Below are 56992 nucleotides of genomic sequence, written 5' to 3' on the forward strand. Positions count from 1 at the left end.
CGTGCTCGATGCGGCCAATGGCCAGCCGGCCCGGTTGGTGCTGGAGCTGGAGGAGGTCGATCGCGCGGCCTTCGTGCAGACACCCGCCGCGGAGAATCGCCCCGAGCTGCGGCCGACGATGTCAGCCACGCCGCCGGCAACGGCTCCTGCCACGGGGGATCCGGCGCAGCAGAAGCCGGGAGCGCCTTCCGACGGCCGCCCGGTCGTCGTGATCGACCCCGGCCATGGCGGCATCGACAACGGCACCCAGTCGAGCGGCGAGAGCGAGAAGAATCTGGTGTTGGCGTTCGGCCTGGCGCTGCGCGACCGCTTGGAAAAAGCGGGTAAATACCGCGTGGTCATGACGCGGGAGGACGATACATTCATCCCGCTCAACGACCGGTCCAAGGTCGCCCGCAATTTGAATGCCGCGCTGTTCGTCTCGATTCATGCCGACGCGCTGCCGAAGGCCGAGGGTGACGCGCAGGGAGCCACGATCTATACGCTGTCGGACAAGGCATCCGACGCCGAGGCCCAGCGCCTCGCCGATGCCGAGAACCGTGCCGATGCGATCGCGGGCTTCAACCTTGCGGAAGAGCCGACCGACGTTGCCGATATCCTGATCGACCTCACGCAACGGGAAACCCGCACCTTTTCAAACCGTTTTGCCCATCTGCTGATGAGCGAAATGAAGACGACGGTGCGGATGCACAAGCATCCCCTGAAGTCCGCCGGCTTTAGGGTGCTGAAGGCTCCGGATGTGCCCTCGGTGCTGGTCGAGATCGGCTACGTCTCCAACAAGGGCGACCTCGAGCACCTCGTGTCAGAGGGCTGGCGCTCCAAGGCCGTCGGCTCGATGGCGCAGGCGATCGACACGTTCCTGGCCAAAAGGATAGCGACGGCGGGGGCCAGTAATTAAGGACGGGCATGTCGGTTCCGCCGTTAAGCCCTAGTTTGGCCACAGCGGACGCCTTATAAAAAACGGCGCAGGGGGTTCCGGAATCGGCGAGGATCCCGTTCGGCAAGCGTCATTCGGTCCGGCATTGATGGTATTGAGTAGGCCGGTGAATTCGCGACGTAAGGACGGCGCCCGTTTGGGGCGCTTTGGGCTGATCCTGGGATTGAACGGATAAACACATAATGCGCTTGCTTGTGCGGTTCATGGGCTTCCTGTTCGCTGCGGGAACGGTGCTGTTCCTTGTCGGTGTTGGTGCCGTGGCAGGCCTGATCTGGCATTTCTCCAAGGACTTGCCCGACTACTCTCAGCTTCAGGATTACGAGCCGCCGGTGATGACCCGCGTGCACGCGGTCGACGGGTCGTTGCTCGGCGAATACGCCAAGGAGCGACGGCTCTACCTGCCGATCCAGGCCGTGCCGAAGCTCGTGATCAACGCGTTCCTCGCGGCCGAAGACAAGAATTTCTACGAGCATGGGGGGATCGACTACACCGGCATGGCGCGTGCAGGCGTGCTTTACTTGCAGAACTTCGGTTCTAACCGCCGCCCGCAAGGTGCCTCCACGATCACCCAGCAGGTCGCCAAGAACTTCCTTCTGACCAACGAGGTCTCGTTCTCGCGCAAGATCAAGGAAGCCTTGCTCGCGATGCGCATCGAGAAGACCTATTCGAAGGACAAGATCCTCGAGCTGTATCTGAACGAAATCTACCTCGGCCTCGGCGCTTACGGCATCGCCGCCGCCTCGCTGGTCTATTTCGACAAATCGGTGAACGAGCTCACCGTGGCGGAAGCGGCTTATCTGGCGGCGCTGCCGAAGATGCCGGCGACGCTGCATCCGGTACGCAACCGCGACCGCGCCGTCGAGCGCCGCAACTACGTGATCGATCGTCTTCAGGAGAACGGCTGGATCAAGCAGGCCGACGCCGACAAGGCGCGCAAGGAGCCGCTGGTCGTTACCAACCGTAGCAACGGCGCCCACACCTTCGCCGGCGAATATTTCGCCGAGGAAGTCCGCCGCGACATCTTCGAGCGCTACGGCGAGAAGAAGCTGTACGAGGGAGGCCTCTCGGTCCGCACCACGCTCGATCCGAAGATCCAGGTCATGGCACGCAAGACCATGGTTGCCGGCCTCGTGAATTATGACGAGCAGCAGGGCTATCGCGGCGCCATCAGCAAGCTCGATATTTCGGGCGACTGGGGCGTGAAGCTCGCCGAGATCAAATCGCTGTCCGATATTTCGCCGTGGCGCATGGCGGTGGTGCTGGAGACCAGCGATCAGTCGGCGCGCATTGGCTTCCAGCCGAATCGCGAGCTCGGCGGCGCCGTCAGCAAGCAGCGCGAGACCGGCCTCATCGCGCTTGATGGCGTGCGCTGGGCGAAGGCGGCGCAGGGCAACGCCAGGGGCAAGACGCCCAGCTCGGTCGCGCAGGTGCTGCAGCCCGGCGACGTGATCTATGCCGATCCGCTCTTTACCAAGGAGGGGCAACCGGTCGAAGGTCAATACCGTCTGCGCCAGATCCCCGAAGTCTCGGGCGCGATGGTGGTGATGGACCCCTGGACCGGCCGTGTGCTCGCGATGGTCGGCGGCTTCTCGTTCGACCAGAGCCAGTTCAACCGCGCCACGCAGGCCTACCGGCAGCCGGGTTCGTCATTCAAGCCGATCGTCTATTCGGCCGCGCTCGACAACGGCTACACGCCGTCGACCGTCGTGCTCGACGCGCCGATCGAAATCGACCAGGGCCAGGGCGCTGGAGTATGGCGTCCGGAAAACTTCGATGCCGGCAAGTATATGGGGCCGATGACCTTGCGCAATGCGCTGAGGTTGTCGCGCAACACGGTGACGGTGCGCCTAGCGCAAGACATCGGCATGCCCCTGATCGGCGAATATGCCCGCCGCTTCGGTGTTTACGACGAATTACCGAACTATCTCTCCTATGCGCTCGGCGCCGGTGAGACGACGGCGATGCGCATGGTCACGGCCTATTCGATGCTCGCCAATGGCGGGCGCCGGGTGAAGCCGACTTTGATCGACCGGATCCAGGACCGCTACGGACACACCATCTTCAAGCACGACCAGCGCGAATGTCGCGGCTGCGACGCGCCCGGTGGCTGGAAGAACCAACCCGAGCCGCAGCTCATCGACCGCCGTGAGCAGGTGCTGGATTCCATGACCGCCTATCAGATCACCGAGCTGCTGGAAGGCGTGGTCCAGGCCGGTACCGCAACTGTCGTGAGAGAGGTCGGCAAGCCGATCGCCGGCAAGACCGGTACGACCAACGAGGCCAAGGACGCCTGGTTCGTCGGGTTCTCGCCTGACATCGCCGTCGCGATTTACATGGGCTACGACAAGCCGCGCTCCCTGGGCAGAGGCAATGCCGCGACCGGCGGCCATCTCTCTGCCCCGATTGCGCGCGATTTCTTCAAGCTGGCGCTCGCCGACAAGCCCGCCGTTCCCTTCAAGGTGCCGGCCGGCATCAAGTTGGTTCGCGTCGTGGCCAAGACCGGCATGCGCGCCGGCCCCGGCGAAACCGGTGGAACCATCCTGGAAGCTTTCAAGCCGGGCACAGCGCCGCCAGACAACTACTCTGTCATCGGCGTCGCCGACGCCGACGGACGCGGTGGTGTGCCAGCGCCACAGCAGGCGCCGGACTCCGGCTTCTTTATGCGGCCGGCTACCGGCGGGCTGTACTAGGGCACTGGGATAACAGCATCGGCTTTAAGTTCCGGCGGTTGCGCTTTGCAGGCGCCGCCGCTACATCCCCCATCTGAATTGCACGCGGGCTTCCGCGAGACCTGAGAACGAAATGCGCGCCGAAATCGAGCGGTTGGTAGAAGAGATCAAGCAGTCAGTCGGGCTGCTGAGGAGGCATCTTTGACGTCGAGAAATCGACGGCGCGCCTCGCTGAGCTGAACAAGCTCGCAGAAGATCCCAATCTCTGGAACGATCCCCAGAAAGCCCAGAAGCTGATGCAGGAGCGCACCTCGCTCGAGGACTCGCTCTCGGGCATCGGCAAGGTCGAGCAGGAGCTCGAAGACGATATCGGCATGATCGAGCTCGGCGAGGCCGAGGGCGATGCCGGCGTCGTGGCTGAAGCGGAAGCCGCGCTCAAGAACCTCAAGAAGGAAGTGGCGCGCCGCGAGCTTGAGGCGCTGCTGTCGGGCGAAGCCGATCGCTTCGATTCCTATCTCGAAGTCCATGCCGGCGCCGGTGGAACCGAGAGCCAGGACTGGGCGCAGATGCTCTTGCGCATGTACACGCGCTGGGCCGAGACCCACGGCTTCAAGGTCGAATTCCTCGAAGAATCCGAGGGCGAAGAGGCGGGCATCAAATCCGCGACCATCCAGGTCTCCGGCCACAATGCCTATGGCTGGCTGAAGACCGAAGCGGGCGTGCATCGCCTCGTGCGCATCTCGCCGTTCGATTCCAACGCGCGGCGGCACACCTCGTTCTCGAGCGTGCAGGTGTTTCCGGTCATCGACGACAGCATCAAGATCGACATCAAGGAATCCGACGTCCGCACCGACACCATGCGGTCGGGCGGCGCGGGCGGTCAGCACGTCAACAAGACCGAATCCGCAGTGCGCCTGACGCATATCCCGACCGGCGTTGCGGTGGTCTGTCAGGCCGGACGCTCCCAGCACAAGAACCGGGCGCAGGCCTGGGACATGCTGCGCGCGCGCCTTTACGAGATGGAGCTGAAGAAGCGCGAGGAGAAGGCGGCCGCCGACCAGGCCGCCAAGACCGATATCGGCTGGGGCCACCAGATCCGCTCCTACGTGCTGCAGCCCTATCAGATGGTGAAGGATTTGCGCACGGGCGTGCAGACCTCCGACACGTCAGGCGTGCTCAACGGCGAGCTCGACGACTTCATGGCCGCGACGCTCGCGCAACGCGCCTTCGGCACCACCGGCGCCGATATCGAGGATGTGGACTGACCATGCCCCGGATCGCCTTCATCGGATTGGGGCGGATGGGTCATGGCATGGCGGGCCGCTATCTCGATGCGGGCTTTACGGTGACGCTGTGGAATCGCAGCAAGTCAAAAGCAGAAGACCTGATCGCACGTGGCGCGACGTGGGCGACCTCGCCTGAGGACGCCGCGATCGATGCCGACGCGGTCGTGACCATGGTTGCGGACGACGAGGCTTCGCGCGCGATCTGGCTCGGCCCTGATGGCGCGGCGAAGACGGCCAAATCAGGCACCATCGCCATCGAATGCTCCACGGTCTCCTATGACCATGCGCGCGAGATGAGCCGCGAGCTCAATGCGCGTGGCTTGATCTACATCGATTGCCCCGTGACGGGATTGCCGGATGCGGCCGCGAGCGGAAAGCTGACGCTGCTGGTTGGCGCGGATGCCGCTGATCTCGAACGCGCGCGCCCGTTCCTCGAACCGATCGGCTCGACCATCCGCCATTTCGGCGCGGTCGGCTCCGGCACGGTCTACAAGCTCATCAACAATCTCCTGGGCGCGATCCAGATCGCGGGCCTGGCCGAAGGCCTCGCCATCGCCGAGCAGGCCGGGCTCGACATGAAGCTGGTGCTCGACTCGGTCCAGGCGGGCGTGGCCGCGAGCCCGCAGGTGCAGCGGCACTCCCGGCGCATGGTCGCCCGCGACTTCAGCGGCGCAACGTTCACGGCCGCGCTGCGGCACAAGGACGCCGCCTATGCGGTAAAACTCGCGGAGAGCCTGCTGGCCGACAAGCCGCGGGTTGCGCGCGCTGCTGTCGAGGCTTACGCGCAGGCGAAGGCCGCCATGCCCGATGACGACGAGGGCAGGATGATCGAACTGGTGTCGAGGCCGAAGAAGCCGTCTTAACTGGAATTGCGCAGGTCATCGGCAGCGCGTTGGTCGTGATCGACGGACGGGCGCTGAGAGTGCTGCAGCCCGTCGGGTAAGTTCCGGCTCTCGTGTTTCATTCCGCGGAAAATCCTGCCGCTTGCCAGTCGCCGATCGCCTTGCGACACTCTCCACAAAACAACATTACAAAATCGGGGAGAGACCAATGCCGGGTCGTCGCAAAAGCCTCGCTGCCCTCGCCATGCTTGCTGCCGGAGCGCTGGTCACGGCACCGGCTTTGGCGCAGAAAAAATACGATCCCGGCGCCAGCGACAGCGAAATCAAGATCGGCAACATCATGCCCTACAGCGGACCGGCGTCGTCCTATGGCGTGATCGGCAAGACCGAGGCGGCGTTCTTCAAGATGATCAACGATCAGGGCGGCATCAACGGCCGCAAGATCGACTTCATCAGCTATGACGACGCCTATTCGCCGCCGAAGGCGATCGAGCAGGCGCGCAAGCTGGTCGAGAGCGACGAAGTGTTGTTGATCTTCCAGGCGCTCGGCACGCCCTCGAATTCCGCGATCATGAAATACATGAACGCCAAGAAGGTGCCGCAGCTGTTCGTCGCCTCCGGCGGCACCAAGTTCGGCGACCCCAAGAACTTTCCGTGGACCATGGGCTTCCAGCCGAACTACCAGAGCGAGGGGCGAATCTACGCAAAATACATCAGAGACAATTTCCCCAACGGCAAGATCGCAGTGTTCTGGCAGAACGACGATGCCGGCAAGGACCAGTTCAAGGGCCTGAAGGACGGGCTCGGCGACAAGGCCGATATGATCATCGCGGACAAATCCTATGAGGTCGCTGATCCCTCGATCGACTCGCAGATCGTCGCCCTGCACGATTCCGGCGCCGACATCTTCTTCTCGTGGGCCGCGCCGAAGGGGTCGGCACAAGCGATCCGTAAAGTGGGCGAGCTCGGCTGGAAACCGACGTTCTTTTTGGCCAACACCGCGACGTCGATCGCCTCGGTGCTCAAGCCAGCCGGGCTGGACTATTCCAAAGGCATCATCTCGACCGCGTATCTGAAGGACCCGACCGATCCGACCTGGGACAAGGATCCGGCGGTGATCGCCTGGCGCGCCTTCATGGACAAGTATTACCCTGAGGGCGACAAGGCCAACGCCAACAATCTCTATGGCTACGTCGAGGCTGAGGCGATGGCGCAGGTCCTGAAGCAGTGCGGCGACAATCTCACGCGCGACAACGTGATGAAGCAGGCCGCGAACCTCAAGAATTTCCACACCGATCTGATGTTGCCCGGCATCATGGTCAATACTTCGCCGGACGATTATTTCCCGATCGAGCAGATGCAGCTGATGCGCTTCAACGGGCAGGCCTGGGAGCTGTTCGGCGACGTCATCACCGGCGAGGTCGGCCACGAGCGCGGTCAGTAGTCGGAACTGCAGGCGTCTTAGTTTGGGATTTAGCCTGCGCTGAGCCGCACGCCGGCGCGCAAGAATTTCTGCGGGTCGACCGCTTCGCCGTCGATGCGGGTCTCATAGTGCAGATGCGGGCCGGTCGAGCGGCCGGTCGAGCCGACGAGGCCGATGACCTGGCCGATCTTCACGATTTCGCCGACCTTGACGTTGATCTCGGAGAGATGGCCGTAGCGGGTCGACAATCCGTTGCCGTGATCGACCTCGACCATGCGGCCATAACCGCCGGACCAGCCGGCCGAGACCACTTTGCCGTTGGCCGTCACGCGTGCGGGATCGCCGGTCGCGGCGCGGAAGTCGAGACCGGTATGCATCGCGGGGCGGCCGAGGAAGGGATCGCTGCGCACGCCGAAGCCGGAGGTGAATTCGACCTCACCCACGACGGGCTTGCGATAAGGCACCTGCGCCAGAGTGCGGTTGAGCCGGTCCATCTCGGCGCGGGTGACGTTGATGCGATAGAGCTGCTTCTCGAAGGGGCCGGCATTCGCGGTGAGCTTCACCGGCACGAACGGACCGCCCATCGGGGCGCGCGGCACGGCGGCTTCGAGACTGGCGAGGTTCAAACCGAGATCGCTGACGACGCCACGCATCCGGCGCATCCGTGAATCCATGCCTTCCTCAACGGCATTGAGCGCGGCGACCTGGCGGCGCTCGACCTGATCGAGCGAGTTGGTGAGCCGGACCAGGACGTTGTCAAAACCCTGGTTCTTGGCGAATTGATTGACGGGCGGGGCCATCGCGCTCGGCGCCCGCGATTCGAGCCGGGCTTCGCGGTCGGGCGGCGCGACGAAGATCACGGTATCGCTGATCGGCGAGGGCTTTGGCGTGCCTTGCGTCGTCTGGTTCGCGTCGCTGCGCTGCGGCGCCGCGCGGGGAATCGATCCGGTCACGTCCGGCATGGCGCCCAGCGCCGTGGCCCGGGACTCCAGCGCCGTCTGGCGCTTCATGATCTGGTCGAGCTTCTGGTCGAACTGTTCCTGGTCGAGCAGCTGGCGGCTGGTGGTCCGGTCGACCTTGGCGCGCAGCTCGGCGATGCGATCCTCATAGGCATATTGCATCTCGGCCTGACGGGCGATCAGCCGGGTCAGGACGTCGTCGCGGAAGGCGAAATAGGTGGCGGTCGCCGCCGACCACAGGCCGAGCAGAACCACGGTGCCGACCACGATCCAGAACACCACCGGCCCGAGCCGGACCTGCTTGCCGTGATGCACGATGGTGTAGGCGTCATCGGCAGCGGGCAGGGGAATTGCAGCAGCTGCAGGCGCGGAGCGGCGCGTAAACGAGCGTCCGTGGTCGTGCGGGTGATGCTGGGGGTACTGCGAGTATTGGGCAGAACTTTTCGACATCGGCACTCCCGCGCCGGTCGGAACGGTTCCTTGCGGCCAAATTGCCGCAGCAATCTGGGCCGGTCATGGTTAATTTTCCGGAAACGGGAACGCTCGATTTTAACGGGCTGGTTAAAGACTTCTTGCCGCTTCCAGCACCTCGTCAGCGTGGCCGTCGACCCGGACGTTGCGCCAGACCTTGGCGATCTTGCCGTCGGCCCCGATTAGGACCGTGGTGCGAAGAATCCCGAGGAAGGTCTTGCCATACATCGATTTTTCGCCCCAGGCACCGTACGCCTCCAGCATCTCGTGCCTCTCGTCCGAGATCAGGGGGACTCCAAGGCCGTGCTTGTCGCGGAACTTCTCCTGGGCCTTCAACGGATCGGCCGAAACACCCAGCACGGCGGTGCCGGCAGACGTGAAGTCGCTCTTGAGCCGGGTGAAGTCGATGGCCTCGCGGGTGCAGCCGGGGGTGTCGGCGCGGGGGTAGAAGAACAGGACGAGCTTCTGGCCCGAGAAGTCCGCCGAGGTGACGACATTGCCGCCGTCACGAGGCAGGCGGAAGGCCGGCGCCTTCAGGCCCGCAACGAGCGGCTTTGCTGAAACGGCCGGGACCGGGGCGGCCGGGTTGGAGGCCTTTTCAGAAGATTTTAACCGTTTCGATGCGGCCTTATGTGATGTTGCCTTTGCGCCTGGCTTGTTTGATTTGCCGGCGGATGCCGCCTGTGTTTTCGCGCTGTGTGTTTCAGTCGATGCCCGTGTTTTCAGGGGCTTCTTTTTAGCGGTCGGACTGCCGGAGGGCGTTTTGGACGATTTCTTTCGGGATTTCTTGGACATACGCCTTCCTTTCGTCGCTTTCGGCGGGTCAACCAAAGCGGTATTGCAGCTCTCGTCCGGTGTGCCGGATTCGCGCCCTCGGCTGGGCAATTTTGGCGGCGACGGAGTATGGTTACAAGAAAATCCACGCACCACCCCACTGCTGGTTGAACGCGCTCCCGGGGCGAAATGACGAACAGCAGGAACATCGGAAGTATGGCGGCAATGCCGGGGCGGGGAGCTTCAATTCCCGCCGACGGCTGCGGTCCCGGCGGCACTCAGTCCCATGACGGACGCCTGTATCGAGAGGCAATGGCAAGGAATACGTCGCCGCAGGATCACAATCGGGACTCGAATCGGCACGGTGGCAATCACGAGCAGCCGGAATGGGACGAGGCCGACTGGGATCAAGAGCAGGAAGAGGAAGCGGGGCATCGTGCGCGCCGCCTGCTGTCGCGTTCCAGTTCGCGCTTCCGCGTCGGTGAAGGCTTCTCGGCGTTTCGGCGGGTCCTGCCGAGCGGACGCTGGTTTCGTAGGATTGGCGTTGTCGTCGGCGCCCTGATCGTCATCTTCGTCGGCTGTTTTGGCGCGCTGTGGTGGCGGCTCGGTGCCGGCCCCATCAATCTCGACATGGCGACGCCCTGGCTCGCTGCCGCCATCGAGGACAATATCGGTCACGGCAACACGGTGGAGGTCGGCGGCACCCAGATCGAGCGGGCCGGGCGGATCAGGGTCGCCGTGCGCATCCGCGACATCATCGTTCGCGATCATGATCATGCCATCGTCGCCAGCGCGCCGAAGGCCGAGGTGAGGCTGTCCGGTATCGGGCTTCTCACCGGTCATCTGCGCGCCGAAAGCCTCAACCTCGTCGACGCGGAACTGGCGATTCGGATCGCACCCGACGGGACGGTCACCGTCTCCGCCGGCGATACGGCCAAACCGCTCGCGACCGGCGTTGCATCCAAGAAGGAAGCGGGCCTGCCGCCCACATTCCCGCGCAACGGCGTCCCGCCGCCGCCATTCGGGATGGCACCCGCAACTCCGGACGCACCTCAACCCGCCGCGCAGAGCGGTATTCTTCAGGGCCTCGACTGGCTCGACAGCCTGAGCATGACGGGGCTCGACGGCCAGAACCTCAACGAGATCGGCCTCAAGAACGGCAATCTGATCGTCGACGACCAGCAGCGCGGCAGCAAATGGACGTTTGAGAACATCACGCTCAGCCTGCGCCGGCCGAGCCATGGCGGCGTCACGCTCAGCCTCGGGGAAGAGGGTGCGAAGCCTTGGTCGTTACGCGCGACGGTCGGACCGGCCGAGAATGGCGTGCGCTCGATCGATATCCGCGCCGACAAGCTCTCCACCTCCAACATCCTACTCGCTCTGCGGCTGAAGGACCTGACCTATACGGCCGACCTGCCCCTGACCGGTGAGATGAAGGGCGAGCTCGGCCGCGACGGCGTGCCGACCTTCTTCCGCGGCAAGGTCATGATCGGCGCGGGCAACGTCATCGACACCGACACGCCCGATTATCCGATGGCGATCGACTCCGCCGAGATCAACGTCGAGTGGGATGCAGGGCGGCGGGTGCTGGTCGCACCGTTCAAGATCCTCTCCGGCGCCAATCGCCTGACGCTGCTGGCGCATCTGGAGCCGCCGAACGGCACCAGCAATGATTGGCAGCTCGGCTTCAGCGGCGGCTCGATCCTGCTCGGCGGCATCGACAACGAACCGCCGCTCGTCTTCAACCGCATCGCGATCGGCTTCCGCTTCGATACCGATCACAAGCGCCTGCTGCTGACGCAGGCCGATATCAGCAATGGCGAGATCGGCGTCGCCGGCACCGGCGCGATCGATTATTCAGGCGAGCCGCGCCTGACGCTCGGCTTTGCGGGGACGCCGATGTCGGCCTCCGCGCTGAAGCGGATGTGGCCGACGCTTGTGGTGCCGGAGTTGCGCCAATGGGTGATCGAGCGGATCGAGCGCGGCACGCTCCAGCGCATCGAGGTCGGCGTCAACTCGCCGACCCGCAATCTTCCGCGCAAGGGACCGCCCATTCCCGATGACGGACTGTCGGTCAACATCGCGGCGAGCGGTGTCGCGGTCCGCCCTGTCGACGGCATGCCGGTCGTGCACGATGCCGACCTCAAGGCGCATGTGACCGGACGTACCGCCACCGTGAATATCGCCCAGGGCATTGCCGACACGCCGGCAGGCCGCAAGGTTACGATCTCCGATTTCGTCTTCGAGGTGCCAGACATGGCGCCAAAGCCGTCGCCCTCGCGGACGAGATTCCGCGTCGATGGCCCGGTGCCCGCTGCGGCCGAGATGCTGTCCAACGATCGGCTGAGCGATCTCTCGTCGACCGTCGTCGATCCCAACACCAGCAAGGGCACGTTCACGGCGAACATCCAGCTCGGCCTGCCGGTCAAGGGCGAACTAACCAAGGCGGACACCACCTACGCCGTGACAGCCGATCTCAACGGTTTCAGCGCCGAAAAGTTGGTGATGAACCAGAAGCTCGAGGCCAACAATCTCAAGATTGTCGCCAATAACCAGGGCTATCAGGTCAAGGGCGACGTCAAGATCAACGGGCAGCCGGCTTCGCTCGACTACCGCAAGGCGACCGATGGCGACGCGGACGTCAAGCTGCAGGCGACACTGGACGATGCGAGCCGTGCGCGCCTTGGCTTCGATCTCAGTCCGGCCGTCAGCGGGTCGATTCCGATCAAGGTTTCGGGCAAGATTGCCGGCGGTCCCGACGCGACGACGAAGCTCGGCATCGAGGCCGACCTCACCTCGGTCAAGCTCGACAACATCCTTCCCGGCTGGGTCAAGCTGCCGGGCAAGTCGAGCAAGGCGACATTCAAGGTGGTGCCGACGGCACAATCGACGCGGCTCGAGGACATCGCCATCGAAGGCGGCGGCGCCTCGATCAAGGGCTCGCTCGAAATCGACCCGAACGGCGACCTCATGAACGCGAACTTCCCGACCTATTCGCCGTCCGACGGGGACAAGACCTCGTTGAAGGTGGAGCGCGGCCAGGACGGCGTGATCAGGGGCACGATGCGCGGCGATGTCTTCGACGGCCGCGGCTTCCTCAAGTCGGCGATCTCAGGCAATTCCAAGGACGACAGCAAGAGCAAGCTCAAGAACGTCGATTTCGACATCGACGTGAAGCTCGGCACCGTCATGGGGTTTAACGGCGAGACCATGCGCAGCATCGATGCCAAGATGTCGAAGCGGAGCGGGGCGATCAAGGCTTTCTCGCTGAACGGCAGGATCGGTCAGAACACGCCGGTCGCTGCGGACTTGCGCGGCGGGCGCGCGCAAGGCAGCCGCGAGGTGATCTATCTTCAGACCAACGATGCCGGATCGCTGCTGAAGTTCACCGATATCTATACCAAGGCCGTCGGCGGCCAGATGGTGGTAGCTATGGAGCCGCCGACGTCGGAGCCGACCACGGCGCGGGAAGGTCTCATCAGCGTACGCGACTTCACGGTGAAGGGTGAGGCGCAGCTCGAACGCGTGGCTGCGGGCGCGCCGAACGGCACCGGGAATGGCATCTCCTTCAGCGCGCTCCGCGCCGAGTTCATCCGTCAGAACGGTGCGCTCACGGTCCGCGATGGCGTGGTCAAGGGCCCGATGATCGGCGCCACCATCGAGGGCTCCATCGATTATCCCGGCAACCAGGTGTGCATGAGCGGTACCTTCGTGCCGATGTACGGATTGAACAACATGTTCGGACAGATTCCGGTGCTCGGGTTGTTCTTGGGTGCTGGTGACAAAGAGGGACTGATCGGCGTGACCTACGAGGTCATCGGTACGCCGGCCGCGCCCGTCATGCGCGTCAATCCGATCTCGGCGATATTTCCCGGCGTGACCCGGAAGATCATGGAGTTCAACACCGGCAAGCAGAACACGCCGATCGATGAGCTGCCGTCGTCGCAGTCCGGCGAAAGCCCGACGGGATCGGCAAGGCAATTGTCGAACGGTTGTAGCCTCGCGCGGCGTTAGCGCGGAGCCATGATCGGACCGTCGGCGCTTGTCCCGAAAAAGGTCTTTGAATTTGGGAGGCTGACGGGACCGGCAATGAACCGATTCGCTCACCGCCTCATCATGTCCGTGCTGCTCGCAGCCGTTCTCGTTCTGATATGGAACGTGCTGGGCTCTCGCTGAAACGGCGCCGGCCGATGACCGGCGACGTCTCGTGACCTGGAAGTCGATTGCCTGCGCCTCAGCGCCGCGCGAAGGCGCCGCCCGGCGCGTCGCTCTCCTTGCCCATAACCGCATCGACGCTGACCGCGCCGCCGCCCGCAGCCGCGAGGTAGAGGCAGGCGAAGCAGAACAGGATCGCGGCGGTGCCGTTGTTCAACAGCGGCAGGAAAACCGGCGGGCCTTCCTTGGAGATGTGGAAGACGTGACCGAGGAAATAGGCGAAGGCCATTTCGCCGGAGAGGACGAAGGCCGACAGACGGGTGAACAGTCCGATCATGAGCGTGGCGCCAAGCACGAGCTCGAGCAGGCCGGCCGTCCAGATCAGCGGTGGCGGATTCGCGAACATGGCCACCTGCGGAATGTGGAAGATCTTGGTCATGCCGTACTGGAACAGCAAGAGACCGGTGATGAAGCGAAACAGGCTCAAGAGAACCGGTTGATAGCGAGAGAGATAGGGAAAGTTCATTGGGTTTGTGCCCTCCATCCAATATTGCGACTAGGACCGCATTCGGTTCCGCCCTGCAAGCTGCGCCAGGTCAATTTGCGCTGACATTTTTGTCATGTCGGACAAAACACCGCATACTGGGATTTCAGCCGCGCACAATCAGCAATTTCTCTCCGTATACGCTTCGCGGCCGCCCGTAGTTCCCCGGTGACACGAATGAGTTCAGGTTACCCATGGGAAACCTAGCGCCGCAAGGCGGGCACTATCAGAAATGGAATCATTCCGAGCACCACGCTCGCAAGTGCGAACACGAGCAGAGCATTGTAGCCGTGGCTCGCGTCGTGGATCAGGCCGCCGCTCCAGGAGCCGAACGCCGAGCCGAGGCCACTGCCGATCGAGATCGTGCCGTAAATGGTGCCGACGCGTTTGCCCCTGAAGATCTTCATCGCGGTGGCCGTGATCAGCGGTCCGCGCGAGCCCATCATGCTGCCGAAGCAGACGACGAAGCCGGTGAGCAGGATGACGTTCGGATAATGCTGAAGCAGCCAGAGCAGGAAAATGCCGACGATCGAGATCGCGTAACTCAGGAGCACCGATGGGCGGCGCCCGATCAGCCCGTCGAGCGCGGAGACACCGATCATGCCGAACACCAGCACGACGCCTGAAAAGCCCCACGCGGTCGCAGCCTGCAGCGGCGGGAAGCCGGCATCGATCAGGTAGGCCACGATCTGCGCTGCAATCGCGTACATGCCGACGGCGGTGAAGAAGAAGGTCGAGAACAGCGCCCAGAAGGCGTGATGGCGCATCGCGCTCAGCAACGTCCAACCATTGTCGATGAAATCAGGATCGCTCTTCTTGGCGACATAGGGCGAGCCGGCGGAGAACAGGCGCCAGGGCAGGAGTAGCAGCGGCACCAGCAGGCCGAGGGCGGCGAAGCCGTAGACCTGATAGGTCTCGCGCCAGCCGAGGCGATCGATCAGGAGCTGCGAGGCCGGCAGCAGCGCCAGCACGCCGCCGCCCATGGCCGAGTAGACCACCGCCATCGCGGTCGGCAGCTTTGGACCGAACCAGCGGCCGAGCAGAATCGAGTTCGGCACGTTGCCGATGAAGGCAACGCCGATGCCGACGCACAAGCCGATGGAGAGCTGGAATTGCCAGAGGGCTTGCGCATGACCTGCGACGAGGAACGCCGAGCCCAGCAGCAACAGGCCGAGCGCATAGACGATGCGCGGTCCGGAATGATCGAACAGCCGCCCGACCAGCGGCGCGGTCAGCCCGCTGATCAGCCAGGCGAGCGAGTAGATCGAGACGACTTGCCCGCGGTCCCACCCGAAACTTTCGGAGATCGGTTTGAGGAAGACTGTGAAGCTCTCGCTGAGGCCGCGGCCGAGCACTGCCAGGGTGAAGCACAACGCCAGCACGACAAGCGCGGTGCGCACCGCGGCTTGCGGCGTGCTTGCTTGTTCCCCAGCCGTTTCCCTGGTCGTCTTCTGATCCATTGCCATCAGGGAGCGCGCTTCGGCGCGCCCTGACAAGCATCAAAAGCTCATACGCCTATGCAGGCCGGATGAGGACGTGCTTCTTCTTGCCGAAGGACAGCTTGATGACGCCCTCCGGCGTGAGGTTCGCGGCCGACAGCGCCAACTTCTCGTCGGTGACTGCGACGTCGTTGACGCGCAGGCCGCCTCCCTTGATCTGCCGCCGCGCTTCGCCATTGGAGGCAACGAGGCCCGCCTTGACGAAGGCGTTCAGCACGCCGAGGCCGCCGTCCAACTCGCCGCGCGGAATTTCCACCGTCGGCAGGCTTTCGGCAAGCGCGCCTTCCTCGAACGTGCGGCGCGCAGTCTCGGCCGCTTCATTGGCGGCATCGCGACCATGCAGCAGCGCGGTCGCTTCCGTCGCGAGCACCTTCTTGGCCTCGTTGATCTCGGAGCCGCCGAGCGCTTCGAGCTTCCTGATTTCGGTCATCGGGAGCGTCGTAAACAGCTTCAGGAATTTGCCGACGTCGGCGTCCTCGGTGTTGCGCCAGTATTGCCAGAAATCGTAGGGCGAGAACTGGTCGGCATTGAGCCACACTGCGCCTTGCGCGGTCTTGCCCATCTTGGCTCCCGAGGCGGTCGTCAGCAGCGGCGTCGTCAACGCAAACAGCTGGTGCGTGCCCATGCGGCGGCCGAGATCGACGCCCATGATGATGTTGCCCCACTGGTCCGATCCCCCCATCTGCAGGTGACAGCCGGTGCGCTTGGCGAGCTCGACGAAATCGTAGGCCTGGCAGACCATGTAGTTGAACTCGATGAAGCTCATCTCCTGCTCGCGCTCCAGGCGCAGGCGCACGGAGTCCATCGTCAGCATGCGGTTGACCGAGAAATGCTTGCCGACGTCGCGCAGCATCTCGATCCAGTTCAGCTTGGTCAGCCACTCCGCATTGTCGAGCATGATGGCGTCGCTCTTGGCTTCGCCATAGCGCAGCACTTTTGCGAACACACCACGGATCGATTCCTTGTTGGCCTCGATCTCGGCTATCGTGCGCATCGCACGCGTCTCGTCCTTGCCGGAGGGATCGCCGACCATGGTGGTGCCACCGCCCATCAGCGTGATCGGCTTGTTGCCGGACTGCTGCAGCCAGTGCAGCATCATCATGGTCAGGTAGTTGCCGATATGCAGCGAGCGGGCGGTGCAGTCGTAACCGACATAGGCGATCGCCTCGCCCTTGGCGGCGAGGGCGTCGAGCCCCTCGAAATCGGAGCATTGGTGGATGAATCCACGCTCCTGCAGGGTGTTGAGGAAATCCGATTTAAATACAGTCATCTGTCGGCGAGCCTGACAATTCTTGGTTTACCGTTTTGGGGGCAATTTAACGGTGTTCGCCTGGAACTCGAATTGCCGCCGCCACTTTGGCCTGTGGCATTATAAGATGTGTCCCTCTGGCACAAGATCGGCATGGCAGGGTGGGTCTCGAGGACGCTGATCCCATGATGTTGACGGCACTCGGTTTGATGAGCGGCACCTCGCTGGATGGGGTCGACGTCGCGCTGATCGAAACCGATGGAAAGCAGGTACAGGCGTTCGGACCGTCAGGCTACCGGCCCTATAGCCCGGCCGAGCGCAATCTGCTGCGTCAGGCGCTCACCGAGGCCGCGAGTCTTTCGCAACGCGATGCCCGGCCGGGGATCCTGGTCGAGGCGGAGCGCGCGGTGACGCAGGCTCATGCCGAGGCGGTCGCCGCCTTCGTCGGCCAGAACCGGATGAAGCCGGAGGAGATCGACATCGTCGGCTTCCACGGCCAGACCGTGCTGCACCGGCCCGAGCGGCGGCTGACGGTCCAGATCGGCGATGCGCCGGCGCTGGCCAGGGCCATCCATATTCCTGTCATGCACGACTTCCGCGCCGCCGACGTCGAGGCCGGCGGGCAGGGCGCGCCGTTGGTGCCGGTCTATCACCGGGCGCTCGTCAATTCACTGGAGCGCGAAGGGCCGATCGTCGTGGTCAACATCGGTGGCGTCTCCAACATCACCTATATCGACGGCAACGATACGCTGATCGCCTGCGACACCGGCCCCGGCAATGCGCTGCTCGACGATTTCATGTACCGCACCATGAACAAGCCGTTCGACGCCGAAGGCAAGTTCGCAGCGCTCGGCAAGGCCGACCAGGCCTGGATCGCGCGGGCGCTGGAGCTGCCGTTCTTCGCGCTTCCCCCGCCGAAATCGCTCGATCGCAACGACTTTGCTGCATTGAAGCTCGGCGATATCGCGCCGGCCGACGGGGCGGCGACGCTCACCGCCTTCACGGCGGCCGCGATCGCCCGCATCATTCCCTTGTTGCCGCGGCGGCCGCGTAGCTGGATCATCTGCGGCGGCGGCGCGCGCAACCTCACCATGCTGCGGATGCTGCGGGAGCAGGTCGGAACGGCCACCGTCGAGGCCGCCGAGACGCTCGGTTGGGCTTCCGACGCCATCGAGGCGCAAGCCTTCGGCTTCCTCGCGGTGCGTGGCCTCAAGGGCCTGCCGCTGTCCTATCCGGCCACCACGGGTGCGCCGATGCCGATGACGGGCGGGGTCATCGCGCGGCCTTGATCACGGGCGGTTGATGCAGGTGCATTGATCTTGACGGGTATATGCAAATGCATCTATCTTGGATGCAGTTGCATTGAACCGCCGGGATCGTCGCCATGACTTCGTCGCCTGAAACGCCTGCTCGACTGAAACTGATCAGCCACAAGCTTTGCCCTTACGTGCAGCGCGCGGTGATCGCGCTGAAGGAGAAGGGCGTGCCGTTCGAGCGGGTCGACATCGATCTCGCCAATAAGCCGGACTGGTTTATGAAGATATCGCCGCTCGGCAAGGTGCCGGTGCTCGTGGTGGCGACGGAGGAGAACGGCGAGGTCGCGTTGTTCGAGAGCAATGTGATCTGTGAATACATCGAGGAGACGCAAGGCGGCGCGAAGCTTCACCCGGCCGACGCGTTGAAGCGCGCAGAGCATCGGGCCTGGATGGAGTTCGGCTCGGCGATCCTCGGCGATCTCTGGGGGCTTGAGACCGCGACGGATCCGGCGACGTTTGAAAGCAAGCGCCAGGCGCTCCTCGGGAAATTCGCCCGCGTGGAAGACGCGCTCGGCACCGGGCCTTATTTCGCAGGCGAGACGTTCAGCCTGGTCGATGCCGTGTTCGCGCCTGTCTTCCGCTATTTCGATCTGTTCGACGAATTGACCGATCACGGCATCTTCCGCGACGTCCCGAAGGTGCGCGCCTGGCGCGCTGAGCTGGCGAAACGTCCCAGCGTGCGTACGGCTGTCGGCGCGGACTATCCAGAATTGCTGCGCGCATTCCTCGTGCGCCACAGAGCGCATCTGCTCAAGCTCGCGGCCTGAGCGATGTCGCAATCTGTGGCCTGGCTGATGCTGGTGATCGCCGGTGCGCTCGATGTCGGCTGGGCCATCTCGATGAAGTATGCGGAAGGTTACACGCGCGTCGGCTGGAGTGCCGTCTCGTTCGTGCTGCTGGTCGCCTTCGTCTTCCTACTCGGACGTGCCTTGAAGGTGCTCGAGGTCGGCGTCGCCTATTCGGTGTGGACCGGCATCGGTGCGGCCGGCACCTTCGCCATGGGCGTGGTGCTGTTCGGCGAGAGCTTGAGCGCGATGAAGCTCGCCGGCATCGCGCTGGTGTTGATGGGGATCGGCGCGCTGAAGCTCGCCTAGAGCTCTGCAGCCATCTTCACCAGCGTCGCGATCGTGTTCATGTTGCGCGCGGTGCCGGCCCTGGCGGCGGGGATCGCGAGCTTTGATGTCCCCATGCCGTCGCCATAATGCACGTAGATCTCGCGGCGGCCGAGCTTGATCTCTTCGCCCTTCCGACCGCGAATTCCGGCGAGCGTGTCCGCGGGCGGCGCCTTGTCGAGGAAGATCGCGACCGTGCGGTTCGGCGCCATTTTCGGAAACGGATTGTCGGCCAAAACCCTTGCCATCTCGGCAGCGCTGCGTACCAGCACGCCGACCGGCGCGCCGGCATGGGCGTGCAAACGCTTTTCCAGCGCGGCCTTGATCGCGGATTCTGATTTGCGGCTGGTGAAGACCACGTTGCCGCTGGCGATGTAGGTGCGCACGGCACCAAAACCGAGCTCCTCGCACATCACCTTGAGCTCAGTCATCGGCAGCTTGCCGGTACCTCCGACGTTGACCGCGCGCAGCAGGGCTACGAACGCGGTCATGTCATTCTCAACGCACGTTGGCGAGGCGCATGTCGAGATAGGCGGTGATGGTTTCCATCAGCGGCTCGAGCTTGGCGTCGAAGAAGTGATTGGCGCCGGGGATGACCTGCTGGTCGATCACGATGCCTTTCTGCGTCTTCAGCTTCTCGACCAGCGTGTTGACGTCCTTCGGCGGCACCACCGCGTCCTTCTCGCCGTGCACGATGAGCCCTGACGACGGGCAGGGCGCAAGGAACGAGAAGTCATAGAGGTTGGCCGGCGGCGCGATCGAGATGAAGCCTTCGACCTCGGGGCGGCGCATCAAAAGCTGCATGCCGATCCAGGCGCCGAAGGAGAACCCGGCGACCCAGCAGGCACGGGCCTCAGGGTTGATGGTCTGCGCCCAGTCGAGGGCTGCCGCCGCATCCGACAATTCGCCGGTGCCGTGATCGAACGAGCCCTGGCTGCGGCCGACGCCGCGGAAGTTGAAGCGCAGCACCGAGAAGCCGCGATGCGCAAAAGCGTAGTAGCACTGGTACACGATCTGATGATTCATCGTGCCGTGAAACTGCGGATGCGGATGCAGGATCATCGCAATCGGCGCGTTCTTCTGCTTGGCCGGGTGATAGCGGCCTTCGAGGCGGCCGGCGGGGCCAGTGAAAATAACTTCAGGCATCGATGATCTCTGGATTGACTTGCTGGAGAGCTGGCCTCGGCAATCAACCGATTGTGGCCCTCATCGACAGCGATGCCGACGAAAGCGCGAATGGAAGATGAGAAGGCGTGCGCCTCGCGGTGATGCGCTGACGGCGCACGGTGACTTGACGGTGCGCGTTCTAACATAGGCTGCGGGGCAAAAAGCAAGCATCTTCGACATCTGCCAATGTGCTCAAGAGCTTAGCCTGGGATCGAGGAGCCTCGGCCGGGGCGACCGGGGTCGATCGACGGGATCGCCGGCCTCGTCGACTTTGATGTAAGTCATTGAAATAACGGATATTTATTCGGTTCGCGATTCACGCAGGCGCGGTGCGGCCTCCGAGCGAGGCGACCGCAGACCGGTAGCGGCGGCTGCCGCCCAGCGTCCTGCCGTCGTCGAAGGTGAGCTCGAAATCCCCTGACGGCTTGAACTCGATGCCGCTGACCCGGTCGAGATTGGCAAGCCGGGTCCGGTGCACGCGAACGATGGCGAAGCGGGCGAGCTCACCTTCGGTGGCGGCGAGCGTGCCCCGGATCAGGTGCTGGGTGCCGTCGGCGAGGCAATATTCGATGTAGTTGCCCGCGGAGGCGACCCACAGGATCTCCCGCGGCCTGACGCGAATGCGGCTCGTGCCGTCGCGGAGCCAGATCAGATCGGGAGAAGACGGTTGCTCCTGCGGGATGGCAGGAATGGACAGGCTTTCTTGTGCGGCCTTGCGCAGTTCGCGGCGGCTTTCGAGCAGCCAGAGCGTTGCCCCAATCAGCAATGCAGTCACCGCATCCTTGCGGAACTCATAGAGAACGGATGTCAGCGAGAAATGGAAGTCGTAGCGGTTGCCCGCGAGCCAGAGCAGGAGCTTTCGCAAGCTGACCATGCCGGCGATGTGGAGGGCCGAGAAGGCGAGCAGGGCGGCCGCACCGATTCCGATTCGCCTTGCCAGCCCCGTCGTTCCGCGCACGTACCGGACCGACAGCATCAGGATCGGAACCAGCGCCAGAATGACGATGATGCTCGTCATCTCCCAGAACAGGCGCTGGCCGAGATCGGCGGTGTCGCCGCGCCAGGCCGCGTCCTGTGCGCCGGAGAGCGCATTGACGATGCCAACGACGATCGCGATGGCAGCGATCGCCGCGAACATCGCCCACTCGCCGTTGATCCCGCTGCGCCAACCACTTGTCACGGTTGGCGATGCATCATTCCCGGGCGCTCGGTCCTCATCCCAAACCGACTCGGTGCGCTCCGTTTCCGGCGCATTGTGCCCGTCAGACATGGTCCGAAAACCGGTGATGTCTTGCCGTCAAAGAGCAGAAAACCATGTCAACACCGCAGCAACTTTCGATCTTGGATCTGGACTTGGTGCGGATTTTAGCCTTCGCCCTGCCGATCTTCTACAATTGCGGCGTGCTTTAAACGCGCGCACGAGCTGAACCGGATCGAGCCGCCCGATTGGCGCGACGACAAAAGGTGCTAAGAGGGCGCCATGCCAAGCCGCGTCTATCTCGACTGGAATGCGACCACACCGCTGCGCGCCGAGGCGCGCGCAGCGATGCGGGCCGCTGACGAGCTGATCGGCAATCCGTCCTCGGTCCACGCCGAGGGGCGGGAGGCGCGGCGGCTCGTCGAGGATGCGCGGGCGGCGCTGGCGACGGCCGTGGGCGCGCTGCCGCGGAACGTCATCTTCACCTCCGCCGGGACCGAGGCCAATGCGCTGGCGCTCTCACCGGGCCTGCGCGGCCGTTCGGGCGGTCCGGTGCAGCGGCTCCTGGTCTCCGCGATCGAACATGCCTCGGTGCTCGCGGGCGGCCGGTTCCCGGGAGAGCGCGTCAGCCAGGTCAGCGTCACGCGCTCCGGCATCGTCGATCTCGATCATCTCCGCACGCTGCTCGCGGACGGTCCGCCGGCGCTGGTCTCGATCATGGCGGCCAACAACGAGACCGGTGCGCTCCAGCCGGTGGCGGAGGCGGCCGAGATCATCCACGAGGCCGGCGGCCTCCTGCACGTCGACGCGATCCAGGCGCTGGGCAAAATTGCTTTCAACATTAACGAGGTCGGCGCGGACCTCGCGACTTTTTCCGCACACAAGATCGGGGGTCCCAAAGGCGTGGGCGCGCTGGTCGTGACCGAGGGGCTCGGCGGATTGGAGCCGGTGTTGCGGGGCGGCGGACAGGAGCTCGGCCGTCGGGCGGGAACCGAGAATGTTGCCGGGATAGCGGGCTTCGGCGCCGCGGTGAAAGCCGCCCTTCAGGCTCTGCTTGAGGATGCGGAACGGATGGCAAGTCTCAGAGACCGCTTGGTAAATGGCATCGGGGCGGTTGCCGGCGCAACCGTCTTCGCGGAGGCCGTGAAGAGGTTGCCCAATACCGTTTTGTTCACCGCGCCAGGGCTCAAGGCCGAGACTGCCGTGATCGGCTTCGACCTCGAGGGGATCGCGGTATCCTCGGGCTCGGCCTGCTCCTCGGGCAAGGTCCAGCCCTCGCACGTACTTTCCGCGATGGGATTCGACCCCGCGGTGGCCCAGGGAGCGGTGCGCCTCAGTCTGGGCTGGTCCACGGAACCCGAGGACATCAATCGCGCCTTGGAGGCTTGGCGAAAGCTCGGTAATACCCTACTTAAGGGCTAAGCGACGAAACACGGCTTGAACGGTTCTAAGCCCGTGCTTTCCGCCAGTAAACATCGTAAGACTCGTTCGAGTTTGATCCACCGCGGTCCTTGAAACCGCGAGCGGAGGATAGAATGCCAGCCGTGCAAGAGACGGTCGAGCGCGTGAAGCGCATCGACGTCGATCAGTATCGTTATGGGTTTGAGACCCTGATCGAGTCCGACAAGGCCCCCAAGGGGCTGTCGGAAGAGACCGTCAAATTCATCTCCCAGAAGAAGAATGAGCCCGCGTGGATGCTGCAGTGGCGGCTCGAGGCCTATCGGCGCTGGCTGACTATGACCGAGCCGACCTGGGCGCGCGTCGACTATCCCAAGATCGACTTCCAGGATCTTTATTACTACGCCGCGCCGAAGCCGAAGAAGACGGTCACCTCGCTCGACGAGATCGATCCGGAGATTCTGAGGACCTACGAGAAGCTTGGCATCCCCTTGCGGGAAGTCGCCATGCTCGAAGGCGTCGAGCCGAAGGTGGGTGAACAAGATCCCGCCCGCCGCAAGATCGCGGTCGATGCGGTCTTCGATTCGGTCTCGGTTGCGACCACGTTCAAGGCGGAGCTGAAGAAGGCCGGCGTGATCTTCATGCCGATCTCGGAGGCGATCCGCGAGCACCCTGAACTGGTACAGAAATATCTCGGCTCGGTGGTTCCGACCTCGGACAATTTCTACGCGACGCTGAACTCGGCGGTGTTCTCCGACGGCTCGTTCGTCTACGTGCCGCCGGGCGTGCGCTGCCCGATGGAGCTGTCGACCTATTTCCGCATCAACGAGCGCAACACCGGCCAGTTCGAGCGCACCCTGATCATCGCCGACAAGGGCTCTTACGTCTCCTATCTCGAAGGCTGCACCGCCCCGCAGCGCGACGAGAATCAGTTGCACGCTGCCGTGGTCGAGCTCGTGGCGCTCGATGACGCCGAGATCAAATATTCGACGGTGCAGAACTGGTATCCGGGCAATTCGGAAGGCAAGGGCGGCATCTACAATTTCGTCACCAAGCGTGGCGACTGCCGCGGCAATAATTCCAAGATCTCCTGGACCCAGGTCGAAACAGGTTCGGCGATCACCTGGAAATATCCGAGCTGTATCCTGCGCGGCGACAACTCCCGCGGCGAGTTCTACTCGATCGCGATCTCGAACGGCTTCCAGCAGGTCGACTCGGGCACCAAGATGATCCATCTCGGCAAGAACACGTCGAGCCGCATCATCTCCAAGGGCATCGCCGCCGGCAAGTCGCAGAACACCTATCGCGGCCTCGTCACCGCGCATCGCAAGGCGACCGGCGCGCGTAACTTCACGGCCTGCGATTCCCTGCTGATCGGCGACAAATGCGGCGCGCACACCGTGCCCTATATCGAGGCCAAGAACTCGTCGGCGACGTTCGAGCACGAGGCGACGACCTCGAAGATCTCCGAAGACGTGCTGTTCTACTGCATACAGCGTGGTCTTTCGCAGGAAGAGGCCGTCGGCCTCGTCGTCAATGGCTTCGTCAAGGACGTGCTGCAGCAACTGCCGATGGAATTCGCGGTGGAAGCACAGAAGCTGATCTCGATCTCGCTTGAAGGGTCGGTCGGCTGATTGCCGGCCCTCGCGGTGCGCTGAGGCGCTCCAACATCATCTGAATGAACTGGATACCAAGATGGCTTTGCTTGAAGTGAAAGACCTCAAGGTTCGTGTCGAGGAGCGTGAGATCCTCCACGGGCTGACGCTGACCGTGAACGAAGGCGAGGTGCACGCGATCATGGGGCCGAACGGCTCCGGCAAGTCGACGCTCTCGCACGTCATCGCCGGCAAGCCCGGCTATGAGGTCACAGATGGCCAGATCCTGTTCAAGGGCGAGGACCTGCTGGAGATGGCTCCCGAGGAGCGCGCGGCCAAGGGCGTGTTCCTGGCGTTCCAGTATCCGGTCGAGATTCCCGGCGTCGCCACCATGACCTTCCTGCGCACCGCGCTGAATGCGCAGCGCAAGGCCCGCGGCGAGAGCGAATATTCGACGCCGGACTTTTTGAAGAAGGTCCGCGAAGTCTCGAAGTCGCTGAACATCCCGCAGGACATGCTCAAGCGCGGCGTCAATGTCGGCTTCTCCGGCGGCGAGAAGAAGCGCAACGAGGTGCTGCAGATGGCGCTGTTCGAGCCGAGCCTGTGCATCCTCGACGAGATGGATTCGGGCCTCGACATCGACGCGCTGCGCATCGCGGCCGACGGCGTCAACGCGCTGCATTCGCCCAAGCGCGCGATGGTGGTGATCACCCACTATCAGCGCCTGCTGAACTACATCGTGCCTGATTTCGTACACGTGATGTCGAAGGGCCGCGTCGTGAAGAGCGGTGATAAGCAACTGGCGCTGGAGCTGGAGGAGTCCGGCTACGCCCAGTTCGAGGACGCTGCGTAAGGGATTTTGCGATGAACGTTGCTTTGGCCAAGACCGGGAACGGCCGCGCGGTGAGCGATCTCTTCACCAGCGCCGAGGGCCGCCTGCCCGGTTCGCCCGCGGTCGCAGCAGTACGCCGCGAGGCGTTCGAGACCTACGAGCGTCTCGGCCTGCCGCATCGCCGGATCGAGGAATGGAAATACACCGACCTGCGCGCGCTGGTCGGCGAGGTGCTGCCGCTGGCCGCCGCGCCCGATTCGGCTGCGCTGAAGCGCGCCGCGGAGGCCGTGAAGGCGCATGCGGTCGCCGGCGCTCGCAAGCTGGTGCTGGTCGACGGCGTGTTCGCGGCCGATCTCTCCGACGTGAAGGCACTCGCGTCCGAAGCGAGCCTCAAGACGCTGCACGAGGCCCTGGCGAACGAGGCCAATGCTGCCGCTGGGGATCTGCTTCAGACCGCCACGACCGATGCGGTGATCTCGCTCAATGCGGCGATGGCGACGGACGGCGTTGTGGTGTCGGTGGCTGACGGAACGCAATTGTCCGCCCCGATCCAGATCATTCACGTCGCGACAGCGGCTGGCGCATCCGCGTTCACCCGCTCGCATCTGCGGATCGGCAAGAACGTCCGCGCGACGGTCGTCGAGAGCTTCGTCGCCGCCGGGAAGGTAGGCGGCTATCAGGTCAACGATGCGGTGATCCTCTGGGTCGGCGACAACGCGGACGTCGCGCACATTCGCCTGATGGACGATGCGCCTGACGCCGTGAACGTCACCTCGCATTTCGTCACCGTCGGCGCCGACGTGAAGTTCAATATCTTCAACATGACCGCAGGCGCCGCGGTCAGCCGCTTGCAGGGCTTCATCACGCTGGCAGGCGAGAACAGCGAGCTCTCCGCCAACGGCGTCAACCTGCTCCAGAAGACCGAGCATGGCGACACCACGCTGGTCGTCGACCATGCGGTCCCGAACTGCGTCAGCCGCGAAGTGTTCCGCGCCGTGATCGACGATCGCGCCCATTCGGTGTTCCAGGGCCGCATCATCGTTCGCCCCGACGCGCAGAAGACCGACGGCAAGATGATGACGCGGGCGCTGCTGCTCTCGGACGAAGCCGAGGCCGACAACAAGCCGGAGCTCGAGATCTTCGCCGACGACGTTTCCTGCGGTCACGGCGCCACCGCCGGCGCGCTCGACGACAGCCTGCTGTTCTATCTGAAAGCCCGAGGCCTGCCCGAGAAGCAAGCCCAGGCGCTGCTGATTCAGGCGTTTGTCGGCGAAGCGATCGAGCAGATCGCCGATGATGGCCTCCGCGAGCACGTGATCGGCATTGCCGAGCGCTGGCTGGAGCGGCGGTCATGAGCACGCATCCCGCAGTCAGGAACGGCGCCTACGACGTCGAGCGCGTGCGCCGGGACTTTCCGGCGCTTAGCCTGCAGGTCTACGGCAAGAATCTGGTCTATCTCGACAATGCGGCTTCGGCGCAGAAGCCGAGCGCCGTGCTCGAGCGCATGACGCAGGCCTACACTAGCGAATACGCCAACGTGCATCGTGGCCTGCATTATCTCGCGAACGCTGCGACCGAGGCCTATGAGGGCGGCCGCACCAAGGCGGCGCAGTTCATCAATGCGCCCCGATCTGAGGAAGTGATCTTCACCCGCAACGCGACGGAAGCGATCAATCTGGTTGCCTCCTCCTGGGGCGGTCCGAACATCAAAGAGGGCGACGAGATCGTCCTCTCGATCATGGAGCACCACTCCAACATCGTTCCCTGGCATTTCCTCAGGGAGCGCCAGGGTGCCGTGATCAAATGGGCGCCTGTCGATGACGAGGGCAATTTTCTCATCGACGAGTTCGAGAAGCTGCTGACATCGAAGACCAAGCTGGTCGCGATCACGCAGATGTCGAATGCGCTCGGCACCATCGTTCCGGTCAAGGACGTCGTGAAGATCGCGCACGCCCGCGGCATTCCCGTGCTGGTCGACGGCAGCCAGGGCGCCGTGCATCTGCCTGTTGACGTCCAGGACATCGGCTGCGACTTCTACGTCTTCACCGGCCACAAGGTCTACGGTCCGACCGGCATCGGCGTGCTCTGGGCCAAGTACGATCACCTCGTGGCGATGCGCCCCTTCAACGGCGGTGGCGAGATGATCCGCGAGGTGTCGCGCGAGGTCGTCACCTATGGCGATCCCCCGCACAAGTTCGAGGCCGGCACGCCCGCGATCGTCGAAGCCGTTGGTCTCGGGGCTGCCATCGACTACGTCAATTCGATCGGCAAGGAACGCATCGCCGCTCACGAGCACGATCTCGTCACCTACGCCCAGGAGCGCTTGCGCGAAATCAACTCGCTGCGCCTGATCGGCACCGCGCGGGGCAAGGGCCCGGTGATCTCCTTCGAGCTCAAGGGCGCGCACGCCCACGACGTCGCCACCGTGATCGACCGTCAGGGCATCGCGGTGCGTGCCGGCACCCATTGCGTGATGCCGCTTTTAGAGCGGTTCAACGTGACTGCCACCTGCCGGGCCTCGTTCGGCATGTACAATACGCGGGAAGAAGTCGATCATCTGGCACAGGCGCTGCTCAAGGCGCGGGATTTGTTCGCATGAGTGACACGGCCGAAATCAAAGCCAATCCGATGGAGACCCATTCGGCGCTGCCGCCGGAGGAGACCGAGCGTCTGACCAGAGAGATCATCGCCGGCCTCAAGACCGTGTTCGATCCCGAAATTCCGGCCGACATCTATGAGCTCGGCCTGATCTACAAGGTCGAGATCAAGGATGACCGTTCCGTGGACGTCCAGATGACGCTGACGACGCCGAATTGTCCGGCCGCCGGTGAGCTGCCGACCATGGTCGAGAACGCGGTCGCCAGCGTCCCCGGCGTCGGCGTGGTCGACGTCAAGGTGGTCTGGGAGCCGGCCTGGACACCGGAACGCATGAGCGACGAGGCGCGCCTCGTGCTCAACATGTGGTGACGCGTAAACTCGATATTGAATTTGCTCCGCAACGGACCACATCCCTGACATGACACAGATATCGTCCGGCTCGACACCAGCATCCACTCCGAAGCCGCGGCGTCCGCGCCCGCAGGTGATGCGACTGACGGATGCCGCAGCGCAACGCATCAGCGAGCTGACCCAGCGCGCCGATTCCGAGATCGTCGGCCTGCGCGTCGGCGTGAAGAACGGCGGCTGTGCCGGCCAGTCCTACACGGTCGAATACGCCCACGAGATCCGCCCGACCGACGAGGTCGTCGAGGACAAGGGCGTCAAGATCCTGGTCGACCCCAAGGCCGTGCTGTTCCTGCTCGGCACCGAGATGGACTACAAGGCCGACAAGATGCAGGCCCAGTTCGTCTTCAACAACCCCAACCAGATCTCCGCCTGCGGCTGCGGCGAGTCGGTCGAGCTGCGCCCGGCGAAGATCGACTGACGCAATCGTCGCGGCTCGACCAAGTCGCGCGGCCGCGCCTACTTCCCGAGTGATGCTCTTATCATGATGCTCTCGAGGGCCTTGCGCGTTTCGAGCGAAACGTCTTGGTCGGCGGGAAAGTCAATGAACGGGGTCACCCACGGTTCCTTCTCGTTCGGATCATCGTAATAAGGATTGTAGGCCATCATCCTAATTGACTGGTCGGCAGTCCGCGATCTCAGGATGAATGAATTGTGCGTCTTGCCGTTCACTTTGATGGTGCCGTTCATCACGATTCCAACGAACTCCGATCCGCTGTGATCCGCGCTGAGCCAGTCCATTGCCATGGTCTCGACGTGTGCGAGATCGTCTGTCTTGAGCGCATGTGATTGATATCGCAAATTCCACCAGCCCGTCACAGTGGTACCGAGCGCCGTATTCTCGAAGCCGAATGTCTTCATGTGCAGGAAAGCGATCCGGATCTGCACTCGAGCAAATCGCGCCAGATTTGCCAGCTTGCGATTCAGCGGTCTCGGAAACACAATGATATCCCGGCTATCTATTCCGGGTAGAGACTATCATAAGTAGCATCTACCGCAATCATTTAGCTTTGCGCGAACGCGACTGCACGGCCGGTGATACGTTGATCCGCAGGCGGCGAACGTAACGGGGGAGACATGGAGCGCGAATTCCTGATCGACCTGTTCGCCGATTTCGGCCCGGTCGCCATCCGAAAGATGTTCTCCGGCTACGGCATTTCTGCCGACGGCATCAACTTCGCGCTTGCCTTGCGCGCCGGCCTGTTCTTCCGCGCCGACGCGGTGACCATTCCGGACTTTGAGGCTGAAGGCTCAAAGCCGTTCCAATATTCGACCCGCGCCAAGACCGTGACGGTCAATTCCTACTGGGAGCTGCCGGCGCGCCTGTTCGATGATTCCGCCGAGCTGGCGCAATGGGCAAGGGCAGCGCTTGCCGCCGCGCAGCGCGCCAAGGTGAAGAAGCGGCCGAAGGCGAAGCAAGCGGCGAAGAAGACCGCGGGCAAGCCGGCGAAAGCGCCGAAGAAGGCGACCAAAAAGGCGGCCCCGCGAAAGGGTGCCAAGCGTCGGGCTTGAGGATCACTCCACGGCCTTGGTCAGGCCGACCCGCATGTCCTTCGCCACGAACACACTGACGCCGTCCGCAACGACACGGCCATCGGCAATGCCGAGCACCAGCTTGCCGCGACGGACCATGCGCATGGCAACTTCGTAGCGGACCGAGCGCGTCTCCGGGGTGATGGCGCCCGTCACCTCGACCTCGCCGACGCCGATGGCGCGGCCTTTGCCTGGCGAGCCCGACCAGCCGAGCCAGTATCCGACCATCTGCCACATCGCATCCAGGCCCAGGCTTCCCGGCATCATTGCATCACCGCGATAGTGGCAATCGAAGAACCAGTGGTCCGGCACGATGTCGAACTCGCCCACGATATGGCCCTTGCCGTACTCGCCGCCATCCAGGCTGATCTCGATAATGCGGTCCATCATCAGCATCGGCGGCGCCGGCAATTGCGCGTTGCCCGCGCCGAAATAACCGCCTTCGCTCGATCTCAGCAGCTCGTCCTTGGTGTAGGACGGTTGTGGCGTGTGAAAATCATGCGGATTGGGCACGACGAGAAATCCTCGATGCGATCTGGCGAGGAAAATGTCGTTCGTCAGGTTGGAATGTCAAGCGGGGGCGGATCTCGCGGCCCTGATCACGCCACCCGGTTGTACGTCTCGATCGTGTATTCCGGGTCGACTTCGCAGATCACACGGTTACGGCCGTTGCGCTTGGCCGCGTAGAGGCAGGAGTCCGCACGATCGATCAACGTTTCGGTGTCGTCACCCTGCTTCAGCATGGATACGCCGACGGAGATGGTGACGCGGCCGAGGATCTCGCCGGTCGATTTCTTCTTCAATTCCTTCGCCATCACGGCACGGCGGATATGGTCGGCGACGGTGAGGGCCTGGCGCAGCGCGGTGTTGGGCAGCACGACCGCGAATTCCTCGCCGCCATAGCGCGCGGTGATGTCCTGGCCCTTGATTGTCTGCTTCAGCGACAGGCCGACGAGCCGGAGCACCTGGTCGCCCGTGAGATGACCATAGGAATCGTTGAAGGACTTGAAATGGTCGATGTCGAACAGCAGCAGCGACAGCGGCTCGCCGCTCGCAAGCGCGCTCTGCACCGCCATGCCGATCATGCGGTCGAAATATTTGCGGTTGCCGAGCCCGGTCAGCGGGTCGGTCAGGCTCTCGGCGCGGATCGCTTCCAGGCTCTGCTGCAGATTGCTGATCTCGCTCTTCGACAGCGTCAACCGGTCTTCCAGCGCCCTGTTGGTCTCGCGCATCTCGCTGGTCGAGCGCAGCAGCGCTTCGACGATCGTCTTGATCTGCTCGGGCGTCCCGGACGACGACAGTTTTTTCGTCGCGTCCGAGAGGCTGGCATCGTAGGCGCCGGTCATGCCGAGCGCCTCTCTCAGCACCCTCGTCACGTCGTCGATCTCGGCGATGACGCGCGCACCGACCTTGTCGATACGGTCGGTCGTTTTGATGTGGGAGAGATAGGTGTCGTAGATCTGCTCGAGATCGGCTTCGGACAGCTTGCCGTTGCGTGCCAGCGTCTCGTTGATGATCTTGTTGAGCGGTGCGTTGTAGCCGGTCGCGTAGACGTACCAGATCTCGTAATTGCGGGGAATCGCGGTTTGCTTCAGCGACCGTATCTGACCGAGCGCCACCTCGGCGAACGCCATCGAGCGTTCGTGTTCATCGAGCACCTTGACCACCGAACATACCCCACACAGCGGCTCCGTGCGCCACCGGCCGCAGCAATGCTTAAATTATGTTCGTAGGCTAACGGACGATCGTGAATGGTCGGTAAACGACCGAACGTTCAACTCAGGCGTGTATCCTGGTTTCAGGCGCCGGCGGGGGAGCGCACCGGTCGGAGCAGAAACGCCGGGAGATGCGAGTGATCGCCGGGCTCGGTGTCGGCCTCGCGCTGGCGGCGTGGTTCGGGGCGGCCGATCGACGGCACGTGCGAATTGTTGGCCTGCTGGCGCGATCCTCCGCGCGGTTCGGATGACTGCCTTGCTTCGCGCGGAGGTCTTGCCTCGCGCGCAGGTCTTGCCTCGCGCGCAGGCCGTGCTTCCGCAGAGGGCCTTGTTCCATCCGACGACGGCATTGCCTCGGAGGCGTGTCGCGGCTCGTGGCTGCGCTCACGGTCGCGACCGCGCTGTGGCTTGCCGCGTCCCCCACGGGAACGTTCACGATCGCGACCGCGCGCTTCGCGCGGACGGTCGCTCCGCTCCCCCGAATCCGCAGGCACTTCGAAATCGCCCTCGGCGCGGGGAATGCTCTGGCCGATCAGCTTTTCGATCGCGACCATCGACTTCTGATCGAGCGGCGTGACGATCGAGATCGCGGTGCCGGTGCGGCCTGCGCGGCCGGTGCGGCCAACACGATGGACGTAGTCGTCGGGATGGTGCGGGACGTCGAAATTGAAGACGTGGCTGACCTCGGGAATGTCGAGGCCGCGGGCGGCAACGTCGGAGGCCACCAGCAACGGGAGCTCGCCTTTGCGGAACTGTTCGAGCGCTGCCATGCGGGCCGGCTGGTCCATGTCGCCGTGCAGTGCGCCGACGCTGAAGCCGTGTTTCTGAAGCGATTTGTGAACGATCGCGACTTCGCGCTTGCGATTGCAGAAGATAATCGCGTTCTTGAGATCCTTGGCCTCGCGCAGCAATTTGCGGAGAAGCTCGCGCTTCTCGTGGGCCTCGCGCCCGGCGGGAACCTGCGACTGCGTGACGGTGACGGCTGTGGTGGCGGGCTTGGAGACCTCGACCTTCTGCGGATTGTGCAGAAAGGCCTCGGTGATGCGCCGGATTTCCGGCGGCATCGTCGCGGTGAAGAAAAGGGTCTGCCGCGTGAAGGGAACGAGCTTGCAGATGCGCTCGATGTCGGGAATGAAGCCCATGTCGAGCATGCGGTCGGCTTCGTCGATCACGAGCAGCTCGACGCCGGTGAGCAACAGGCCGCCGCGCTCGGTATGGTCGAGCAGGCGGCCGGGGGTGGCGATCAGCACGTCGACGCCGCGGGTCAGCTTGGCATCCTGGTCACCGAAGGAGACGCCGCCGATCAGCAGGGCGACGTTGAGTTTCTGGCCGGCCCCGTAGCGGTCGAAGTTTTCCTTGACCTGAGCCGCGAGTTCGCGGGTCGGCTCGAGGATCAGCGTGCGTGGCATGCGTGCGCGGGCGCGACCCTTTTCGAGAATGGTGAGCATCGGCAGCACGAAGGCGGCGGTCTTGCCGGTGCCGGTCTGGGCGATGCCGAGCACATCCTTGCGTGCGAGGACGTGGGGGATCGCCTGTTCCTGAATGGGGGTGGGGGTGGTGTAACCGGTGGCCGCCACTGCGGCGAGGACTTTTTCGGACAGTCCGAGATTAGAAAAGGACATTGAGCCTCTGGTCGAAACCGCCGTTCGGAATCGAGAGTAAGAAGGCTGTCGCGTTCCACCCCGAAACGGCGCGCTCTCAAAGAAGCTGGGGGTGCTGACTCACGCGAACAAAGCGCCAGGCTCAGGAATCGCTTTTCGATCTGAGCCGCGTCGACCCGGAACATAGGGTGGAATCGGCCAAAGTCAATGGAGCAGGCGCGGGAAGGTCCTTAAAACCTTAAGGTTTTTGGACAAATACCGGCTGTAACTCGGCTTTTCGCCGCTCTGGCCGGCCCGGTGGTTAACGTGACCCTGCAGCCTGGGCCCGGAAATCACCGGGCGCCATGCCGTAGGCGGCATTGAAGAGCCGGTAATAGGTTGCCAGGCTCTCAAAACCGCACGCCTTGGCGATGTCGGCAATCAGCCGCTCCGGCGCTTCGCACATCAGCCGTCGGCTTTGCTTCAACCGCTCTTCGGTCACGGTCTGGGAGAAGCTGCGCTCCCCGGCCTCAAACAGCATGTGCAGGTGCCGGACGGAGACGCCGAGCAGGTCGGCCACCCGGGCCGGCGCCAGATCGGGGTCCTGCAAATTGTGGGCGATCAGGCGCCGGGCCAGCGACAGGCGGGCGGTCCGAAGCGCGGCCTGTGCGCGTCGGCTGACCGGCCTGACGATGCCGCGCTCGATCAGCGCGAGATGTCCCAGCGCCTGTACCAGCGGGATTGCGTCGGGGGCCCCCTCATTGGCCGCAGCCTCGCGGAGATCGGCAAAGCAGGCATCGAGCAGGGAAGCCAGAGCGGGATCGTTGAACGGTTTCGGCGCAAGCTCGCGAATGCGCTTGTCCTGGGTTGCAAGCCCGCTGACCGGGATCTTCAGGATCCGCAGGTGAAAGCCGGCATCGCCCAGTGGTTTGGTGCGGTAGGGCAGGTCCGTATGGCTGGTGGCGAAGCTGCCATTGGCAATGGCGAAATCGCTGGAGCGCATGCCGCCGAACCAGCCGCCACCGCCGAGCTGCTGGTAGACGCAGATGCTGTCACCCGGTGCGTGGCCGATGTCGGCCTGGCTCCGTTCGACCGCATAGGCCGAGGCCTTCAGCTCGACCAGGGCGCCATTGCCGACCTGGCCCAGCGAGAATTCACCGTAGAAGTCGCTCCGCCGTTCACGCTCGAGTTCCGCGGTGACGCCGAACAAGCCCTTCGCCCGGACCTCGCGCCAATAGTCGAAACGGTCGTGCGGCTCGACCTCGTCGGTGCACCAGCGATACACGGCAGCCCTCGTCTCGAACGGAATTCCGTCCAAGAAGAAGCAGATTCCGGTGGAATCTGCCATAGGCCAGATGGGCGGAGCTGATAGGACGGGCCGGTTGAACCGCCGTTGCGGCTGAGCCGACTATCACATCGACGGGGGCGGGCTTCCGGATGGAGGCGTTGGGAAGCCGTTCTCAAGGGGGAACATCGAGATGACGCGTCGGGTTTTCAGACTTTTGGCAGCGATTGGCGTTGCGGCGAGCCTCGGCAGTTTCGTTGACGCCGCCCACGCCGAAAAGCGCGTCGCGCTCGTCGTCGGCAACAACGACTACAAAAACGTTCCAAAGCTCCAGAAGGCCGTCAACGATGCCCGCACGATGGGCGATACGCTGAAGCAGCTCGGCTTCCAGGTGATGGTCGCTGAAAACCAGAACCGTCAGCAATTCGCTGAGACGCTCCTGGCGTTCGATCGGGCGATCGAGCCCGGCGACACGGCGTTCTTCTTCTATGCAGGCCACGGTTTCGAGATCGCGGGTCAGAATTATCTGCTGCCGACCGATGTCCCGGCGGCGACCGAAGGCCAGGAAGAGCTGGTGCGCGACGCCTCCATTCTCGCCGATCGCGTCGTCGAGCGTCTCCAGAACAAGAAGGCACGCACCTCGATCCTCGTGTTCGACGCCTGCCGCAACAATCCGTTCGAACGATCAGGCACGCGTGCGGTGGCCGGCGGCGGCGGGCTTGCGCCGATGACACAGCTTCCTGAGGGCGTGTTCTCGGTGTTCTCGGCCGGGCCGCGGCAAACCGCGCTCGATCGTCTCTCGAACGACGATGCCAATCCGAACTCGGTGTTCACCCGCACCTTCGCCAGGGAGCTGCTGCAGCCCGGCGAGAATCTGGTGCAGGTCGCGCAGCATACGCGCCGTCTGGTCAGCGAGATGGCCGACACCGTCAAGCACAAGCAGGTGCCGGTTTATTTCGACCAGATGGTCGACGACGTCTTCCTCAGCGGTGCCGCGAAGGATGCCGCGGCAGGCGCGATACGGCCGGCCGATCCGCCGCCGCAGAAGGTCGCGGCGCTGCCGCCGGTGTCGGTGCCGCGCGTGCCGAAGGAGGAGACCACCAACGCGCCGATCGCGAGCTTCTCGCGCCACAATGGCGGCTGGAGCGTGACGTTCTCGTTTGCCGACCCTACGCTCGGCGTGTCCTGGCGCATGGCCGGCACTGGTGATTTCCGCGAGACCGGCTTCATGGACACGCTCGATCCGCGCACCCGCAAGCGGATGCCAAATCCGTCGATCGAGCTGCCTGCGGATGCGCCGGCCGGCACCATCGAGGTTCGTTACGTCGATGCCTCCGGCGACATGCAGGGTCCGTTCCCGATCAAGTTCGATCCGGAAGCGGCGCTGATCCGCGACCAGCGCAAGATCCTCGACATGACCGCCACGAGCTGGCTGTCGTTCCGCCAGTTCAACGGACTGCTGGTCTACTACACGCATTTGGTGTCGTATCGTTGTGCAATCCGCGAGGTGCGCATCGGCATCGACACCGCGGTACCGGACAAGGTGCTGAAGCTGCCGCCGTGCGATCTCCGTGATCCCTCTGGGATCACGGCCGGCATGCTGCTCTATGAGAAGCTGCCGCCGGCGACGCAGTTCATGTCCGTCGAATTGATCTACCGCGATGGCAGCGTCTCGGAGGTCAAGAGCTTCCGCACCGCGAACCGCAGCAACAATTGAGCGGTTCCCCCCGATCGAATTGAGCCTTTGTCGCGGGTGAGCGTTACAATCCCTTGTTGGATCGAAACGCCAGGAGATCGGATCATGGACGCAGCCACGCCTCAACAATCCCGGCCGCGCTCCATGAAGGTCCGCTGCTGTATCGTCGGCGGCGGACCCGCCGGCATGATGCTCGGCTATCTGCTCGGACGTGCCGGCATCGATGTCGTTGTGCTGGAGAAGCACGCCGATTTCTTCCGCGATTTTCGCGGCGACACCGTGCATCCCTCGACGCTTCAGGTGATGGACGAGCTAGGCTTGATCGACGGGTTCCTCAAGCTGCCGCATCAGCGCTTGCAGAAGATGGACGGCCTGTTCGGCGGCACCAAGGTGCGGATCGCCGATCTCAGCCGGCTGAATACGAAATACCCGTTCATCGCCTTCATGCCGCAATGGGATTTTCTCAATTTCCTGCGCGAGGCGGGCAAGCGCTTTGCCTCCCTGAAGGTTTTGATGAGCACGGAGGCGGTCGACCTGATCCGCCGCGGCGACGCAATTGCCGGTGTGCGCGCCAGGACGCGCGACGGCATCGTCGACATCGAGGCCGATCTCACCGTTGCCTGCGACGGGCGGCATTCGACGGTGCGCGAACGCGCAGGCCTTGCCGTCGAGGAGATCGGTGCGCCGATGGATGTGCTCTGGTTCCGTGCCGGCCGGTCTGGCGACGAAACCGAAAATCTGTTCGCGCGCGTCGAGCCAGGCAAGATGATGGTGACCTTCGATCGCGGCGATTACTGGCAGTGCGCCTATGTCATCGCCAAGGGACAATATGATGCGGTGAGGGCGAGGGGACTACAGGCGCTGCTCGACGACGTCGTGCGCATGGCACCGATCCTCGAGCGCGGGATTGGCGACGTGAGGAGCTTTGACGATGTCAAGCTTCTCACCGTCGCGATCAATCGCCTGGGCCGCTGGACCAGGCCCGGCTTGCTCTGCATCGGCGACGCCGCGCATGCGATGTCGCCGGTCGGCGGCGTCGGCGTCAATCTTGCCGTGCAGGATGCGGTCGCGACTGCCAATCTGCTCGCGGACAAGCTGACGCGCGGCTGTCCATCGGACGAAGAGCTCGATGCGATCAGGCGGCGCCGCGAGTTCCCGGTGAAGATGACGCAGGCGATGCAGGTGATCGTGCAGAACAACATCATCAGCGGCGCGCTGAAGGGCGGCGATCAACCGCTCAAGGTGCCGCTTGTCCTGCGCCTCATCAATGCGCTGCCATGGCTTCAGAGTATTCCGGCGCGCTTCATCGCCATCGGGGTGCGGCCCGAGCACGTGCATTCGACAGCCGTGCCGGCACCCTGATGCAGCGATTTGGTAGGGATAACGCCGCGTTAAATCACGACTTCGGCGTTGCGTGGGTGCAACAGCGCCTCCGGATTCAAGGACCGCCAACTGCCAATCCCGGGTCTTAACTTTCTTGATTCAAATTTGAGTAAGAACTGCGTGTGAGCGTGCGCCCATCAAAGGACACGGGGTGTACCATGCGTAACAAGTTGATTGCCGCCTTCGCCTGCACGACCGCTCTGGTTTCGACTGGTGCAGCTTCCGCCGCCGATCTCGCCGCGCGTCCCTACACCAAGGCGCCTGCCTATATCGAGCCGCTGTTCAACTGGACCGGTTTCTACGTTGGTGGTCACATCGGCGGCGCCTGGACCAACGAGCAGTTCATCAACAACGGCGTCGGTGCCCCGTTCGGCGATCTGACGCCGGGGCAGGGTTACCGTCAGCGTAGCGCCGGCATCATGGGCGGCGCCCAGATCGGCTACAACTGGCAGGCCAACAACTACGTGTTCGGCATGGAAGGCACGATTTCCGGCCTGGACAACAAGGGCACCATCGTGAACACCGCGTTCGCTCCGGGCGGCAACGTCTTCAGCTGGCGCGCCAACGTGCTCGCAACGGTGGTCGGCCGCGCCGGCTTCGCCGTGCAGAACAACCTGTTCTACATCAAGGGCGGCTATGCGGGCGTGAACAACCGCCTCTCGGTGACCGATACGGTGGGAGTGACCGGCTCGGGTGGTCAGACCCACTGGGCCAACGGCTGGACGGTGGGCGCGGGTTGGGAATACGGCATCACCCGCAACTGGATCGTCGGCCTCGAGTACAATTACGCGGCCTTCGGCGGCCAGACCTATCAACTCGGCGGCACCTCGGGCAACTACACCTTCGATGCCAAGCCGCGTGACATCCAGTGGGCCGTCGTCCGCGCGAGCTACAAGTTCGACGCGCCTGCGATCGCACGCTACTGAGCCAAAAACGATCAATCAGCAAAAAAAGATCACTGCCAACAATTCAAAGCCCCGGCATTGCCGGGGCTTCTTTTTTGCACCACAGCCGCCTTATGCCATCACCGAGAAGCCGCCATCGACCGGGATTGCGGTGCCCGTGACGAAGTTCGACGCCGCGGAGGCGAGGAAGACGGCGATGCCCGCGAAGTCGTCGATGTCGCCCCAGCGGCCCGCGGGCGTGCGTGCCAGCACGCGCTCGTGCAGGCCCGAGACCTGCTTGCGCGCCCCGCGCGTGAGATCGGTGTCGATCCAGCCCGGCAGGATGGCATTGACCTGGATGTTGTCGGGCGCCCAGGCATTGGCGCAGGCGCGCGTGTACTGCACGATGCCGCCTTTGCTCGCCGCATAGGCGGCCGCGAAGCTCGCGCCGAAGATCGACATCATCGAGCCGATGTTGATGACCTTGCCGTTGCCTGACGCCTTCAGCGCCGGATAGGCCAGCTTCGAGCACACGAAGGCGCTGGTGAGGTTGGTGTCGATCACCTTGTTCCACTCGTCGAGCTCGAGCTCGTGCGGCGGCTTGCGGATGCTCATGCCGGCGTTGTTGATCAGAATGTCGATGCGGCCGAGATCGTTCAAGACGCGGTCGATCATCGCCGCGACCGCCGCCTTGTCGGTGACGTCGGTGGTGACTGATATCGCCTTGACGCCGCGCCCCCTGAGATCGGCGACGGCTGCGGCCGATTTGGTTTCATTGCGTCCGACCACGGCGATGTCTGCGCCGGCATCAGCGAGCCCGTGTGCGAGGCCGAGGCCGATGCCGCCATTGCCGCCCGTGACGATCGCGACCTTGCCGCGGAGATCGAACCGATTGGATGTCATGCTTTCACGTCCTGGTTTCTTTTATCGGTTGCTTTGCCAGATCAGCACCAGCCCGAAGCCGGCCATGGCAGCGCCATAACCGGCCCATTGCAGCTGGTTGACCATGAAGCTCGATCGCGGCCAGGCGATGGTGCCCGTGCCCTGTCCGATCCAGAGCAGCCCGACGGCGAGGGCAAACAGGCCTGCGACAAGCAGAAATCTGCGCATGCGTTCCTCCGTCGGTCTGATTCTGTCGCGACCCATGGCATCAACCACGGGCCCACGAAAACGTCCCGCAAGACTAGCCGTACCGTCGGTTCGGACACAATGGTCGCGGACGGGCCGGCATGGCACCGCGCAACGAAAAAGCCCCGGACGATGCCGGGGCTTTGACGTCTGAAGGTGAGTTCAGCTCAGTACTTTAAATCCTGGTACTTCGGATCTCAGTACTTGGCGACGACCGGGCCGGTCCAGTTGAAGCGGTAGACCAGCGAGGTCGAGATCGTCTGGTTCCAGTTGTTGGCGCGGATGCTGTTCACGCCGGTCGGCAGGTTCGTGGCGTTGAAGAGTTCGTCCTGAGTCTTCGCATCGTAGAAGGCCGAGCGATACTCTGTCTTCATGAACCAGCCGGGCGAGGAGATGCCGAAGAAGTTCAGGCTGTTCTCGACACCGCCGCCGATGAACCAACCGTTGCGGTTGTAGCCGTTGAGGTGTGTGCCGGAGGAAACGCCAGCCAGATTGGTGAAGTTGGTGCTGCCGAAGTGAGCGCCGCTGTAACCGCCGTTGACGTAGGACAGAACGTTCGGAGCGACCAGCCAGCCGAGGCGGACACCCGCGGCCCAGGAGTCCTCCAGCTTCTGGCTGCCCGTGATCTGAGCGATCGGATCCTGCACGGTGGCGCGGATGCTGCCGAACTGGCCGTCGGCGAACACGCCCGCGACCCAGGTGCTGTTGAACTGCCAGTCGTACCCGAGGCCGACGGTGCCGAACCAGCCCGAGCCACCCTGGCGCTGGGTGATGGTCAGGGGCGTGCCCGTCGTGGTCGAGACGACGCTCTGGTCGGAGTTCGAGAGGCCGCCGCCGCCGCCGCCGAAGATGTAGAAGCCGGTCCAGTTCGCGACCGGAGCCGCCATCGGGGCCTTCACATAGGGACGAGCCGCGAGGTCAGCCGCCGAAGCCGAACCCGTCATTGCCGCAATCGCGGTCAGTGCGAGAGCAATCTTCTTCATGATAAAATCCCCAACCCTTGGTTCGTAGCAGGCGCGAGCGCACTGAAGTCCGTGTGTTCTGATGGCTCGGACTATAGACGGTTCTCGCCGAAATGCTGTTGCAGGGCAGGCACAGTCGCCGGAAAACGCCCGCTCGTCAGGTTCGATGATGCCGTCATCGGCATCGACAAAATACCATTTATTTCAGCGTCTTAGGCGGATTCAGGGGGCTATGGTCCAAGACGGGTTTTCGTTAGGATTGCGCCTTTGCCCGAGGGCGAGGCCATCCTGCCGCAGCCCTGGCGTGCGCCCATTCGCTCTGAGTCGTTGGCCGAGTCGCCCGCCCCGAGAGGAATCGCCGAGGCGGAAGCGCCGGGAAGCGCCACCGTTCCCACAAAAATGAAAAAGCCCCGGCGCAGGCCGGGGCTTTTCGGCGGAAATCGCCGCTTCAGACGTCGAGCAGCTCATCGCTGGCGAACTCGGCCTTGTCGGAGATGAAGGCGAAGCGCGCTTCGGCCTTGGTGCCCATCAGCCGCTCGACCGAATCTGCCGTAGTGTCGCGATCGTCGGGCAGCAGGACCACCTTGAGCAGCGTCCGCTTGCTCGGATCCATGGTGGTTTCCTTGAGCTGCGCCGGCATCATCTCGCCGAGGCCCTTGAAGCGGTTCACCTCGACCTTGGCGTTGGCGCTGAAAGCGCTCTTGATCAGCTCGTCCTTGTGCTTGTCATCGCGCGCGTAGACCGATTTCTGCCCGTGGGTCAGCTTGTAGAGCGGCGGCACGGCGAGGAAGAGATGTCCCTCGTCGATCAGCTTCGGCATCTGCCGGTAGAAGAAGGTGATCAGGAGCGAAGCGATGTGGGCGCCGTCGACGTCGGCGTCGGTCATGATGATGATGCGCTGATAGCGGAGATCCTCTTCGCGGTACTGCAGGAGCTGTCCGCAGCCGATCGCCTGCACGAGATCGGACAGCTGGGCGTTCGCCGTCAGCTTGTCCTTGCCGGCAGAAGCGACGTTGAGGATTTTTCCACGCAACGGCAGCACCGCCTGGGTCTTGCGATCGCGCGCCTGCTTGGCGCTGCCGCCGGCCGAGTCGCCCTCGACGATGAAGAGTTCGGAGCCCTCGGTGCCTGCGTCGGTGCAGTCGGCGAGCTTGCCGGGCAGGCGCAGCTTCTTGCCAGCCGTCTTGCGCGCCGTCTCCTTTTCCTGGCGGCGGCGCAGCCGCTCCTCGGCCCGGTCGATCACGAAGTCGAGCAGCCGGTTGGCCATGTTCGGATTGCCCGAGAGCCAATGGTCGAACGGATCCTTCATCGCCTGTTCGACGATGCGCTGCGCTTCGGCCGTGGCGAGGCGGTCCTTGGTCTGGCCCTGGAATTCAGGTTCGCGCACGAACACCGAGAGCATCACGGCGGCGCCAACCATCACGTCTTCCGACGTGATGGACGAGGCGCGCTTGCCCTGGCCGACGCGCTCGGCGTGATCCTTCAGGCCGCGCAGCAGCGCGCTGCGCAAGCCCGATTCATGCGTGCCTCCGTCGGGCGTCGGCACGGTGTTGGTGTATGAAGACAGGAAGCCGTCGGCATCCGCGGTCCAGGCCACTGCCCATTCGCAGGCGCCATGCGCGCCGTTGCGCCCCGACTTGCCGGAGAAGATGTCGGGATGCACCAGCGTATCGGCGTGGATCGCCGCCGCCAGATAATCCTTGAGGCCGCCGGGGAAGTGGAAGGTGGCCTCGGCCGGAACGTCCTCGACGCCCTTGAGCAGTTCGGGCGCGCAATTCCAGCGAATCTCGACGCCGCCGAACAGATAGGCCTTCGAGCGCGTCATCTTGAACAGACGTTGCGGCTTGAACGCCGCCTTGGCGCCGAAGATGTCGGTATCGGGCTTGAAGCGCACGCGGGTGCCGCGGCGGTTGTTGATCTTGCCGAGATCCTCGAGCTTGCCCTTGGGATGGCCGCGCTCGAAGCTCATGCGGTAGAGCTTCTGGCTGCGCGCGACCTCGACCTCGAGCCGCGAGGAGAGGGCGTTCACGACGGAGATGCCGACGCCGTGCAGACCGCCCGAGGTCTCGTAGACCTTGCTGTCGAACTTGCCGCCCGAATGCAGCGTGCACATGATGACTTCGAGTGCCGACTTCTTCGGGAACTTCGGATGCGGATCAACAGGGATGCCGCGGCCGTTGTCGGTGACGGTGAGGAACCCGTCCGCGGAGAGTTCGACGCCGATGAAGGTCGCGTGTCCCGCGAGCGCCTCGTCCATCGAGTTGTCGATGACTTCGGCGAACAGGTGATGCAGCGCCTTTTCGTCGGTGCCGCCGATATACATGCCGGGCCGGCGCCGCACCGGTTCCAGGCCCTCAAGCACCTCGATATCGGCTGCGGTGTAATCAGCCTCGGCACCGCCAGCACGCGGTGCGGCCTTGGCAGCGGGGGGGCGCGCCTTCGGCTCATTGCCGTCGAACAAATCGTCTTTGCTTTTTGTCTTCAACTGCTTGGACATATATCTTGATGTGTTTTGAGGGCCGCGCAGGCGGCGAATCGGTTGCGGAGACTATGCCACGGCCGGCCTTGAAAGGTCAGGCCGCGCCGATCTTGGCCGCTTCTTGACAGCTTCTTGGGGTGGTTGCGAGCCAATCCCGGCGATTTTACGCCGCAGGCTGACCAAATCCCGGCAATTTGACGCCGCCGGCCGCCCAGTGCAGAGGTTTGTGACTTGATGTCACACAAGTCCCTGGCTTACCAGTGCTTTTCATGGAACATGACCTCAGGGCGAGGCGGGAAGGCTAATTTGGAATGGAGCAGTTTGCGCACGCATTGGCCGATTTCGTGCGCCTGCACCAGGCTTGGGCCGCTCCGATCGTGTTCCTGCTCGCGTTCGGGGAATCGCTCGCCTTCATCTCGCTGCTGATCCCGGCCTGGGGCGCACTGGTCGCCATCGGCGCGCTGATCGGCGCAAGCGGCATCAGCTTCTATCCGGTCTGGATTGCCGGCGCGATCGGCGCCGCGCTCGGCGACTGGGTCTCCTACTGGTTCGGCTATCGCTACAAGGAGCAGGTCGCGCAGATGTGGCCGCTCTCGCGCTATCCGGACATTCTTCCTAAAGGCGAGGCCTTCGTCCGGAGCTGGGGCGTGCCCAGCATCTTCATCGGCCGCTTCTTCGGTCCGTTGCGGGCGTCGGTGCCGCTCGCGGCCGGCATTTTCGAGATGCCGTACTGGAGCTTTCAGGCGGCCAACTTCATCTCGGCACTGGTCTGGTCCGCGGCGTTGCTGCTGTTCGGCGACGTGATCGCGAAGATCATGGAATGGCTCTGGCGGGTGGTGTGACATGGTGTATCTTGACGGGAACCGCATCCCGCTCTATAGCCGCGCGCCATGATCAACGCCGCGACCATCCTGTTCGCCCGTCGCCGCCGCCGCGCTCTCGCGGTTTGGGCGGTCGATCGCGTTTGAGATCATCGTCTTTGCCGCTGGACCCGATCCGCGGCATTCTTTCTCCTGTCAGCGCGATCTGATCCAGCGGCCCCCCAAGGAGGCCCAGCAGGAGACCACGATGTACACGCCACCCTTTTTCAAGCCGGATCGCGCCGCGAGCCTGAAATTCGCAGGCGAGCGCGGTTTCGGCACGATGTGCGCCTTCGACGGCTACAAGCCGGTCGCTTCGCCGCTGCCGTTCTATTTGACCTATGCAGCCGACGGCACGCCGCAGGCCGCCTTTCATGTCGCCCGTCACAATCCCCTGGTAAGGCTTGCGGACGGCGCGACGTGCTGGCTGCTCGCGATCAACGGCCCCGATGCCTATGTATCGCCCGACTGGTACGTTTCGCCGGATCAAGTGCCGACCTGGCTGTATCAGACGGTGCATCTCACCGGGCCCGTGAAGCTGCTGTCCGACGATGAGCTGGCGGTGCAGATCGACACGCTCAGCGACATCTTCGAGAGCTGGCTGTTGCCGAAGAAGCCGTGGACTTCAGGCAAGATGACGGCAGGCCGGCTCGAGGCGCTGAAGAAGGGAATCGTGGGGCTGGTCATGACGGTCGAAGAGGTCGAAGGCAGCTTCAAGCTGAACCAGCACAAATCGGACGCCGACTATGTCGCGATCGCGACTGCACTCGGCGCGCAAGCCGATGCCGACGCCAGGAAGATCGCCCAACTGATGCAGGACGTGAGGCCCGAAGCCTTCGCGGCCGAAACCAACATGCTCGAAAGGAGCGTATCATGAGCCTCACGGAAACCACGAAAGCCCCGTCCACCGGCACAGCCAAAAAACCCGCCACCGTCTTCGTCGACGGCGGCTCCGGCACCACCGGCCTCGGCATCAACGAGCGGCTGAAGCGCCAGAGCGACGTCGTGGTGAAGACCATCGCCGACGACAAGCGCAAGGATCCCGCAGCGAAGAAGGCGCTGATGGAGGAGGTGGATCTCGTGATCCTCTGCCTGCCTGACGATGCCGCCAAGGAGACGGTCGCATTGATTGACAGCATGGGTACTTCGGCGCCGAAGGTGCTGGACGCCTCGACCGCGTATCGGGTCGCACCTGACTGGACCTACGGCTTTGCGGAGCTGGCGCCCGACCAGGCCGGCAAGATCAAGGCGGCGAAGAAGGTCTCGAATCCGGGTTGCTATCCGACCGGCGGAATCGCGCTGCTGCGGCCGATCGTCGATGCGGGCCTGTTGCCGCCTGACCATCCCATCAGCGTCAACGCGGTGAGCGGCTATTCCGGTGGCGGCAAATCGATGATCGCAAGCTTCGAGGACGGCAGCGCGCCATCGTTCGAGCTCTATGGCCTCGGCTTCGAGCACAAGCATCTGCCGGAGCTGCAGCTCTATTCGAACTTGACGCGGCGCCCGATCTTCATTCCCTCCGTCGGCAATTACCGGCAGGGCATGCTGGTCTCGATCCCGCTCCAGCTCGACGCGTTGCCCGGCAAGCCTGCTGGTGCCGATCTCCACGCGGCGCTGGCCAAGCACTACGCCGGCTCGAAATACGTCAAGGCGATGCCGCTCCAGAACGACGCGTCCAAGGGCGGCCGCATCGAGCCGGAGGCGCTCAACGAGACCAACGTGCTCGAGCTCTATGTCTTCGCCAGCGACAAGTACCACCAGGCGGTGCTGGTCGCGCGGCTTGACAATCTCGGCAAGGGCGCCTCGGGCGCAGCCGTGCAGAACATGCGGCTGATGCTGGGTCTGCCGGAGGAATAGGGCGACACCCTATCCGTTGTCGTTGCGAGCGAAGCGAAGCAATCCAGCACTCTCACCGCGGAGACAGCCTGGATTGCTTCGCTTCGCTCGCAATGACGTTGGAGAGAGCTTCAGAACACCTTGAAGATCGCGAGCGCCAGCACGGCCTGGGCCAGGAAGCCGACGGTGAAGGCGAGCGTACGGAATACCGGGATGCCGAGCGCATACACGATCACATGCGCGACGCGCGACCAGAAATAGACCACGCAGGCGAGCACGGTCCATTTCGAGGAATAGTCGATCGCGTTCAGGATCAGCACCAGCGGTGCGAACAGCACGAGATTCTCGACCGCGTTGTCATGGGCGAACATCAGGCGGTTCGCCCATTCGGCCTGAGGCTTGTCGCCGCGGGAAGGGTTGGCCATGGCGCCGGCGAGCCCACGAACCTGGCAACGGTTGATGGTATAGGGGATCCAGAGGATTCCGGTCAGGATCACCGTACAGGTCAGCCAGAACAATTCACGCGTCATAATCCGGTCCCCTCCAAATCGATACCGTGAGCTTATACGAAAGCGCGCGCTGTTGCGCTATGCGCGAACCCTGACATAGCTGCCTGGCGCGTCCTCGATCGGGGGCAGCGCCTCGGTGCCGACGCTGCGCGCGGGCACTTCCTCCGGGTCGAGCGCGCCCAGCCATTCACGCCAGTCCGGCCACCACGAGCCCTTGTGCTCGACCGCGCCCTTCATCCACTCGGCGATGGTGACGTCCTTGATGTTGTCGTTGGTCCAGTACTGGTACTTGTTCGAGGCCGGCGGATTGACCACGCCGGCGATGTGGCCGGAGCCCGACAGCACGTATTTCACGGGCCCGCCGAAGAATTGCGAGCCGTACAGCACGGATTCTGCTGGCGCGATGTGGTCTTCGCGGGTGGCGAGGTTGTAGACGGGCACCTTGACCTTGGAGAGGTCGAGCAGCGTGTTGTCGAGCACCAAGGTGCCGGTCGACAACCGGTTCTCCAGATAGCAGTTGCGCAAATAATAGGAATGGTTCGCCTGCGTCATCCGCGTCGCGTCGGAATTCCAGTGCAGCAGGTCGAACGCACTCGGCTCCTTGCCCTTGAGGTAGTTGCTGACGACGTAGGACCAGATCAAATCGTTCGAGCGCAGCATGTTGAAGGCCATCGCCATCTTGGAGCCTTCGAGCACGCCCGACATCTTCATGTCCTGCTCGAGCGCGGCGATCTGGCCCTCGTCGACGAACACGAGGAGATCGCCGGCATGGGTGAAGTCGACTTGCGCCGCAAAGAACGTCGCCGACGTCACGCGCTGGCGCCGCTTCTCGGCGAGCCAGGCCAGCGTGGTCGCCAGCATGGTGCCGCCGACGCAATAGCCGGCCGTGTGCACCTTCAGCTCGCCGGTGACCTTCTCGATCACGTCCATCGCCGTGAGCGGGCCTTCCTTCATGTAGTCTTCCCAGCTCTTGCCTCCGAGCTTCTTGTCGGGATTGACCCATGAGATCACGAACACGGTGATGCCCTGGTCGACACACCACTTGATGTAGGATTTCTCCGGCTTGAGATCGAGAATGTAGAACTTGTTGATCCAGGGCGGCACGATCAGGAGCGGCGTGCGCAGCACCTTCTCCGTGCTCGGAGAATACTGGATCAGCTGCATCATCTCGTTCTGGTAGATCACCTTGCCCGGCGTCGTCGCCATGTTGACGCCGACCACGAGATTGTCGGGATTGGACTGGCGGATCTTCAGCATGCCCTTGCCGGCCGCGATGTCCTCGGCCAGCATCGTCAGGCCGCGCGCGAGGTTCTCGCCGCTGCTTGCAACCGTCTCGCGCAGCACCTCCGGATTGGTCAGCACGAAATTCGAGGGCGAGATCGCGTTGGTGATCTGCTGGACGTAGAACTCGGCCTTGCGGCGGGTCTGCGGATCGAGCTCGGCGTCATGCACCAATTCCTGCGCCCATTTGCTGGTGAGCAGATAGAGCTGCATCATGAAATCGAAGAACTGGTTCGACTTCCATTCCGGATCGGCGAAGCGCTTGTCGCGCGGGGAGGGTGATATCGCGGGCTGGGCATCCTGGCCGGCCATCCGCCGCGCCGCAGAGCCCCAGAGATCGAGATAATCCTTTGCAAGTTTGGTCTGCAGGTCGGACGCACGCGATTGGTCCGATAACCAATACTCGGCGACCGACGTGAAGGTCTTGACGACCTCGGTGAGCTCGGCCGGTGGGCGGTCCTGCACCTCGCCGCTTTCGCGCGGCTTCAGATACGCGGCGAGCGCCTTGCCGCCGCCCTCCATCGCCCGCGCGACATTCATCGCGAAGGCTTCCGCATCGAACTTCATTTCGGACTTTGACTTGGGCGTGTCGGTCGTGACGGTACTCATGGCGACGACAGTAACAATTCATTCTGTATTCGTCACCGCGAAGCTCGCTGGTTTCGCGCTAAAGAGGTGCGAAGATGTGCTGCACTGCGACAAAGCTTCTTGCTTTTGTCACAATCGCCGTGCACCTCTCGGTCCGTGGGCCTTCGATGATTTCTCGCTCGTGCCATTTGTGGGCAGCAATGGTTTGAGCTTGGGCAGGTTGTTGGTTAAGCTACCGGCAGCCTGACGTTGGGACGAGTAGGGGATTTCCCAGGTGTTGACGTTGTGGGACCTGCAAAAGACGCGGCTGGCGTGCTGCGCGCTGCTGATGGTGGTGTTCGCGTTGGGTGGCTGCTCGAGTCAGCTTGCCGACATGACGGCTGCCGATACGGCGGCCCATCCCAAGGAGCCGGGTGCCTATTTGCCGGTCCACGATCTGCCGCCGGACCGTGATCAGGCGATCATCCCGCTCGACCAGCGCGTCAAGATCGAGGCTGAGCTAGCGGCCGCGCGCGACCGTCAGGCCGTCGCCGCCAAGGATGCCAAATAGAACGCCAATGCGCGGCGGCACGGTCACCGGGCGGCGCAAGGTAATCGCTGGCGCCCCCGCCACTCCGTGCTAAAAGACTCCAATTCAGCCGAGAGTCAGGACGAAGGAGTTCAGTCCTCGTCGTCGAATTTCACTCTAAGTATCTGATTTTGAGTGATTTTTGTGCGCAGGGCGAGGCCTTCTCGAAAGGGCGACCATCGCCCTTCGATTCTGTCTTGACCGGTGGCCCGGAGCCCAGAGAGCCATGGACGATTTTTACCGCATCCGCCGCCTTCCGCCTTACGTGTTCGAGCAGGTCAACCGGGCCAAGGCGGCCGCGCGGAATGCCGGCGCCGACATCATCGATCTCGGCATGGGCAACCCGGATCTGCCGGCCCCGCCGCACGTGCTGGAGAAGCTCAAGGAGACGCTGGGCAAGCCGCGCACCGACCGCTATTCGGCCTCCCGCGGCATCCCCGGTCTGCGCCGGGCCCAGGCCGCCTATTACGAGCGCCGCTTCGGTGTGAAGCTCAATCCCGACACCCAGGTGGTGGCGACGCTCGGTTCAAAGGAAGGCTTTGCCAACGTGGCGCAGGCGATCACCGCGCCGGGCGACGTGATCCTCTGTCCGAACCCGAGCTATCCGATTCACGCCTTCGGCTTTTTGATGGCGGGCGGTGTGATCCGCTCGGTGCCCTCGGAGCCGACGCCGCAATTCTTCGAGGCTGCGGAGCGGGCGATCGTGCATTCGATCCCGAAGCCGCTCGCGCTCGTCGTCTGCTATCCTTCGAACCCGACCGCCTATGTCGCGAGCCTCGATTTCTACAAGGACCTGGTCGCATTCGCGAAGAAGCACGAGATCCTGATCCTGTCCGATCTCGCCTATGCCGAGGTCTATTTCGACGAGAGCAATCCGCCGCCCTCGGTGCTCCAGGTGCCGGGCGCCATCGACGTCACCGTCGAGTTCACCTCGATGTCGAAGACCTATTCGATGGCGGGCTGGCGCATGGGCTTCGCGGTCGGCAACGAGCGCGTGATCGCGGCGCTCGCCCGCGTCAAATCGTACCTCGACTACGGCGCCTTCACGCCGGTGCAGGTCGCCGCGACTGCGGCACTGAACGGTCCCGATGATTGCATCAAGGAGATGCGCGACACCTATCGCAAGCGTCGCGACGCGCTGGTGGAGTCGTTCGGCCGCGCGGGTTGGGACATTCCGCCCCCGGAAGCCTCGATGTTCGCCTGGGTGCCGCTGCCGGAGGCCTTCCGCAGCGTCGGCAGCATGCAGTTCGCGACCCTGATGGTGGAGAAATCGGGTGTTGCGGTCTCGCCCGGCGTCGGCTTCGGCGAGCATGGCGAAGGATATGTCCGCATCGCCATGGTGGAAAACGAGCAACGGATCAGGCAGGCCGCGCGCGGCGTGCGCCGCTTCCTTGAAAGCGGCATCGAAACGTTGCACAACGTCGTTCCACTCGCCAACAGGCGCTAATTCTCTTCTGCAGGTTCACTAAAGCATCATGGTTGCACCCCTGAAAGTGGGCATAGCGGGGCTCGGCACCGTGGGCGCCGAAGTTGTCCGTTTGATCGAGACGCAGGCGCGCGTGCTCGCGGGCCGTTCCGGCCGCGGCATTCGCGTCGTCGCCGTGACGGCGCGTTCGAAGGCCAAGAAGCGCGCCATCGACCTGCGCGGCGTCGAATGGGCGAAGGATCCGCTGGCTGTCGCCACGCATCCCGAGGTCGACTGCTTTGTCGAGTTGATGGGCGGCGCAGGCGATCCCGCGCTGGCCGCGGTCGAAGCCGCCCTCGGTGCCGGCAAGTCCGTCGTCACCGCGAACAAGGCGTTGCTCGCCAAGCACGGTCTGAAGCTCGCCAAATCGGCCGAAAAGCATGGCGGCGCGCTGAATTTCGAGGCAGCGGTCGGCGCCGCGATCCCCGTCATCAAGACGTTACGTGAAGGTCTCGCCGGAACCGGCATCGAGCGCGTCTATGGCATCCTCAACGGCACCTGCAATTATATCCTGACGCGAATGGAGCAGGAGGGCCTGTCGTTTGCCGAGTGCCTCAAGGATGCGCAGCGGCTCGGCTATGCCGAGGCCAATCCGTCCTTCGACGTCGACGGCCACGATACCGCGCAGAAGCTCGCCATTCTCGCCAGCCTCGCTTTCGGCACGAAAGTTGCTCAAAGCGCTGTCTATGTCGAAGGCATCTCCTCCATCGCGCCGGAAGATCTGCGCGCGGCCGCCGATCTCGGCTACCGCGTCAAGCTGCTCGGCGTTGCGGTGCGCACCGCGAAGGGTATCGAGCAGCGCGTGCATCCGACCATGGTGCCAAAAACCTCCTCGATCGCGCAGGTGATGGGTGTCACCAACGCGGTTACGATCGATGGAGAGGGCATTCCCCCGATTACGCTGGTCGGACCCGGCGCGGGTGGTGCGGCGACGGCATCCGCTGTCGTCGCCGATATCGCCGATGTTGCGCGCGGCATCCGCGCCAATCCGTTCGGCCGGCCCATCGCGCAGCTGCGCGACACCACGAAGGCGCCGATGGAGCGGCATGAAGGCGGCTACTACATCCGCCTTCTGGCGCGCGATTTCCCGGGCACCGCGGCCGCGATCGCGACCCGGCTGGCAGAGCAGAAGATTTCGATCGAGTCGATCGTGCAGCGCCATCCCAATGGCGGCGCCGCATCGGCAAACGGCAAGGCTGTGCCCGTGCCCGTCATCCTGATCACCTATGCCACGCATGAGGACGCCGTACGACGCGCGCTCGCCGCCGTGCAGAGAGACAAGGTGATCAGCGGACGGCCGCAGGTCATCAGGATTGAGAAGAACTAGAGCATGATCCGGATCCGGAGGGCCGCGTTAGCGCAAAGTGTGAAGCGGTTTTCCGAAAAGAGCATGCTCAAGAAATAAAACGGTTCGAACGAACTGTGGGTGTTACGAGTTGATGCGGGCAGGGCGTCCTGTCCAAAACTGTTTCGAAGGAGTTAGCCGATGTCGACCCATATTGAAGTCCCCCCGCACGCCTTGCTCGAGCGCATTCTCACGCTGGAGATCGTGCGGGTGACGGAACGGGCGGCAGTGTCGTCGGCGCGGCTGCGCGGGCACGGACAGGAGAAGCCTGCCGACCAGGCCGCCGTCGACGCGATGCGCCGCGAGCTCAATAAATTGCCGATCCAGGGCACCATCGTGATCGGCGAGGGCGAGCGCGACGAAGCGCCGATGCTCTTCATCGGCGAGAAAGTCGGCATGAACACCGGTCCGGAAGTCGATATCGCGGTCGATCCGCTCGAAGGCACCACGCTGTGCGCCAAGAACATGCCGGGCTCGATCGCCACGATGGCGATGGCCGATGGTGGCACCTTGCTGCACGCACCGGACGTCTACATGCAGAAGCTCGCGATCGGCCCCGGCTATGACAAGGGTGTCGTCGATCTCGATGCGAGCCCCGCCGATAACGTTCGCCGTCTCGCCAAGGCCAAGGGCGTCAAGCCTGAGGGTATCACCGTCCTCGTGCTCGATCGCCCGCGCCACGCCAGCATCATCGAGAGTGTGCGCTCGACCGGCGCTGCCGTGCGCCTCATCACCGACGGCGACGTCGCCGGCGTGATCCACTGCGCCGACCCCGACAACACGGGCGTCGATATGTATCTCGGCACCGGCGGCGCACCGGAAGGCGTGCTCGCCGCGGTGGCGCTGCGCTGCATCGGCGGCCAGATGCAGTGCCGCCTGATTCTCGATTCCGGCGAGAAGATCGAGCGCGCAGCAAAGATGGGCGTCAACGATCCCAAGATGATCTACGGCATCGAGGACATGGCGCGCGGCGACTGCCTGTTCGCCGCGACCGGCGTCACGACCGGTTCGCTGCTGTCCGGCGTGAAATTCCGCAAGGACGGCGTGATCGAGACCGAGACGGTGGTGATGCGTTCCGTCACCGGCACCGTGCGCTACATCAAGGCCGAGCACCGCGAACTGGCGAAGTTTCATCTGGACTGATGTTCTCTGTCATTCCGGGGCTCGCGAAGCGAGAACCCGGAATCGCGCGCCACAACTTCGAGATACCGGGTTCGCGTTGGTGCGCGTCCCGGAATGACAATAAGAACAATAGGGGAAGCGCATGTCCGATCTCTCCGCCGTCAAAGCCCTCGTCTTCGACGTGTTCGGCACGGTCGTGGACTGGCGCACCAGCCTGATCACCGATTTCATGTGGTGGGGGAAGGAGCGCGGCATCAGCGCCGACTGGACAGCGCTCGTCGACGGCTGGCGCGGCATGTATGTCGCGTCGATGCAGGACGTGCGCGAGCATCCCGAGCGTGGCTACGTCATGCTGGACGATCTGCACCGCCGCTCGCTGGAAAAGCTGGTCGAGAAATTTGCCATCAGGGGCCTCACCGAGGCCGATCTCGATCATCTCACCAAGGGCTGGCACCGCCTCAATCCCTGGCCGGACAGCGTCGCCGGCCTGACCCGGCTGAAGACGAGATTCGTGATCTCGCCGCTGTCGAACGGCAACGTCGCGCTGCTCACCAACATGGCGAAGCATGCGGGTCTGCCGTGGGATCTCATCATGTCGGCCGAATTGTTCGCGCACTACAAGCCCGATCCCGAAACTTATCTCGGCGCCGCAAGGCTGCTCGGCCTCAAGCCTGAAGAGGTGATGATGGTCGCCGCCCATAATGGCGATTTGGCCGCCGCGCAGAAGAACGGACTAAGGACCGCGTTCGTGGCGCGGCCGACCGAATACGGTCCGTTGCAGAAGGTCGATTTCGAGGCGACGGGACATTGGGACATTGTCGCCAAGGATTTTGGCGGGATCGCCGACAAGCTCGGCTGTTAGACGTTGCGCCTCACGCGATCCTCAGCGTGGGCTCGTCCCCTTCCGTTTCCGCAAAACCCGCCTGCAAAACCTCTTCGCGCTTGTGGCGCAGATGGGCGCGCAGGACGTGGGAGAGTCCGACGCCGTCACGGCGCTGGAGAGCGTTCAGGATCGCCTCGTGCTCCTGGACCGCGCGCGCCCAGCGCTGCGGCGTCATCGGCGTGACGTAGCGGGCGCGGCGGATGCGCGCGGTCACGGACGCGTAGAGTCCTGACAGCACGGGATTGCCGGCGGCATTGACGATCCCCTCGTGGATGGCGCGGTTGCCGCGGTAATAATGGAGGAGATCGCCCTCGCGATAATGCTGCACCATCCCCGCATGCGCGGCCGCAATCTCCGCGATCTCTGCGTCGCTGATGCGCTCGCAGGCCAGCTCACCTGCCAGCGCTTCGAGCCCCTGGCAGACCTCGAAGAGGTCGCGCATGTCCTTGTCGGTCAATTTCGCCGCGCGCGAGCCGCGATGCGGGAGAAGCTGCACCAGGCCCTCGGCGGCCAGCACCTTGAGCGCTTCACGCAACGGCGTGCGCGAGATCTCGAGCCGCTCGCACAGCTCGCGCTCGGGAATCCGCGCGCCCGGCGGGATCTCGCCGTCGAGCAGAATGTCGCGGATGCGGCCGACCACCTCTTCATGCAGCATGGGCTTCTCAATTTTGAATGCAAAAACGTTCCAATAGACGAAAGTTCAGGAATTATATCTTGAAAATCCCAAATTTTGCATTCAAAAATGCAAAAAACATGAGGGGACGCGGAGATGGACCAGGCGGTATCGGCGGACGACCTCGCTTTTGAATGCAAGAACGGCATCGGACGGATCACCTTCAATCGCCCGCAGGCGCGCAACGCCTTCACCTTCGCCATGTACGAGCGGCTCGCTGCCATCTGCGAGCAGGCCAACGACGACCGCTCGATCAAAGTGCTGGTGCTGCGCGGGGCCGGCGACAAGGCCTTTGCCTCGGGCACCGACATCAACCAATTCCGCGAATTCAAAACGCCGCAGGATTCGATCGATTACGAGAACCGCATCGACCGCGTGCTGACCACGCTCGAGCAATGCCGGGTCCCGACGATCGCGGCGATCAACGGCTTCTGCACCGGTGGCGGGGCGGGCATCGCCGCGGCCTGCGATTTGCGCATCGGCACGCGCAGCACGAGAATCGGCTTTCCGATCGCTCGCACGCTCGGCAATTGCCTGTCGATGTCCAATGTCAGCCGTCTCACAGCGTTGATCGGGGCGGCGCGGGTCAAGGATCTGATCTTCACCGCGCGGCTGGTCGATGCCGCGGAGGCCGCTGGAATCGGACTGCTCGGCGAGGTCGTCGACGATCTCTCAGCACTGGACAAGCGCGTCGACGAGCTCGCGCACCTCGTGGCCGGCCACGCGCCGCTGACCCTGAACGCGACCAAGCAGGCGGTCGCCCGCCTGCAAAAGCGGCTGACGCGAGACGAGGGCGAAGACCTCATCCTGATGTGCTACACGAGCCACGATTTTCGCGAAGGGCTCGACGCTTTCCTCAGCAAGCGCGCCCCGCAGTGGCGCGGTCAATAACAGGACGCCCCGATGCCCAGCGATCGATCGCAATCTGCCTCACGTCGTGCAGGCCCGCTCGCGGGTCTCAAGGTCATCGATCTCACCCACGTCATGGCGGGGCCGACCTGCACCCTGATGCTCGCCGACATGGGTGCCGACGTCATCAAGATCGAGAAATGGCCTGGTGGTGACGACACCCGCCATTCGGTGCCGCCCAGGATCGGCGACGAGGCGGCCTCGTTCCTGATGATGAATCGCAACAAGCGCGGCATCGTGCTGGACCTCAAGTCCGACGGCGGCAAGCAGGTCTTGCGCCGACTGATTGCGGATGCCGACGTGCTGGTCGAGAATTTCGCGCCGGGCGCGATGGAGCGGCTGGGCTTCGGCTATGACGAGCTGCACGAGAAATTCCCCGCGCTGATCTATTGCTCGCTCTCAGGCTTTGGTCGCACCGGTCCCTACAAGCACCGCCGGGGCTTCGACCTCGTCGCGCAGGCCATGAGCGGCATCATGAGCTTTACCGGCGAGCGCCCGGACGGCCCGCCGGTGAAATGCGGCCCGCCGCTATCAGACATCACCGCGGGCCTGCTCGCGAGCATGGGCATCCTCGCCGCCTATACGCACCGTCTCAAGACCGGTGAGGGGCAGTGGGTTGAGACCTCGCTCTACGAGGCGGCGCTGGTGCAGACCTATTGGCAGTCGACCATCGCGCTCGCCGCCGGCACCGCGCCGCGCGCAATGGGCTCGGCGCATCCGCTCAACGCGCCCTATCAGGCGTTCGAGGCCTCGGACGGCTGGCTCGTGGTCGGCGGCGCCAACAAGAAGCACTGGCTGTTGATGCTGGAAGCGCTCGGCGCGAGCGAGCTCGCCGCCGATCCGCGCTTCGTCACCGGCGCCGACCGCATGGCGAATTTGAAGGAGCTCGAAGCGGTCCTGAGCGAACGTTTCCGGACCCGGACACGCGCCCATTGGCTCGCGGCTCTGGACGAGAAAGGAGTGCCGTGCGGCCCGGTCCACGACATGCTGGAGGCCCTGAACGATCCGCAGACGCTGGCGCGCGAGATGGTCGTCGAGGTCGAGCATTCCACGCTCGGTCCGGTCAAGACGATCGGGTTGCCGATCAAATTCTCGGAGACGCCGGGCAAGGTCGCGTCAGGCGCTCCGGTCTACGGCGAGCACACGCGCGAGGTGCTGGCGGAGCACGGGTTCGCCAAAGAGCAGATCGAAGCACTCGAGCAAGAAGGCGCAATCGTCTCGGCCGCAGGGGAGCGCGAAGAACGCGTCGCCTGAGCCGACGCCGGGACGGCTGATCGAACAAAACAGAAAAATCAGTTGGAGGAAATCATGCGTGGGACGTCTCTCTTCCTGTTGACCGTCAGTGCAGCGGTGCTCGCAGGCAGCGCGCCGGCATGCGCGGCCTGGCAGCCGCAGAAGCCGATCGAGTTCGTGGCGACCGCAGGTCCGGGCGGCGGCACCGACAATCTCGCCCGCGCGGTGCAGAACGTCATCACCAAACACAAGCTGACCGATCAGCCGATCGTCGTCGTCAACAAGGGCGGCGGCAGCGGCGCGGAAGGCTATGTCTACGGCAAAGCCTCTGCCGGCGATCCCTACAAGGTGATCTTCGGTACCTCGAACGCGTGGCAGCAGCCGCTCGTCTCCAGGGTCGCCTTCAATTACACCGACCTCACTCCGATCGCGGCGATGGCGCAGGACGAGTTCCTGCTCTGGGTCAAGCAGGATGCGCCCTACAAGACCGCGGGTGATTATCTGAAGGCAGCCGCATCGGGCGAATTCAAGATGGGCGGCGCCCAGTCCAAGGACACCGATGAGGTGCTGACGCGCATGATCGAGAAGGTCGGGCACGTGAAACTGACCTACATCCCCTTCAAGAGCGGCGCCGAGGCTGCGGTGC

General features: G+C 63.7%; 50 protein-coding genes and 1 pseudogene (2 of these 51 only partly in view). 31 read left to right on the forward strand and 20 right to left on the reverse strand.

All coding sequences use genetic code 11. From position 1 onward, the window contains the following. The 5 genes and pseudogenes from BM222_RS15435 to BM222_RS15455 all read left to right on the forward strand — a co-directional run. Positions 1-898, forward strand: the 3' portion of a protein-coding gene (locus tag BM222_RS15435) for an N-acetylmuramoyl-L-alanine amidase (RefSeq protein ID WP_092229084.1). The gene continues 401 nt to the left of window position 1, outside the view; only the last 898 of its 1299 coding nucleotides appear in the window; its start codon lies beyond the left edge, outside the window; its stop codon occupies positions 896-898. Positions 899-1119: 221 nt separating this feature from the next. Continuing rightward, a complete protein-coding gene (locus BM222_RS15440; protein ID WP_092229085.1) occupies positions 1120-3627 on the forward strand; it encodes a penicillin-binding protein 1A in 2508 nt (835 codons plus the stop codon). A 112-nt stretch (positions 3628-3739) separates the two neighbouring features. Further along, positions 3740-4871 (forward strand): peptide chain release factor 2 gene (gene prfB, locus BM222_RS15445; protein ID WP_143105969.1). Its coding sequence is split into 2 segments (ribosomal slippage): positions 3740-3808 and positions 3810-4871, totalling 1131 coding nucleotides; the frame shifts between segments, so codons are not numbered across the junction. Beyond that, positions 4850-5755, forward strand: a pseudogene (locus BM222_RS15450) (NAD(P)-dependent oxidoreductase); the annotation flags it as partial. The gene prfB and the pseudogene BM222_RS15450, both read left to right, overlap by 22 nt. A gap of 187 nt (positions 5756-5942) precedes the next feature. After that, positions 5943-7178, forward strand: a complete 1236-nt coding sequence (locus BM222_RS15455; protein WP_092229088.1) for an ABC transporter substrate-binding protein — start codon at positions 5943-5945, stop codon at positions 7176-7178. A gap of 29 nt (positions 7179-7207) precedes the next feature. Here the strand turns inward: BM222_RS15455 and BM222_RS15460 are convergent, their stop codons facing one another. Together BM222_RS15460 and BM222_RS15465 are read right to left on the reverse strand one after the other, a co-directional pair. After that, positions 7208-8566: a M23 family metallopeptidase gene (locus BM222_RS15460; RefSeq protein ID WP_177243239.1), complete on the reverse strand. Its 1359-nt coding sequence runs from the start codon at positions 8564-8566 to the stop codon at positions 7208-7210. A 111-nt stretch (positions 8567-8677) separates the two neighbouring features. Beyond that, entirely contained in the window at positions 8678-9382 is a 705-nt protein-coding gene (locus tag BM222_RS15465; protein WP_092229090.1) for a peroxiredoxin family protein, read from the reverse strand. 204 nt (positions 9383-9586) lie between these two features. Between BM222_RS15465 and BM222_RS15470 the strand changes: the two genes are divergently transcribed. After that, entirely contained in the window at positions 9587-13375 is a 3789-nt protein-coding gene (locus BM222_RS15470) for a YhdP family protein (RefSeq protein WP_177243244.1), read from the forward strand. A gap of 220 nt (positions 13376-13595) precedes the next feature. Here the strand turns inward: BM222_RS15470 and BM222_RS15475 are convergent, their stop codons facing one another. The 3 genes from BM222_RS15475 to tyrS all read right to left on the reverse strand — a co-directional run bounded on the left by BM222_RS15475 (position 13596) and on the right by tyrS (position 16829). Next, positions 13596-14042, reverse strand: a complete 447-nt coding sequence (locus BM222_RS15475) for a DoxX family protein (protein WP_092229092.1) — start codon at positions 14040-14042, stop codon at positions 13596-13598. Between the two features lie 221 nt (positions 14043-14263). Further along, on the reverse strand, positions 14264-15520 hold the full coding sequence (locus tag BM222_RS15480; RefSeq protein ID WP_092229093.1) for an MFS transporter: 1257 nt from the start codon (positions 15518-15520) through the stop codon (positions 14264-14266). Between the two features lie 55 nt (positions 15521-15575). Further along, positions 15576-16829 (reverse strand): tyrosine--tRNA ligase, encoded by a 1254-nt coding sequence (tyrS, locus tag BM222_RS15485; protein ID WP_092229094.1) that lies wholly within the window; start codon positions 16827-16829, stop codon positions 15576-15578. A 164-nt stretch (positions 16830-16993) separates the two neighbouring features. Here tyrS and BM222_RS15490 point away from each other — a divergent pair, with 164 nt between their 5' ends. The 3 genes from BM222_RS15490 (at position 16994) to BM222_RS15500 (ending at position 19218) form a co-directional block, all read left to right on the forward strand. After that, positions 16994-18097, forward strand: coding sequence for an anhydro-N-acetylmuramic acid kinase (locus BM222_RS15490; protein ID WP_092229095.1), 1104 nt, complete (start codon positions 16994-16996; stop codon positions 18095-18097). A 95-nt stretch (positions 18098-18192) separates the two neighbouring features. Beyond that, on the forward strand, positions 18193-18891 hold the full coding sequence (locus BM222_RS15495; RefSeq protein ID WP_092229096.1) for a glutathione S-transferase family protein: 699 nt from the start codon (positions 18193-18195) through the stop codon (positions 18889-18891). Between the two features lie 3 nt (positions 18892-18894). Continuing rightward, positions 18895-19218 (forward strand): DMT family transporter, encoded by a 324-nt coding sequence (locus BM222_RS15500; RefSeq protein ID WP_092229097.1) that lies wholly within the window; start codon positions 18895-18897, stop codon positions 19216-19218. Here BM222_RS15500 and BM222_RS15505 read toward each other — a convergent pair. From BM222_RS15505 to BM222_RS15515, 3 genes are all read right to left on the reverse strand, one after another. Then, positions 19215-19727, reverse strand: a complete 513-nt coding sequence (locus tag BM222_RS15505; protein ID WP_092229098.1) for a DUF1697 domain-containing protein — start codon at positions 19725-19727, stop codon at positions 19215-19217. The genes BM222_RS15500 and BM222_RS15505 overlap by 4 nt on opposite strands. Before the next feature lie 7 nt (positions 19728-19734). Next, positions 19735-20382 carry an alpha/beta hydrolase gene (locus BM222_RS15510; protein WP_014495555.1) on the reverse strand — a complete coding sequence of 216 codons (648 nt, stop codon included), beginning with the start codon at positions 20380-20382 and terminating at the stop codon, positions 19735-19737. A gap of 337 nt (positions 20383-20719) precedes the next feature. Beyond that, positions 20720-21541 (reverse strand): LytTR family DNA-binding domain-containing protein, encoded by an 822-nt coding sequence (locus BM222_RS15515; RefSeq protein ID WP_244547142.1) that lies wholly within the window; start codon positions 21539-21541, stop codon positions 20720-20722. 342 nt (positions 21542-21883) lie between these two features. Between BM222_RS15515 and BM222_RS15520 the strand changes: the two genes are divergently transcribed. The 7 genes from BM222_RS15520 to BM222_RS15550 all read left to right on the forward strand — a co-directional run bounded on the left by BM222_RS15520 (position 21884) and on the right by BM222_RS15550 (position 28850). After that, a complete protein-coding gene (locus tag BM222_RS15520; protein ID WP_092229100.1) occupies positions 21884-23023 on the forward strand; it encodes a cysteine desulfurase family protein in 1140 nt (379 codons plus the stop codon). Between the two features lie 113 nt (positions 23024-23136). After that, complete coding sequence (gene sufB, locus BM222_RS15525; protein ID WP_092229101.1) at positions 23137-24633, forward strand: Fe-S cluster assembly protein SufB; 1497 nt, start codon at positions 23137-23139, stop codon at positions 24631-24633. A 61-nt stretch (positions 24634-24694) separates the two neighbouring features. Continuing rightward, positions 24695-25447 (forward strand): Fe-S cluster assembly ATPase SufC, encoded by a 753-nt coding sequence (gene sufC / locus BM222_RS15530; protein WP_092229102.1) that lies wholly within the window; start codon positions 24695-24697, stop codon positions 25445-25447. A gap of 11 nt (positions 25448-25458) precedes the next feature. After that, positions 25459-26781 (forward strand): Fe-S cluster assembly protein SufD, encoded by a 1323-nt coding sequence (gene sufD, locus BM222_RS15535; RefSeq protein WP_092229103.1) that lies wholly within the window; start codon positions 25459-25461, stop codon positions 26779-26781. Beyond that, positions 26778-28025, forward strand: coding sequence for a cysteine desulfurase (locus tag BM222_RS15540; RefSeq protein ID WP_092229104.1), 1248 nt, complete (start codon positions 26778-26780; stop codon positions 28023-28025). The genes sufD and BM222_RS15540 overlap by 4 nt, the downstream gene beginning before the upstream one ends. Then, positions 28022-28393 carry an SUF system Fe-S cluster assembly protein gene (locus tag BM222_RS15545; protein ID WP_092229105.1) on the forward strand — a complete coding sequence of 124 codons (372 nt, stop codon included), beginning with the start codon at positions 28022-28024 and terminating at the stop codon, positions 28391-28393. Before BM222_RS15540 ends, BM222_RS15545 begins: the two co-directional genes overlap by 4 nt. A 49-nt stretch (positions 28394-28442) precedes the next feature. After that, positions 28443-28850 (forward strand): HesB/IscA family protein, encoded by a 408-nt coding sequence (locus BM222_RS15550; protein ID WP_092229106.1) that lies wholly within the window; start codon positions 28443-28445, stop codon positions 28848-28850. Positions 28851-28888: 38 nt separating this feature from the next. Here BM222_RS15550 and BM222_RS15555 read toward each other — a convergent pair whose 3' ends face one another. Continuing rightward, positions 28889-29317 (reverse strand): hypothetical protein, encoded by a 429-nt coding sequence (locus BM222_RS15555; RefSeq protein WP_092229107.1) that lies wholly within the window; start codon positions 29315-29317, stop codon positions 28889-28891. Positions 29318-29506: 189 nt separating this feature from the next. Here BM222_RS15555 and BM222_RS15560 point away from each other — a divergent pair, with 189 nt between their 5' ends. Beyond that, on the forward strand, positions 29507-29941 hold the full coding sequence (locus BM222_RS15560; RefSeq protein WP_092229108.1) for a TfoX/Sxy family protein: 435 nt from the start codon (positions 29507-29509) through the stop codon (positions 29939-29941). Between the two features lie 3 nt (positions 29942-29944). On the opposite strand, the gene fabA is transcribed toward BM222_RS15560, so the two are convergent. The 4 genes from fabA to BM222_RS15580 form a co-directional block, all read right to left on the reverse strand. Then, positions 29945-30475 carry a bifunctional 3-hydroxydecanoyl-ACP dehydratase/trans-2-decenoyl-ACP isomerase gene (fabA, locus tag BM222_RS15565; RefSeq protein ID WP_092229109.1) on the reverse strand — a complete coding sequence of 177 codons (531 nt, stop codon included), beginning with the start codon at positions 30473-30475 and terminating at the stop codon, positions 29945-29947. 86 nt (positions 30476-30561) lie between these two features. Next, complete coding sequence (locus BM222_RS15570; RefSeq protein WP_092229110.1) at positions 30562-31629, reverse strand: GGDEF domain-containing protein; 1068 nt, start codon at positions 31627-31629, stop codon at positions 30562-30564. A gap of 131 nt (positions 31630-31760) precedes the next feature. Beyond that, positions 31761-33299, reverse strand: coding sequence for a DEAD/DEAH box helicase (locus BM222_RS15575; RefSeq protein ID WP_092229111.1), 1539 nt, complete (start codon positions 33297-33299; stop codon positions 31761-31763). A 280-nt stretch (positions 33300-33579) separates the two neighbouring features. After that, positions 33580-34542, reverse strand: a complete 963-nt coding sequence (locus tag BM222_RS15580) for a helix-turn-helix transcriptional regulator (RefSeq protein WP_092229146.1) — start codon at positions 34540-34542, stop codon at positions 33580-33582. Between the two features lie 193 nt (positions 34543-34735). Between BM222_RS15580 and BM222_RS15585 the strand changes: the two genes are divergently transcribed. The 3 genes from BM222_RS15585 (at position 34736) to BM222_RS15595 (ending at position 38547) form a co-directional block, all read left to right on the forward strand. After that, on the forward strand, positions 34736-36259 hold the full coding sequence (locus BM222_RS15585) for a caspase family protein (RefSeq protein WP_092229112.1): 1524 nt from the start codon (positions 34736-34738) through the stop codon (positions 36257-36259). 84 nt (positions 36260-36343) lie between these two features. Then, positions 36344-37600 (forward strand): FAD-dependent oxidoreductase, encoded by a 1257-nt coding sequence (locus BM222_RS15590; RefSeq protein WP_177243240.1) that lies wholly within the window; start codon positions 36344-36346, stop codon positions 37598-37600. Positions 37601-37779: 179 nt separating this feature from the next. Further along, the gene (locus BM222_RS15595; RefSeq protein ID WP_092229114.1) at positions 37780-38547 is read left to right on the forward strand and encodes an outer membrane protein; all 768 of its coding nucleotides are present in this window, start codon (positions 37780-37782) and stop codon (positions 38545-38547) included. Positions 38548-38637: 90 nt separating this feature from the next. On the opposite strand, the gene BM222_RS15600 is transcribed toward BM222_RS15595, so the two are convergent. The 4 genes from BM222_RS15600 to parE all read right to left on the reverse strand — a co-directional run bounded on the left by BM222_RS15600 (position 38638) and on the right by parE (position 43092). Then, positions 38638-39408 carry an SDR family NAD(P)-dependent oxidoreductase gene (locus tag BM222_RS15600; RefSeq protein ID WP_092229115.1) on the reverse strand — a complete coding sequence of 257 codons (771 nt, stop codon included), beginning with the start codon at positions 39406-39408 and terminating at the stop codon, positions 38638-38640. A gap of 21 nt (positions 39409-39429) precedes the next feature. Further along, the gene (locus BM222_RS15605) at positions 39430-39615 is read right to left on the reverse strand and encodes a hypothetical protein (RefSeq protein ID WP_092229147.1); all 186 of its coding nucleotides are present in this window, start codon (positions 39613-39615) and stop codon (positions 39430-39432) included. A gap of 215 nt (positions 39616-39830) precedes the next feature. Next, the gene (locus tag BM222_RS15610; protein ID WP_092229116.1) at positions 39831-40616 is read right to left on the reverse strand and encodes an outer membrane protein; all 786 of its coding nucleotides are present in this window, start codon (positions 40614-40616) and stop codon (positions 39831-39833) included. Between the two features lie 427 nt (positions 40617-41043). Next, positions 41044-43092, reverse strand: a complete 2049-nt coding sequence (gene parE / locus BM222_RS15615; RefSeq protein WP_092229117.1) for a DNA topoisomerase IV subunit B — start codon at positions 43090-43092, stop codon at positions 41044-41046. Positions 43093-43385: 293 nt separating this feature from the next. On the opposite strand from parE, the gene BM222_RS15620 reads away from it, so the two are divergent. From BM222_RS15620 to argC, 3 genes are all read left to right on the forward strand, one after another. Further along, positions 43386-43916, forward strand: coding sequence for a DedA family protein (locus tag BM222_RS15620; RefSeq protein ID WP_092229118.1), 531 nt, complete (start codon positions 43386-43388; stop codon positions 43914-43916). A 226-nt stretch (positions 43917-44142) separates the two neighbouring features. After that, positions 44143-44811: an FMN-binding negative transcriptional regulator gene (locus BM222_RS15625; protein ID WP_092229119.1), complete on the forward strand. Its 669-nt coding sequence runs from the start codon at positions 44143-44145 to the stop codon at positions 44809-44811. Further along, positions 44808-45791 (forward strand): N-acetyl-gamma-glutamyl-phosphate reductase, encoded by a 984-nt coding sequence (gene argC, locus BM222_RS15630; RefSeq protein ID WP_092229120.1) that lies wholly within the window; start codon positions 44808-44810, stop codon positions 45789-45791. The genes BM222_RS15625 and argC overlap by 4 nt, the downstream gene beginning before the upstream one ends. 110 nt (positions 45792-45901) lie before the next feature. Here the strand turns inward: argC and BM222_RS15635 are convergent, their stop codons facing one another. Continuing rightward, positions 45902-46300 (reverse strand): MAPEG family protein, encoded by a 399-nt coding sequence (locus BM222_RS15635; protein ID WP_092229121.1) that lies wholly within the window; start codon positions 46298-46300, stop codon positions 45902-45904. 57 nt (positions 46301-46357) lie between these two features. After that, the gene (locus tag BM222_RS15640) at positions 46358-48169 is read right to left on the reverse strand and encodes a PHA/PHB synthase family protein (RefSeq protein WP_092229122.1); all 1812 of its coding nucleotides are present in this window, start codon (positions 48167-48169) and stop codon (positions 46358-46360) included. Positions 48170-48422: 253 nt separating this feature from the next. Between BM222_RS15640 and BM222_RS15645 the strand changes: the two genes are divergently transcribed. From BM222_RS15645 to BM222_RS15665, 5 genes are all read left to right on the forward strand, one after another. Beyond that, a complete protein-coding gene (locus tag BM222_RS15645; RefSeq protein WP_092229123.1) occupies positions 48423-48698 on the forward strand; it encodes a hypothetical protein in 276 nt (91 codons plus the stop codon). 244 nt (positions 48699-48942) lie between these two features. Then, complete coding sequence (locus BM222_RS15650) at positions 48943-50163, forward strand: LL-diaminopimelate aminotransferase (protein ID WP_092229124.1); 1221 nt, start codon at positions 48943-48945, stop codon at positions 50161-50163. 28 nt (positions 50164-50191) lie between these two features. Then, entirely contained in the window at positions 50192-51508 is a 1317-nt protein-coding gene (locus BM222_RS15655) for a homoserine dehydrogenase (RefSeq protein ID WP_092229125.1), read from the forward strand. A gap of 159 nt (positions 51509-51667) precedes the next feature. Next, on the forward strand, positions 51668-52669 hold the full coding sequence (glpX, locus tag BM222_RS15660; RefSeq protein WP_092229126.1) for a class II fructose-bisphosphatase: 1002 nt from the start codon (positions 51668-51670) through the stop codon (positions 52667-52669). Between the two features lie 121 nt (positions 52670-52790). Then, positions 52791-53510: a haloacid dehalogenase type II gene (locus BM222_RS15665; protein ID WP_092229127.1), complete on the forward strand. Its 720-nt coding sequence runs from the start codon at positions 52791-52793 to the stop codon at positions 53508-53510. A gap of 10 nt (positions 53511-53520) precedes the next feature. On the opposite strand, the gene BM222_RS15670 is transcribed toward BM222_RS15665, so the two are convergent. Next, positions 53521-54186, reverse strand: a complete 666-nt coding sequence (locus BM222_RS15670) for a GntR family transcriptional regulator (RefSeq protein ID WP_092229128.1) — start codon at positions 54184-54186, stop codon at positions 53521-53523. Between the two features lie 114 nt (positions 54187-54300). On the opposite strand from BM222_RS15670, the gene BM222_RS15675 reads away from it, so the two are divergent. The 3 genes in view from BM222_RS15675 to BM222_RS15685 are tightly spaced (at most 54 nt apart) and all read left to right on the forward strand, a layout consistent with a single transcriptional unit that may run on beyond the window. Further along, positions 54301-55095 (forward strand): enoyl-CoA hydratase/isomerase family protein, encoded by a 795-nt coding sequence (locus tag BM222_RS15675; RefSeq protein WP_092229129.1) that lies wholly within the window; start codon positions 54301-54303, stop codon positions 55093-55095. A gap of 12 nt (positions 55096-55107) precedes the next feature. Then, positions 55108-56367, forward strand: a complete 1260-nt coding sequence (locus BM222_RS15680) for a CaiB/BaiF CoA transferase family protein (RefSeq protein WP_092229130.1) — start codon at positions 55108-55110, stop codon at positions 56365-56367. A 54-nt stretch (positions 56368-56421) separates the two neighbouring features. After that, a protein-coding gene (locus BM222_RS15685) for a Bug family tripartite tricarboxylate transporter substrate binding protein (protein ID WP_092229148.1) crosses the window boundary here: on the forward strand, positions 56422-56992 show its 5' portion. Its footprint extends 422 nt past the window's final position; 571 of the gene's 993 nt are visible here — the first part of the coding sequence; its start codon is at positions 56422-56424; the stop codon falls past the right edge of the window.

It is taken from the genome of Bradyrhizobium sp. Gha (assembly GCF_900113735.1).
Classification (GTDB): Bacteria; Pseudomonadota; Alphaproteobacteria; order Rhizobiales; family Xanthobacteraceae; genus Bradyrhizobium.

Excerpts from the sequence above, each read along its gene's own strand:
- BM222_RS15440 (WP_092229085.1), top strand. The coding sequence starts at position 1,120 with ATGCGCTTGCTTGTGCGGTTCATGGGCTTCCTGTTCGCTGCGGGAACG.
- BM222_RS15455 (WP_092229088.1), top strand. The coding sequence starts at position 5,943 with ATGCCGGGTCGTCGCAAAAGCCTCGCTGCCCTCGCCATGCTTGCTGCC.
- BM222_RS15460 (WP_177243239.1), bottom strand. The coding sequence starts at position 8,566 with ATGTCGAAAAGTTCTGCCCAATACTCGCAGTACCCCCAGCATCACCCG.
- BM222_RS15465 (WP_092229090.1), bottom strand. The coding sequence starts at position 9,382 with ATGTCCAAGAAATCCCGAAAGAAATCGTCCAAAACGCCCTCCGGCAGT.
- BM222_RS15470 (WP_177243244.1), top strand. The coding sequence starts at position 9,587 with ATGCCGGGGCGGGGAGCTTCAATTCCCGCCGACGGCTGCGGTCCCGGC.
- BM222_RS15475 (WP_092229092.1), bottom strand. The coding sequence starts at position 14,042 with ATGAACTTTCCCTATCTCTCTCGCTATCAACCGGTTCTCTTGAGCCTG.
- BM222_RS15480 (WP_092229093.1), bottom strand. The coding sequence starts at position 15,520 with ATGGATCAGAAGACGACCAGGGAAACGGCTGGGGAACAAGCAAGCACG.
- tyrS (WP_092229094.1), bottom strand. The coding sequence starts at position 16,829 with ATGACTGTATTTAAATCGGATTTCCTCAACACCCTGCAGGAGCGTGGA.
- BM222_RS15490 (WP_092229095.1), top strand. The coding sequence starts at position 16,994 with ATGATGTTGACGGCACTCGGTTTGATGAGCGGCACCTCGCTGGATGGG.
- BM222_RS15495 (WP_092229096.1), top strand. The coding sequence starts at position 18,193 with ATGACTTCGTCGCCTGAAACGCCTGCTCGACTGAAACTGATCAGCCAC.
- BM222_RS15500 (WP_092229097.1), top strand. The coding sequence starts at position 18,895 with ATGTCGCAATCTGTGGCCTGGCTGATGCTGGTGATCGCCGGTGCGCTC.
- BM222_RS15505 (WP_092229098.1), bottom strand. The coding sequence starts at position 19,727 with ATGACCGCGTTCGTAGCCCTGCTGCGCGCGGTCAACGTCGGAGGTACC.
- BM222_RS15510 (WP_014495555.1), bottom strand. The coding sequence starts at position 20,382 with ATGCCTGAAGTTATTTTCACTGGCCCCGCCGGCCGCCTCGAAGGCCGC.
- BM222_RS15515 (WP_244547142.1), bottom strand. The coding sequence starts at position 21,541 with ATGTTCGCGGCGATCGCTGCCATCGCGATCGTCGTTGGCATCGTCAAT.
- BM222_RS15520 (WP_092229100.1), top strand. The coding sequence starts at position 21,884 with ATGCCAAGCCGCGTCTATCTCGACTGGAATGCGACCACACCGCTGCGC.
- sufB (WP_092229101.1), top strand. The coding sequence starts at position 23,137 with ATGCCAGCCGTGCAAGAGACGGTCGAGCGCGTGAAGCGCATCGACGTC.
- sufC (WP_092229102.1), top strand. The coding sequence starts at position 24,695 with ATGGCTTTGCTTGAAGTGAAAGACCTCAAGGTTCGTGTCGAGGAGCGT.
- sufD (WP_092229103.1), top strand. The coding sequence starts at position 25,459 with ATGAACGTTGCTTTGGCCAAGACCGGGAACGGCCGCGCGGTGAGCGAT.
- BM222_RS15540 (WP_092229104.1), top strand. The coding sequence starts at position 26,778 with ATGAGCACGCATCCCGCAGTCAGGAACGGCGCCTACGACGTCGAGCGC.
- BM222_RS15545 (WP_092229105.1), top strand. The coding sequence starts at position 28,022 with ATGAGTGACACGGCCGAAATCAAAGCCAATCCGATGGAGACCCATTCG.
- BM222_RS15550 (WP_092229106.1), top strand. The coding sequence starts at position 28,443 with ATGACACAGATATCGTCCGGCTCGACACCAGCATCCACTCCGAAGCCG.
- BM222_RS15560 (WP_092229108.1), top strand. The coding sequence starts at position 29,507 with ATGGAGCGCGAATTCCTGATCGACCTGTTCGCCGATTTCGGCCCGGTC.
- BM222_RS15575 (WP_092229111.1), bottom strand. The coding sequence starts at position 33,299 with ATGTCCTTTTCTAATCTCGGACTGTCCGAAAAAGTCCTCGCCGCAGTG.
- BM222_RS15585 (WP_092229112.1), top strand. The coding sequence starts at position 34,736 with ATGACGCGTCGGGTTTTCAGACTTTTGGCAGCGATTGGCGTTGCGGCG.
- BM222_RS15590 (WP_177243240.1), top strand. The coding sequence starts at position 36,344 with ATGGACGCAGCCACGCCTCAACAATCCCGGCCGCGCTCCATGAAGGTC.
- BM222_RS15595 (WP_092229114.1), top strand. The coding sequence starts at position 37,780 with ATGCGTAACAAGTTGATTGCCGCCTTCGCCTGCACGACCGCTCTGGTT.
- BM222_RS15600 (WP_092229115.1), bottom strand. The coding sequence starts at position 39,408 with ATGACATCCAATCGGTTCGATCTCCGCGGCAAGGTCGCGATCGTCACG.
- BM222_RS15605 (WP_092229147.1), bottom strand. The coding sequence starts at position 39,615 with ATGCGCAGATTTCTGCTTGTCGCAGGCCTGTTTGCCCTCGCCGTCGGG.
- BM222_RS15610 (WP_092229116.1), bottom strand. The coding sequence starts at position 40,616 with ATGAAGAAGATTGCTCTCGCACTGACCGCGATTGCGGCAATGACGGGT.
- parE (WP_092229117.1), bottom strand. The coding sequence starts at position 43,092 with ATGTCCAAGCAGTTGAAGACAAAAAGCAAAGACGATTTGTTCGACGGC.
- BM222_RS15620 (WP_092229118.1), top strand. The coding sequence starts at position 43,386 with ATGGAGCAGTTTGCGCACGCATTGGCCGATTTCGTGCGCCTGCACCAG.
- BM222_RS15625 (WP_092229119.1), top strand. The coding sequence starts at position 44,143 with ATGTACACGCCACCCTTTTTCAAGCCGGATCGCGCCGCGAGCCTGAAA.
- argC (WP_092229120.1), top strand. The coding sequence starts at position 44,808 with ATGAGCCTCACGGAAACCACGAAAGCCCCGTCCACCGGCACAGCCAAA.
- BM222_RS15635 (WP_092229121.1), bottom strand. The coding sequence starts at position 46,300 with ATGACGCGTGAATTGTTCTGGCTGACCTGTACGGTGATCCTGACCGGA.
- BM222_RS15640 (WP_092229122.1), bottom strand. The coding sequence starts at position 48,169 with ATGAGTACCGTCACGACCGACACGCCCAAGTCAAAGTCCGAAATGAAG.
- BM222_RS15650 (WP_092229124.1), top strand. The coding sequence starts at position 48,943 with ATGGACGATTTTTACCGCATCCGCCGCCTTCCGCCTTACGTGTTCGAG.
- BM222_RS15655 (WP_092229125.1), top strand. The coding sequence starts at position 50,192 with ATGGTTGCACCCCTGAAAGTGGGCATAGCGGGGCTCGGCACCGTGGGC.
- glpX (WP_092229126.1), top strand. The coding sequence starts at position 51,668 with ATGTCGACCCATATTGAAGTCCCCCCGCACGCCTTGCTCGAGCGCATT.
- BM222_RS15665 (WP_092229127.1), top strand. The coding sequence starts at position 52,791 with ATGTCCGATCTCTCCGCCGTCAAAGCCCTCGTCTTCGACGTGTTCGGC.
- BM222_RS15670 (WP_092229128.1), bottom strand. The coding sequence starts at position 54,186 with ATGCTGCATGAAGAGGTGGTCGGCCGCATCCGCGACATTCTGCTCGAC.
- BM222_RS15675 (WP_092229129.1), top strand. The coding sequence starts at position 54,301 with ATGGACCAGGCGGTATCGGCGGACGACCTCGCTTTTGAATGCAAGAAC.
- BM222_RS15680 (WP_092229130.1), top strand. The coding sequence starts at position 55,108 with ATGCCCAGCGATCGATCGCAATCTGCCTCACGTCGTGCAGGCCCGCTC.